Annotated in this window: 53 protein-coding genes, 1 tRNA gene and 2 pseudogenes (1 of these 56 running past the window's edge); 29 read left to right on the forward strand and 27 right to left on the reverse strand. The window is 68.3% G+C overall.

Annotated elements, in window-relative coordinates; all coding sequences use genetic code 11:
* Positions 1–77: 77 nt before the first annotated feature.
* Positions 78–982: pseudogene (locus ACWAUG_RS01580) on the reverse strand (IS3 family transposase); the annotation flags it as partial.
* Between the two features lie 321 nt (positions 983–1,303).
* On the opposite strand from ACWAUG_RS01580, the gene ACWAUG_RS01585 reads away from it, so the two are divergent.
* Complete coding sequence (locus tag ACWAUG_RS01585) at positions 1,304–1,780, forward strand: hypothetical protein (protein ID WP_460800717.1); 477 nt, start codon at positions 1,304–1,306, stop codon at positions 1,778–1,780.
* On the opposite strand, the gene ACWAUG_RS01590 is transcribed toward ACWAUG_RS01585, so the two are convergent.
* From ACWAUG_RS01590 to ACWAUG_RS01605, 4 genes and pseudogenes are all read right to left on the reverse strand, one after another.
* Positions 1,777–2,301 (reverse strand): hypothetical protein, encoded by a 525-nt coding sequence (locus ACWAUG_RS01590; protein WP_460800719.1) that lies wholly within the window; start codon positions 2,299–2,301, stop codon positions 1,777–1,779. The two genes, ACWAUG_RS01585 and ACWAUG_RS01590, sit on opposite strands and share 4 nt — an antisense overlap.
* 376 nt (positions 2,302–2,677) lie before the next feature.
* A complete protein-coding gene (locus tag ACWAUG_RS01595; protein ID WP_460800721.1) occupies positions 2,678–3,397 on the reverse strand; it encodes a transporter substrate-binding domain-containing protein in 720 nt (239 codons plus the stop codon).
* 83 nt (positions 3,398–3,480) lie between these two features.
* Positions 3,481–3,696: pseudogene (locus ACWAUG_RS01600) on the reverse strand (glutamine ABC transporter permease); the annotation flags it as partial.
* Between the two features lie 83 nt (positions 3,697–3,779).
* Positions 3,780–4,823 (reverse strand): NAD(P)H-dependent flavin oxidoreductase, encoded by a 1,044-nt coding sequence (locus ACWAUG_RS01605; protein ID WP_460800723.1) that lies wholly within the window; start codon positions 4,821–4,823, stop codon positions 3,780–3,782.
* Positions 4,824–4,866: 43 nt separating this feature from the next.
* Between ACWAUG_RS01605 and ACWAUG_RS01610 the strand changes: the two genes are divergently transcribed.
* Together ACWAUG_RS01610 and ACWAUG_RS01615 are read left to right on the forward strand one after the other, a co-directional pair.
* Positions 4,867–5,160: a DUF6412 domain-containing protein gene (locus ACWAUG_RS01610; RefSeq protein WP_460800725.1), complete on the forward strand. Its 294-nt coding sequence runs from the start codon at positions 4,867–4,869 to the stop codon at positions 5,158–5,160.
* Positions 5,161–5,226: 66 nt separating this feature from the next.
* Positions 5,227–5,982, forward strand: a complete 756-nt coding sequence (locus ACWAUG_RS01615) for a YidC/Oxa1 family membrane protein insertase (protein WP_460800726.1) — start codon at positions 5,227–5,229, stop codon at positions 5,980–5,982.
* On the opposite strand, the gene ACWAUG_RS01620 is transcribed toward ACWAUG_RS01615, so the two are convergent.
* The 5 genes from ACWAUG_RS01620 to ACWAUG_RS01640 form a co-directional block, all read right to left on the reverse strand.
* Positions 5,960–6,901, reverse strand: a complete 942-nt coding sequence (locus tag ACWAUG_RS01620; protein ID WP_460800728.1) for an EamA family transporter — start codon at positions 6,899–6,901, stop codon at positions 5,960–5,962. The two genes, ACWAUG_RS01615 and ACWAUG_RS01620, sit on opposite strands and share 23 nt — an antisense overlap.
* Before the next feature lie 19 nt (positions 6,902–6,920).
* Positions 6,921–8,009 carry an alcohol dehydrogenase catalytic domain-containing protein gene (locus ACWAUG_RS01625; protein ID WP_460800730.1) on the reverse strand — a complete coding sequence of 363 codons (1,089 nt, stop codon included), beginning with the start codon at positions 8,007–8,009 and terminating at the stop codon, positions 6,921–6,923.
* Between the two features lies 1 nt (position 8,010).
* A complete protein-coding gene (locus tag ACWAUG_RS01630; RefSeq protein ID WP_460800731.1) occupies positions 8,011–8,724 on the reverse strand; it encodes a phosphonatase-like hydrolase in 714 nt (237 codons plus the stop codon).
* Positions 8,721–9,875, reverse strand: coding sequence for a TIGR03364 family FAD-dependent oxidoreductase (locus ACWAUG_RS01635; RefSeq protein ID WP_460800733.1), 1,155 nt, complete (start codon positions 9,873–9,875; stop codon positions 8,721–8,723). Before ACWAUG_RS01635 ends, ACWAUG_RS01630 begins: the two co-directional genes overlap by 4 nt.
* Before the next feature lie 128 nt (positions 9,876–10,003).
* Positions 10,004–10,873: an EamA family transporter gene (locus ACWAUG_RS01640; protein WP_460800734.1), complete on the reverse strand. Its 870-nt coding sequence runs from the start codon at positions 10,871–10,873 to the stop codon at positions 10,004–10,006.
* Positions 10,874–11,061: 188 nt separating this feature from the next.
* On the opposite strand from ACWAUG_RS01640, the gene ACWAUG_RS01645 reads away from it, so the two are divergent.
* Genes ACWAUG_RS01645 through ACWAUG_RS01670 form a run of 6 tightly spaced genes read left to right on the forward strand, consistent with a single transcriptional unit; the run spans position 11,062 to position 16,894 of the window.
* Entirely contained in the window at positions 11,062–12,339 is a 1,278-nt protein-coding gene (locus ACWAUG_RS01645) for a M18 family aminopeptidase (RefSeq protein WP_460800736.1), read from the forward strand.
* A 4-nt stretch (positions 12,340–12,343) separates the two neighbouring features.
* Complete coding sequence (locus tag ACWAUG_RS01650) at positions 12,344–12,751, forward strand: MmcQ/YjbR family DNA-binding protein (protein ID WP_460800738.1); 408 nt, start codon at positions 12,344–12,346, stop codon at positions 12,749–12,751.
* Between the two features lie 54 nt (positions 12,752–12,805).
* A complete protein-coding gene (locus ACWAUG_RS01655; protein ID WP_460800740.1) occupies positions 12,806–14,254 on the forward strand; it encodes a purine-cytosine permease family protein in 1,449 nt (482 codons plus the stop codon).
* A 2-nt stretch (positions 14,255–14,256) separates the two neighbouring features.
* Positions 14,257–14,808 (forward strand): cysteine hydrolase family protein, encoded by a 552-nt coding sequence (locus tag ACWAUG_RS01660; RefSeq protein WP_460801134.1) that lies wholly within the window; start codon positions 14,257–14,259, stop codon positions 14,806–14,808.
* A gap of 16 nt (positions 14,809–14,824) precedes the next feature.
* Positions 14,825–15,862, forward strand: a complete 1,038-nt coding sequence (locus tag ACWAUG_RS01665) for an alpha/beta hydrolase (RefSeq protein WP_460800742.1) — start codon at positions 14,825–14,827, stop codon at positions 15,860–15,862.
* A 51-nt stretch (positions 15,863–15,913) separates the two neighbouring features.
* A complete protein-coding gene (locus tag ACWAUG_RS01670; RefSeq protein WP_460800743.1) occupies positions 15,914–16,894 on the forward strand; it encodes a formylglycine-generating enzyme family protein in 981 nt (326 codons plus the stop codon).
* A 24-nt stretch (positions 16,895–16,918) separates the two neighbouring features.
* Here the strand turns inward: ACWAUG_RS01670 and ACWAUG_RS01675 are convergent, their stop codons facing one another.
* From ACWAUG_RS01675 to ACWAUG_RS01690, 4 genes are read right to left on the reverse strand one after another with little or no spacing between them, the layout of a single operon-like run.
* Complete coding sequence (locus ACWAUG_RS01675) at positions 16,919–17,893, reverse strand: amidohydrolase family protein (RefSeq protein ID WP_460801135.1); 975 nt, start codon at positions 17,891–17,893, stop codon at positions 16,919–16,921.
* 9 nt (positions 17,894–17,902) lie between these two features.
* Positions 17,903–18,385 (reverse strand): amidohydrolase family protein, encoded by a 483-nt coding sequence (locus tag ACWAUG_RS01680; RefSeq protein WP_460800745.1) that lies wholly within the window; start codon positions 18,383–18,385, stop codon positions 17,903–17,905.
* A complete protein-coding gene (locus ACWAUG_RS01685; protein ID WP_460800747.1) occupies positions 18,382–19,020 on the reverse strand; it encodes an FMN-binding negative transcriptional regulator in 639 nt (212 codons plus the stop codon). The genes ACWAUG_RS01680 and ACWAUG_RS01685 overlap by 4 nt, the downstream gene beginning before the upstream one ends.
* Positions 19,021–19,044: 24 nt before the next feature.
* Positions 19,045–22,488, reverse strand: coding sequence for a bifunctional proline dehydrogenase/L-glutamate gamma-semialdehyde dehydrogenase (locus ACWAUG_RS01690; protein WP_460800749.1), 3,444 nt, complete (start codon positions 22,486–22,488; stop codon positions 19,045–19,047).
* A gap of 131 nt (positions 22,489–22,619) precedes the next feature.
* Between ACWAUG_RS01690 and ACWAUG_RS01695 the strand changes: the two genes are divergently transcribed.
* The 9 genes from ACWAUG_RS01695 to ACWAUG_RS01735 all read left to right on the forward strand — a co-directional run bounded on the left by ACWAUG_RS01695 (position 22,620) and on the right by ACWAUG_RS01735 (position 30,757).
* The gene (locus tag ACWAUG_RS01695) at positions 22,620–23,510 is read left to right on the forward strand and encodes a LysR family transcriptional regulator (protein WP_460800751.1); all 891 of its coding nucleotides are present in this window, start codon (positions 22,620–22,622) and stop codon (positions 23,508–23,510) included.
* 85 nt (positions 23,511–23,595) lie between these two features.
* Entirely contained in the window at positions 23,596–23,799 is a 204-nt protein-coding gene (locus tag ACWAUG_RS01700; RefSeq protein WP_460800753.1) for a hypothetical protein, read from the forward strand.
* A 181-nt stretch (positions 23,800–23,980) separates the two neighbouring features.
* Complete coding sequence (locus ACWAUG_RS01705) at positions 23,981–24,535, forward strand: HdeD family acid-resistance protein (protein WP_460800755.1); 555 nt, start codon at positions 23,981–23,983, stop codon at positions 24,533–24,535.
* 12 nt (positions 24,536–24,547) lie between these two features.
* Positions 24,548–25,339, forward strand: a complete 792-nt coding sequence (locus ACWAUG_RS01710) for a tyrosine-protein phosphatase (protein ID WP_460800757.1) — start codon at positions 24,548–24,550, stop codon at positions 25,337–25,339.
* Between the two features lie 86 nt (positions 25,340–25,425).
* The gene (locus ACWAUG_RS01715; protein ID WP_460800759.1) at positions 25,426–25,674 is read left to right on the forward strand and encodes a LapA family protein; all 249 of its coding nucleotides are present in this window, start codon (positions 25,426–25,428) and stop codon (positions 25,672–25,674) included.
* Positions 25,675–25,795: 121 nt separating this feature from the next.
* Positions 25,796–27,346: a response regulator transcription factor gene (locus ACWAUG_RS01720; RefSeq protein WP_460800761.1), complete on the forward strand. Its 1,551-nt coding sequence runs from the start codon at positions 25,796–25,798 to the stop codon at positions 27,344–27,346.
* Between the two features lie 22 nt (positions 27,347–27,368).
* Positions 27,369–28,142, forward strand: a complete 774-nt coding sequence (locus ACWAUG_RS01725; RefSeq protein WP_460800763.1) for an SDR family NAD(P)-dependent oxidoreductase — start codon at positions 27,369–27,371, stop codon at positions 28,140–28,142.
* A gap of 32 nt (positions 28,143–28,174) precedes the next feature.
* Positions 28,175–28,813, forward strand: coding sequence for a TetR/AcrR family transcriptional regulator (locus ACWAUG_RS01730; protein WP_460800765.1), 639 nt, complete (start codon positions 28,175–28,177; stop codon positions 28,811–28,813).
* A 171-nt stretch (positions 28,814–28,984) separates the two neighbouring features.
* Positions 28,985–30,757: an oleate hydratase gene (locus tag ACWAUG_RS01735; RefSeq protein ID WP_460800767.1), complete on the forward strand. Its 1,773-nt coding sequence runs from the start codon at positions 28,985–28,987 to the stop codon at positions 30,755–30,757.
* 113 nt (positions 30,758–30,870) lie between these two features.
* Here the strand turns inward: ACWAUG_RS01735 and ACWAUG_RS01740 are convergent.
* Positions 30,871–30,960: transfer RNA gene (locus tag ACWAUG_RS01740), tRNA-Ser, on the reverse strand.
* A gap of 173 nt (positions 30,961–31,133) precedes the next feature.
* Between ACWAUG_RS01740 and ACWAUG_RS01745 the strand changes: the two genes are divergently transcribed.
* Positions 31,134–31,907, forward strand: coding sequence for a hypothetical protein (locus ACWAUG_RS01745; protein WP_460800769.1), 774 nt, complete (start codon positions 31,134–31,136; stop codon positions 31,905–31,907).
* Positions 31,908–31,953: 46 nt separating this feature from the next.
* On the forward strand, positions 31,954–32,829 hold the full coding sequence (locus ACWAUG_RS01750; RefSeq protein ID WP_460800771.1) for a serine hydrolase domain-containing protein: 876 nt from the start codon (positions 31,954–31,956) through the stop codon (positions 32,827–32,829).
* A gap of 23 nt (positions 32,830–32,852) precedes the next feature.
* On the opposite strand, the gene cydC is transcribed toward ACWAUG_RS01750, so the two are convergent.
* From cydC to ACWAUG_RS01775, 5 genes are all read right to left on the reverse strand, one after another.
* Positions 32,853–34,514 carry a thiol reductant ABC exporter subunit CydC gene (gene cydC, locus ACWAUG_RS01755; RefSeq protein WP_460800773.1) on the reverse strand — a complete coding sequence of 554 codons (1,662 nt, stop codon included), beginning with the start codon at positions 34,512–34,514 and terminating at the stop codon, positions 32,853–32,855.
* Positions 34,511–36,238: a thiol reductant ABC exporter subunit CydD gene (gene cydD, locus ACWAUG_RS01760; protein ID WP_460800775.1), complete on the reverse strand. Its 1,728-nt coding sequence runs from the start codon at positions 36,236–36,238 to the stop codon at positions 34,511–34,513. The genes cydC and cydD overlap by 4 nt, the downstream gene beginning before the upstream one ends.
* Positions 36,169–37,179: a cytochrome d ubiquinol oxidase subunit II gene (gene cydB / locus ACWAUG_RS01765; RefSeq protein ID WP_460800777.1), complete on the reverse strand. Its 1,011-nt coding sequence runs from the start codon at positions 37,177–37,179 to the stop codon at positions 36,169–36,171. Before cydB ends, cydD begins: the two co-directional genes overlap by 70 nt.
* Positions 37,180–37,193: 14 nt before the next feature.
* A complete protein-coding gene (locus ACWAUG_RS01770; protein WP_460800779.1) occupies positions 37,194–38,609 on the reverse strand; it encodes a cytochrome ubiquinol oxidase subunit I in 1,416 nt (471 codons plus the stop codon).
* Between the two features lie 110 nt (positions 38,610–38,719).
* Complete coding sequence (locus ACWAUG_RS01775; RefSeq protein WP_460800781.1) at positions 38,720–39,343, reverse strand: helix-turn-helix transcriptional regulator; 624 nt, start codon at positions 39,341–39,343, stop codon at positions 38,720–38,722.
* A gap of 150 nt (positions 39,344–39,493) precedes the next feature.
* Between ACWAUG_RS01775 and radA the strand changes: the two genes are divergently transcribed.
* Entirely contained in the window at positions 39,494–40,885 is a 1,392-nt protein-coding gene (radA, locus tag ACWAUG_RS01780; RefSeq protein ID WP_460800783.1) for a DNA repair protein RadA, read from the forward strand.
* A 13-nt stretch (positions 40,886–40,898) separates the two neighbouring features.
* On the opposite strand, the gene ACWAUG_RS01785 is transcribed toward radA, so the two are convergent.
* From ACWAUG_RS01785 to ACWAUG_RS01795, 3 genes are all read right to left on the reverse strand, one after another.
* Positions 40,899–41,315 (reverse strand): dehydrogenase, encoded by a 417-nt coding sequence (locus tag ACWAUG_RS01785; RefSeq protein ID WP_460800784.1) that lies wholly within the window; start codon positions 41,313–41,315, stop codon positions 40,899–40,901.
* A 217-nt stretch (positions 41,316–41,532) separates the two neighbouring features.
* A complete protein-coding gene (locus ACWAUG_RS01790) occupies positions 41,533–42,174 on the reverse strand; it encodes a hypothetical protein (RefSeq protein ID WP_460800786.1) in 642 nt (213 codons plus the stop codon).
* A complete protein-coding gene (locus tag ACWAUG_RS01795; protein ID WP_298040946.1) occupies positions 42,174–42,674 on the reverse strand; it encodes an amino-acid N-acetyltransferase in 501 nt (166 codons plus the stop codon). The genes ACWAUG_RS01790 and ACWAUG_RS01795 overlap by 1 nt, the downstream gene beginning before the upstream one ends.
* Positions 42,675–42,756: 82 nt before the next feature.
* On the opposite strand from ACWAUG_RS01795, the gene ACWAUG_RS01800 reads away from it, so the two are divergent.
* Both ACWAUG_RS01800 and ACWAUG_RS01805 read left to right on the forward strand, forming a co-directional pair.
* Entirely contained in the window at positions 42,757–43,266 is a 510-nt protein-coding gene (locus ACWAUG_RS01800; protein ID WP_460800787.1) for a MarR family winged helix-turn-helix transcriptional regulator, read from the forward strand.
* Between the two features lie 14 nt (positions 43,267–43,280).
* The gene (locus tag ACWAUG_RS01805) at positions 43,281–44,075 is read left to right on the forward strand and encodes an SDR family oxidoreductase (protein WP_460800789.1); all 795 of its coding nucleotides are present in this window, start codon (positions 43,281–43,283) and stop codon (positions 44,073–44,075) included.
* Positions 44,076–44,135: 60 nt separating this feature from the next.
* Here ACWAUG_RS01805 and ACWAUG_RS01810 read toward each other — a convergent pair whose 3' ends face one another.
* A complete protein-coding gene (locus ACWAUG_RS01810) occupies positions 44,136–46,661 on the reverse strand; it encodes an ATP-dependent Clp protease ATP-binding subunit (protein ID WP_460800791.1) in 2,526 nt (841 codons plus the stop codon).
* Between the two features lie 217 nt (positions 46,662–46,878).
* On the opposite strand from ACWAUG_RS01810, the gene ACWAUG_RS01815 reads away from it, so the two are divergent.
* From ACWAUG_RS01815 to ACWAUG_RS01840, 6 genes are read left to right on the forward strand one after another with little or no spacing between them, the layout of a single operon-like run.
* A complete protein-coding gene (locus tag ACWAUG_RS01815) occupies positions 46,879–47,586 on the forward strand; it encodes a hypothetical protein (RefSeq protein ID WP_460800792.1) in 708 nt (235 codons plus the stop codon).
* On the forward strand, positions 47,586–48,197 hold the full coding sequence (locus ACWAUG_RS01820) for a hypothetical protein (protein ID WP_460800794.1): 612 nt from the start codon (positions 47,586–47,588) through the stop codon (positions 48,195–48,197). The genes ACWAUG_RS01815 and ACWAUG_RS01820 overlap by 1 nt, the downstream gene beginning before the upstream one ends.
* Positions 48,197–48,943 carry a hypothetical protein gene (locus tag ACWAUG_RS01825; protein ID WP_460800795.1) on the forward strand — a complete coding sequence of 249 codons (747 nt, stop codon included), beginning with the start codon at positions 48,197–48,199 and terminating at the stop codon, positions 48,941–48,943. Before ACWAUG_RS01820 ends, ACWAUG_RS01825 begins: the two co-directional genes overlap by 1 nt.
* The gene (locus tag ACWAUG_RS01830; protein ID WP_460800797.1) at positions 48,943–49,587 is read left to right on the forward strand and encodes a hypothetical protein; all 645 of its coding nucleotides are present in this window, start codon (positions 48,943–48,945) and stop codon (positions 49,585–49,587) included. The genes ACWAUG_RS01825 and ACWAUG_RS01830 overlap by 1 nt, the downstream gene beginning before the upstream one ends.
* Positions 49,587–50,339, forward strand: a complete 753-nt coding sequence (locus ACWAUG_RS01835) for a hypothetical protein (protein ID WP_460800799.1) — start codon at positions 49,587–49,589, stop codon at positions 50,337–50,339. The genes ACWAUG_RS01830 and ACWAUG_RS01835 overlap by 1 nt, the downstream gene beginning before the upstream one ends.
* Positions 50,336–50,569: a helix-turn-helix domain-containing protein gene (locus tag ACWAUG_RS01840; RefSeq protein WP_460800801.1), complete on the forward strand. Its 234-nt coding sequence runs from the start codon at positions 50,336–50,338 to the stop codon at positions 50,567–50,569. The genes ACWAUG_RS01835 and ACWAUG_RS01840 overlap by 4 nt, the downstream gene beginning before the upstream one ends.
* Positions 50,570–50,579: 10 nt before the next feature.
* Here the strand turns inward: ACWAUG_RS01840 and ACWAUG_RS01845 are convergent, their stop codons facing one another.
* The 3 genes in view from ACWAUG_RS01845 to ACWAUG_RS01855 are tightly spaced (each overlapping or abutting the next) and all read right to left on the reverse strand, a layout consistent with a single transcriptional unit that may run on beyond the window.
* Positions 50,580–51,728: a Wadjet anti-phage system protein JetD domain-containing protein gene (locus ACWAUG_RS01845; RefSeq protein WP_460800802.1), complete on the reverse strand. Its 1,149-nt coding sequence runs from the start codon at positions 51,726–51,728 to the stop codon at positions 50,580–50,582.
* Positions 51,728–55,051, reverse strand: coding sequence for an ATP-binding protein (locus tag ACWAUG_RS01850; protein ID WP_460800804.1), 3,324 nt, complete (start codon positions 55,049–55,051; stop codon positions 51,728–51,730). Before ACWAUG_RS01850 ends, ACWAUG_RS01845 begins: the two co-directional genes overlap by 1 nt.
* Positions 55,038–55,547 carry the 3' portion of a DUF4194 domain-containing protein gene (locus tag ACWAUG_RS01855; RefSeq protein ID WP_460800805.1) on the reverse strand. It continues 186 nt past the right edge of the window, so only the last 510 of its 696 coding nucleotides appear in the window; the start codon falls outside the window, past its right edge; its stop codon occupies positions 55,038–55,040. Before ACWAUG_RS01855 ends, ACWAUG_RS01850 begins: the two co-directional genes overlap by 14 nt.

Consider the following 55,547-nt stretch of genomic DNA (forward strand, 5'->3'; position numbering starts at 1 on the left):
GCACCTGCTTCTGCCTGTCCCACACGCTCATCCAATACCCCGATTCGCCGGTGTTGCGACGACCGGTTGAATACGGCTTGACTGCCCCTGTCGCTGTGGACCACGCAGCCGGCGACATCACGGCGCATCGCGACGGCGTTCTCGAGCGCCTGGACGGCCAAGCGGGACTTCATCCGCGAGTCGATGGAGTATCCGACGATGCGGCCGGAGTAGGCATCCTTGATCGCGCAGAGGTAGAGCTTGCCTTCGGCGGTCTTGTGCTCGGTGATGTCCGTCAACCACAGTTCGTTCGGCGCATCGGCGGCGAAGACGTGCCGGGTCCGGCCGTGCTCATCGACGACCGCGCAAAGGTCGTCGTGCACCGGAGGGCCGGGCCGGCGGTGCTTGCCGCGCTTGGGTTTCCCGAACGCGCTGAACCAGCCGTTGCTGGACGCGATCCGCCACGCGGTGCGATCCGACATCGTCTCACCGGCATCGCGGGCTTCGTCGGCGAGGAGCCTGTGCCCGAACTCCGGGTCATCACGATGCGCGTCGAACAACGCGTTCGCGCGATACGCCTCCACCACCTCGCTCGTGGTGACGGGGTCGGCCAGCCACCGGTAGTAGGGCTGGCGGGAGAGCTTGAGCACCCGGCACGTCACCGTCACAGGGATCCCTGCGGCGGCGAGCTCCGTCACGAGCGGGTAGAACATTTTCCCGGCAGGTTCGCCTGCGACAGATACGCCGCCGCGCGGCGGAGCACCTCGTTCTCCTGCTCAAGGAGCCGGTTCCGCTTCCGCAGCTCACGGATCTCGGCAGCCTCGGTCCGGGTCTGGCCGGGCTTCGCGCCCTCGTCGATGTCGGCGCGGCGCAGCCACTTCTGCAACGTCATCGGGTGGACTCCGAAGTCTTTCGCGATCTGCTCGATGGTCACGCCGGGCTCGCGGCTCCTCGCGACGCGCACAACATCTTCACGGAACTCGCTCGGGTAGGGCTTAGGCACAGCAACATCCTTCCAGGCCCACCGCTCGGGCAAGCCAGATCAGATGTCACCTATTCGTGCAGCAGTCCCGACTCTCGCGCATCGGGATACGACCGCAGATCACACGTAACACTGCGATGGTTGCCCTTGCCACCGACCTGCCCGCCGCAGTCGTCGCGGCCCAGTTCGGTCTCACTCCTCAAGCTGCGACGACCTGGGCCCAGCACTCACGCCGGGACAGCATCGAATACCTCGTCGCGCGAGACGCAGATGCAGGCGCCGGCAAACACCGTCAACCTGACGCGCACAACGCCGACGGGGAGACCAGCTCGAACTAGGGCTGTGCGGTTCCTGATCCTTCGCTTGCGCGAGCAGCGACTCCGCGAGCTGCTACTGAACGATGATTTTCTTATGGTCACGGGCTCGATCATCTCGAGGCATCATGGAATATCGAAAGATCACATACTGGATCTCAGAGCGAAGCTAGGAGGAATTGTGCAAGCTGTTGACGACGTCGTGATGTTCTTCCCCGATTGGGGCCACAGGTGGCCGCTATGGGGGAAAATCGCGTTGCGACCTGAACACCTCGATCTCGATGACGACCTCTCTCGACGCTTGGAAGCATGGGTTAAGGTCTGGCAAGAGGACCTCGACCCGATTTTTGAAGTTCGTTGGCCCGATCCGGAGCTCGGGAGCGCTTGGATCGAAGAAGGCACCCGGCTCTGCGCAGAGGTGCAGCAAGCAGTAGAGAAGCTGGGAATCACCGTGACACCCAGCTTCTCTATGTTTGCTCCTAATGCGAGCACGTCCTCCGGTTAGGGATTGCAGTCTGACGTATACGCAATGTCGCTGGGGTAGGCGGTAACCACTAAACGGTTGCTTACTGCAACGATTGAGTTCACGTACCAGGAAGCGTAGACCTCCTCGCCCACCCAGATATGAAAGATCGTCGAGAAACAAGCCTTACCGCCACCAATGTTCGCAGGGAACGGCATTGCGAAGTCGAGTGAGTCCTGAATGGCGTGATCCATGTAGTCATCCCACGGGATCCCCGGATTTGCACCCGCCGCGATTGCTGAAGAGCGAATCGTCTCCCACGAGTTGGGGTGGAACGAGGTACTGGACTGATGGCGACTGCGAATATGCTTGAATCCCGATGTGGTGTCCGTTCCGCACAGCAAGCTCACCGCCCCTGCGGTGATCCAGGGGTCGCCCGACGGGGTATCGAAGCGATAGATGCTGTAGTTCGTGATCGTGTGATCAGCGTTGCCCAGCACGTCACACTGGAGAGAGTCAATCGGATCGAACAAATACGGCGTGACCTGATCTTCGCCGGTCACCCCAACGACTAGGGCGTCGTCCTTCTGGGCTCCGATTGAAATTGGTAAGCCGGGTGCTGGCGTGCTCTCCCCTGAGCTTGCAACCGAGCTTTCACTCTCATCGGAATCCGTCGGCGCGGCATGCGCTGGAAATGTGGCGCCGAATACGAGAGCGAATACTCCAACAGCACACGCGGCCGATCGAACAAACCTGAGTTTCATCCTTGATTCCATCTGCCAAGGACCGAGTGTCCAAGGTGAGCTCAAGGCTATCGAAGGAGCAGAGTCCAACGAGCACGGCACGTCGCGCTGTGCGCGTTCTCCAGGTGCTCCGCAAGTGTGCGGAAGCGCCCGCACAATAAGGTGAGAATCGATGAGCGATCCCCGCCCGAGTCGCTCATCCACGAGACAGCAGCCGGACGTAAAGTCGGCGAATATCGCACACCTCAATATCTCCGTTCCGCCAGTCGAACACGATGCCGAGCACGAAGGCGGCGACGATCGCGATGATGGTGGACAGGATCGTCAGCCAGAGGCCCTGCATGAGGGCGGGCCAGTACTTGACCGCGACGGAGATGATGCCGGTGGCCTGATCGGTGGCCTCGCCGCCGCTGAGGTAGCGCTCGGCGATGACGTCGTACTCGCCGGAGGCCTTGAGGTTCTCCAGGCCCGCGTCGAACATGTCGACGAGCTCGACGTTCATGCCCTTGTTGACGGCGAAGCCGTACTCGCCGCCGAGCTCGGGTTCGCCGACGAGGCGGAAGCCGGAGCCCTGCTGGATGCCGTAGGCGAGCACCGGGAAGTCCTCGAAGTAGCCGACGGCCTGCCCGGCCTTGACGGCATCCACCATGTCGGTGGTGTCCTGATAGGGCGTGACGCGGAAGCCGTACTCGTCCTTGTTCTCGTCGGCGAAGGTCTGGCCCTGCGTGCCGGTCTTGACCGCGACGGTCTTTCCGTCGAGGTCGTCGAGCGACTCGATGTCGCTGGATTCGAGCACACCCAACTGGATGCCGCTGGTGAAGTACGGGGCGCTGAAGTCGAAGGTCTTCTCGCGCTCCTCGGTGATCGACATGCCGGCCATGACGGCGTCGACCTGGTTGGCCTGCAGCGCCTGCACCGCGGCGTCGAATCCGAGCTGGCGGATCTCTCGACCTGGAAGCCCTGGTCCTCGGCGATGGCGCGCAGCAGGTCCATGTCGATGCCGACGAGCTCACCGTCGGAGTTCGTGAATTCGAACGGCGCGAAGGTCGTGTCGGTGCCGATCACGTAGGTCTCACCGGAGTCATCGGCGGCGAGCGCGGGGGCGGCTCCGCCCAGCAGCGCGGCGACCGCGACGAACGCGGTGATGGCCCACGCCCCGATCTTTCGGACGAAGGTGCGCGGGCGCACATTCGCGGGGGCGGGATGTGGAATCACGACGGATGCTCCTCGGATCTGCAACAGCGACCGTGTGGCCGCACCAATTCAGCCTTTCCTCCAACGCCGCGCATGGATCGATCTCATCCGTTGTGGAGCCCGGCGCGCAGCTCGGCGAATACCTCCGCCGCCGTGGTGCGGGTCGCGAGTTTCGATCCCTGTCCGAGCCACAGCGATTGCAGTTCGCCGAGGTTCTGAGCCCCGGCCTCGGCGCGGAAGCGTCCGGTGAGCCAGTTCTGCATGGGGAACGGGGCGATCGTGCCGCTCGCCTCGATCGCCCGGACCGTGCGGTTGCGGACGCCGCGGGCGAGGCGCCCGCTCATCGCGCGGGTGAGGACGGTGGCCTCCGCCGGGGTCGCGCGGATCGCCGCTCGGTGCGCATCGTTCGCGGCCGATTCCTCGGTCGCGAGGAACGCGGTGCCCACGAGCACGCCGTCTGCGCCGAGCGCCCGCGCCGCGGCGACGCCACGGCGGTCGGAGATCGCACCGGCGGCGACGACGGGGATCGATACGGCATCCACCACCTGCGGCACGAGCGCGAACAGACCCACCATCGACTCGGCCGCGGGCTTCAGGAAGGACACCCGGTGCCCGGCCGACTCCGCGCCCGTCACGATCACGACGTCGACACCGCCCTCCTCCAGTGCGACGGCCTCGGCGACCGTGGTGGCTGCGCCGGTCACCCGGATTCCGCGGCGGTGCGCCTCGTCGACGATCTCGGCCGACGGCACTCCGAACACGACGCTGAGCGCAGCGGGAGCCGCCTCCCAGATCGCATCGAGCTGCTCGTCGAGCGACGGCAGGTAGCGCTCGGGCCTCTGCGGCACCGGCACCCCGACCGCCTCGTAGAACGGCTCGAGCGCCTGCGCGAAGACCATGTGCTGCGGACCCGGCTCGACCTCGTCGCCGGTGGGCAGCCAGATGTTGAGCGCGAACGGCTTATCGGTCGCCGCACGCAGCGCCGCGGCGGTCTCACGGATGCGCTCGCCGTCGTAGCCGTACAGGCCATAGGCGCCGAGGCCGCCGGCATCGCTGACCGCCGCGGTCAGCGCGACGGACGACAGCCCGCCGAATGCGCCGAGCAGGATCGGATGACGGATGCCAAGGAGGTCGCACAGGTCGCTCATGCCACGAGGCTACGCCCCATTTCGAGGCGGTAGTCTGGGTGGCATGACGATCTCGGCCGCGATGGAACAGCTCATGCAGCTGCTCGCGACCGTGCTCGGGTTCGCCGCGCTGCCCGATCTCTCTGCCACGCAGCTCGCCGCCCTCGCCCTGACCGCCGCGCTTTTCGCCGTCTCGGTGCTGGCCGTCGCGGTCACGATCGGCATGGTGCGGACCGGACAGGGGTCGTCGCCTCATCCGCTCCGCGCGATCGGCCGTTCCGTGCTGCTGTCGCAGAGCGATCCGGATGCCGCGGGGCATCCGCGTCCGCGAGCTCCGGGAGCCGCGCCCGCCGTGTGACCGTCCGTTCGGGCGGGAGCACGGCACTGCGCCGACCCTCCCGAATCCTCGAACGGACACCTCACAGTGGACATCTATTCCTTCGGCCCCATCGCGGCCGTGCTCGACGCCGCCTATTCCGCCCTGACCACCCTCGCGGACGCCCTCGAACCGATCGTCGGCGACGCCGGCACAGCGGCCGCCATCGTCCTCGTCACCCTCCTCATCCGCGCACTCCTCATCCCTGTCGGCATCTCGCAGGCGAGGGCCGAGCAGACCCGCTCGCGTCTGGCACCGCGACTCGCGGAGATTCAGAAGCGCCATAAGAAGAACCCCGAACGCCTGCAGCGCGAGACCATGCAGCTGTACAAGGAGGAGAACACCTCCCCCTTCGCCGGCTGCCTGCCGGTGCTGCTGCAGGCCCCGGTCGTCGGCATCCTCTACTCGCTGTTCCTGCGCACGAAGATCGCCGGGCATCCGAACAATCTGCTCGCGCATGACCTGCTCGGCGCTGGTCTGGGCACGAGCCTCGTGCAGATGCTCACGACCGGCCCGTTCTCGCTGCCGACGCTCGCCGTCTCGATCGTGCTCATCACCGTGATGATCGCGGTCGCCGAGATCACGAAGCGGGTGTTCCGCCCGCAGCCGGTCGCCGATTCGCCGCTGTCGTCGCCCGGAGTGCTGCGCGCGATGAACACGCTGCATTACCTGACCGCGGTGTTCGCGGTGTTCGTGCCGCTGGCCGCCGCGCTCTATCTGACCGTGACGGCGGTGTGGACCCTCGTGCAGCGCATCGTGCTGCGCCGCCGGTACCCGCTCGTCACGGCGTCGCCGGCTCGCTGAGCGGCGGCGTCTCCTCCGGGCCGTCGTCCGGCCCGGAGACGGGGTCCGTTCTCCGCCGCGGGCGGACTCCGACGAGACTCACCCCGATGCTCGCCGCCATGACGAAGGCGATCGCCAGCAGCCGCAGGGGGCTGGCGAACTGGCCGAGCAGCAGCCAGCCGGCGACGGTGGCCGTGGCGGGTTCGAGGCTGAGCAGGATGCCGAAGACGCGCTGCGGAACCATCCGCAGCGCCGAGAATTCCAGCGTGTAGGGAATGAGCGAGCCGAGCAACGCGGTCGCCAGCGTGAGGACGATGAGCATCGGGTCCGTGGCCACGACGACGGCTGCCGGAACGCCGAAGGGCAGGAGCAGGACGGATGCGACGACGAAACCGACGGCGAGCGCGCCGCGTCCGGGGATCACGGCCCCGGCGTGCGCCGTGGCGCGGATGTAGAACGCCCAGAACGCCGCGGCGATGAGGGCGAAGCCGACGCCGACCGGGTCGAGGTCCTGCGCACCGACCATACCGTCGACGCCCAGCAGCACGATGCCGACGACGGCGAGCACGAGCCACCCGGTATCGGCGAGGCGACGGGTCAGCAGTGCCGACAGGACGAGCGGACCGAGGAACTCGATCGCGACGGCGGGTCCCAATGGGATGCGTACGATCGCGGCGTAGAACGAGCCGTTCATGCCGCCGAGCGCGACGCCGAACAGGATCGCCGCCTTCCACTGCGTGCGGTTCCAGCGGCGCACGGCGGGACGCACGACGAGGAGCATGACGATCGCCGCGACGCTCAGTCGCAGTGCCGTCACGCCCCATGCTCCGAGCACGGGGAAGATCTGCGCGGCGATCGCCGCCCCGAACGACAGCGAGATGCACGATCCGAGAACCAGTGCCGCGCCGAGCGTCGGACGGGAAGTCGCTGCGGGGGCCATCCCTCCAGTCTGCCCGCTCTCAGCGCGGGTTCACGGCGATGCGCAGCGGCGCGCCCGGAGCGGAGGCGGCGGCGAGCGCCGCGTCGACGTCGTCGAGCGCGTACTGCGCGCCGACGACCTCATCGAAGGGGTATCCCCTCCCCCTCCCGCCCAGGAATGCGGCGGCTCCCGCGAGGTCATGACCCGTGTAGTTATGAACGCCGCTGATCGTGAGCAGCCGGCGCACGACGCTCTCGGCATCCATTCCGACGGGCGCGGCCGGGAACACACTCCCGACGAGGATGACGTGCCCGGCGACATCGGCGGCGGCGAGCGCATCCGCGACCGCGTGCCCGGATGCCTCGATCACGATGTCCGCGGTGTCCACGGGTGCTGCCAGAGCGCTCGCCCCGAACCGTTCGGCGAAGGCCCGGCGCTCGGCCGACGGATCGACGACGGTGACGGCGGCCCCGGCATCCGCCGCGATCGCGACGGCCGAGAGGCCCACGAGTCCGGCGCCGAGGACGAGCACGCGGGCACCCTCGAGCTCATGCGTCCGGGATCCGCGCTGGATCGCCGCCCAGGCCGTCGCCGTCGCGCAGGAGGCGGGGGCGAGCGTCGCGGCCGGCAGCGCCTCGGGCACCCGCACGATCGTCGTTCCGGCGCGCAGGTGGGCGTGGGTGGCGAAGCCGCCCGTGAGCTCCCACCGCGGCTCGATGCGCTCGTGCCCGTACTTCGCGAGCGCCCGGCATTTCTGTCCGACCCCCGCCGCGCACCGGTCGCACGTGCCGCAGGAGACCGTCACCGACCAGACGACGCGGTCGCCGATGCGCAGCGTCTGCCCCTCGGCATCCTCGACGCCGCCCTCGCCGACCGCGATGATGCGGCCGACGCTCTCGTGACCGAGGACGAGGGGCGCGGGCGCCGTGCGGTGCCCGGAGACCGTGTGCACATCCGACCCGCACACGGTCGACAATTCGATCGCCACGAGCACGTCGTGACGCCCGAGGGCGACGCCGGGAACCGCGACGGTCTCGTGGTTCTGTCCGACGCCGAGCCAGACCTTCGCGGTCGCGGCGGGTCGGAGGGTGACGTCTTCGCGCTCGTCGTGCGGCAGGAGGACGCGCATCTCACGGCGCCCAGGACAGGACGCCGTCGGCGATCAGGCCGCGCTCGGCGAGAGCGAGCGGCATCGCGGTGACGTCATCGAGCACAGCATCAGCGCCCGCGGCGAGCAGGGCCTCTGCGCCATGCGCTCCGCTGAGCACCCCGGCGACGAAACCCGCACCGGAGCGGCGGCCGGAGAGCACATCGCTGCTCGTGTCGCCCGCGACGGCGACGGCCTGCACCGAGCTGGTGGCCGTGCGCAGCAGAGCCGTGAGGATCAGATCGGGTGCGGGGCGGCCGCGTCCGGCATCCGCGGGCGACAGCGCGACATCGACGAGGTCGCGCCAGCCGAGGGCATCCAGCAACGCGTCGCGCGTGGTCGGGGCGAAGCCCGTGGTCAGTGCGACGGTGATGCCCGCATCGCGCAGCGCGCGGATCGTATCGGCGGCACCCGGCACCTCGGCCGCGCCCTGCTCGGCGATGAGCTCGGCATAGGCGCCCTCGAACTGCGCGGTCGCGGCGGTCGCCGCCGCGATGTCCCCGCCGGCGAGGTGCGTGAAGACATCGACCTTGGACATCCCCATGGTGTCGCGCACGTACTGCAGCGCTTCATCCCACGGCATCCGATCGGCGACGCCGGTGCGCTCCGCGGCGCGCTGGAACGCCTGCTCGACGACCCCCTCATCGCGCACGGTCGTTCCGGCCATGTCGAAGACGACGAGTTCAATGGCGGTCATGGGGTTCCTCCCTGTGCGGGCTCGAGCGCCCGGTCGAATGCGGTCTGAAGCGTGTGCTCGGCGAGTCCGAGACCGCAGGTCATGCCGATGCCGGTGGTGGCGGCGATCACGTGCAATCCGGGCTCCGGCTCCTCGATGAGGACCTCGTCCGGGCCCGAGGCGTAGACGCCCTGCCAGCGCTCCAGAACCCGGAACCCGTCCGTCTCGAACAGGTGCTGCGCCTGGTCGAGGAAGGCGGAGAACGCCGCCTCCGGCTGGAAGGGCTCCGGCTGGATGCTGCGGGCGTGCGAGTCGCCGAGGATCAGCGAGCCGTCCGGCAGCTGCGTGTACATCTGGTTGAGATCCAGCGCCGCCAGATCCGGCCGCTCGGCGTGCAGCCTCTCGCGCAGCGCGTCGGTCTCGGGGAACTCCGCGAAGCGGCCGTAGCGCAGCAGCGACCAGCCCGTCAGAAGCGGCGCCTCCAACTCGCGCGGAAGATCGGCGCCGACGCGCATCATGTCGAGCGCGCACCGCACGATGCCCCGCTGCTCGGCGAGATCGGGAAGCAGTTGATCGAGGTCGTGATTCGCCGCGACGACGACGCGTCCGGCGTCGATCGTGCCGCGGGTCGTGCGCACGCCGCGACCGCTGACCGCGGTCGCCGCGGTGCGGAAGCGGAACTCGACACCCATATCGCTCAGGTGCCGGGCGATCGCCGACGCCGCCGTGCGCGGATTCACCTGCATATCGCTCGCCAGCAGCGCCCCGCCCACGATCGACCCGGCCCGCAGCGGTGCCCGCTGGCGCAGCGCCTCGACCGACAGCATCCGCATATCCGTCCCGGCCGAAGCGCGCTCGAGAACCGCGAGCTCGTCGGCGTGCTGCGCAGCGATCAGGGTTCCCGAGGGACGCAGCCAGAAACCGGCATCCGCGGCCAACCGCATCCAGATCTCGCGCGATGCATCGGCGAACCCGCGGGCGCGCCCCGTCTGCGCCCCGATGCACAGGTGGCCGAAGTTCCGGACCGTCGCACCCACCGGGGCATCCGTGCGATCCACGACGATGACGCGCAGGCCGCGGCGGACGCCGGCATAGGCCGCACCCAGCCCGACGATGCCGGATCCGACGACGACCAGATCGGCGGTATCCGCCGGTGCGGGGAGATAAGACACAGCGACCTTTCCTGTGGGGTGTTCGGCTCTCACTGTGACACCCCGGACCCCGGGATTCCGGCGGTTCCGGGAAGTGTTCGTCGCCCGTTCACCGACCTGTCAGAACAGATGAACAGTTGTTGAACCCGCTACAGCGCGAGCATCACGATGCCGCCGACGACGACCCCGGATGCCGCCAGGCGCCAGCCCGGTCGGTTCTCCTTGAGCACGAAAACGCCGAACAGGCTCACAAGCACCACGCTCACCTCGCGCAGCGGCGCGACCAGGGCGACGGGCGCCATCGTGATGGCCACGAGCACGAGGATGTACGACAGCGGCGAGAGGAACCCGAACATCACGACGCGCCGCCACTCGAGCCGGGCGAACCGCAGGGTCGCCGTCCAGCGCCCGCGCAGCATCGTCGAATAGATCAGCAGCTCCATGAACGCTGTGCCGACCATGAACGGCACGGGCGCCAGCGACCAGGAGCGCACGGCGTGCGCATCCCAGATCGTGTACGTCGCGATCGCGACGCCCGTGAGCAGGCCGAACACGATCGACGGGTCCATCCGGCCGGGCCGCTCGGTGCGCACGGGCTCGCGCCCCACGAGTCCGAGCGCCACCACGCCCGCGATGATCGCCGCGACGCCCGCCAGGGCTGCGGGTGAGAGGGACTCGCCCAGCAGCACGATGGCGGCGAGCACGGCGAGGAACGGCCCGCTGCCCCGCGCCGTCGCGTACACGGTCGAGAGCACACCCACTCGATAGCCGTGCTGCAGCACGAGCATGTAGACCACGTGCAGCACCCCCGACACTCCCGTGCCGATCGCGAAGCCGATCGCCTCGCCCTCCCCGAAGCCGCCCGTGAGCGGGATCGCGGCGCCCCAGATCACCGTTGCCGCCACCGCTCCGCACCACAGGAACGGGATGCCGGCGCGGCTGACGCCGTGCGCGATGATGTTCCACGCCGCGTGCACGACGGCGGCGGAGAATACGAGGACCAGGGCGAGAGGGGACATCGGAGCCTTCTGTGCATCGCGGGCGCGACGAACGGGCTCCTCCGGGCTTTTGTCCTGTCAGATGACGCCCCGCCTGCGGAGGCGGGACGTGGTGCCGCTCGGACCAGTCGGGTGCGAACCCCGGAACCCTAGGCACTGTCGCGGCACACCATAACAGCACCCGGTGAACCGATGGATACGATCGAGGCATGGCCGTTTCCGCTTCCGCTCGTTCCCACGCCGAGGATCTCGCCGACTTCGTCGCCGCCTCCCCCTCCAGCTACCACGCCGCCGAGGAGGTCGCGCGCCGACTCGAGGACGCCGGGTTCACCCGGCTGAACGAGGAGGACGCCTGGCCCGCGCAGCCCGGCGGGCGCTTCGTCGTCGTGCGCGACGGAGCCGCCATCGCCTGGGTCGTGCCCTCGGATGCCGCGCCCCACACCCCCGCGCAGATCTTCGGCGCGCACACCGACTCCCCCGGCTTCAAGCTCAAGCCCAAGCCCACCACCGGCTCCCGCGGCTGGCTGCAGGCCGGCGTCGAGGTCTACGGCGGCCCGCTGCTGAACAGTTGGCTCGATCGCGAACTGCGCCTGGCCGGACGCCTGGCGATGGCCGATGGCTCGGTCGTGCTCGCCGCAACCGGCGCCCTCCTGCGGCTGCCGCAGCTGGCCATCCACCTCGACCGCGGCGCGAACAACGGCCTCACGCTCGACAAGCAGCTGCAGACCCAGCCCGTCTGGGGCCTGGGCGATCCGTCCGGCGAAGACCTGCTCGGCGAGCTCGCGGCATCCGCCGGTGTGAACGCCGCCGATATCCGCGGCTTCGACGCCGTCGTCGCCGATTCGGCACGCGGCGCGATCTTCGGCAAGGATGACGCGTTCTTCGCTTCCGGCCGTCTCGACGACCTCGCCTCCGTGCACGCCGGTGTCGTCGCCCTCGCCGCGCTCGACGAGGTTCAGTCGATCGCCGTGCTCGCCGCCTTCGACCACGAGGAGCTCGGCTCCGCCTCGCGCTCCGGCGCCGCAGGCCCGTTCCTCGAGGACGTCCTCGCCCGTGTCTACGCCGGACTCGGCGCGGATGACTCCGAGCGGCGCCGCGCGTTCACGGCATCCTGGCACCTCTCCAGCGACGTCGGGCACTCGGTGCACCCGAACTACGCGCACAAGCACGACCCCGTCGTGCAGCCGCTGCTCGGCTCGGGACCCATCCTGAAGATCAACGCCAACCAGCGCTACGCGACCGACGCGGTGGGCGCGGCGGCCTGGGCCGGCTGGTGCGAGACGGCGGGCGTCGCCTCGCAGGAGTTCGTCTCGAACAACGATGTGCCCTGCGGGTCGACCATCGGTCCGATCACGGCCACGCGCCTCGGCATCCGCACGGTCGACGTCGGCATCCCGATCTTGTCGATGCACTCCGCCCGGGAGCTGGCCGGCGTCACCGACCTGCATGACCTCACCCGCGTCGCCGAGACCTTCTTCTCGGCCTGATGCGATGAGCACCTCGGACGGTCCCGGCGGCGCGATGCTGCAGCGTCGCGCCGCCGACCGCGCCGAGGGGCTCCCCGGCGCCGAGCTCACGCATCCGTTCGGCCTCGACTGGGACGTCTACAAGGTTCGCGGCAAGGTCTTCCTGCTGCTGCCGCTGGTGCACGGCGAGCCGATCGCGATCGTGAAGACCGCCCCGGCTGACGGTGACGCTCTGCGCCAGGAGTTCTCCGGAATCACGCCGGGCTACCACATGAACAAGAAGCACTGGATCTCGCTGCATCCCGACGGCTCATTGCCCGACGATCTCGTCGAGGAGCTCGTCACCGAGTCGTACCGCCTCGTCGTCGACACCCTGCCGCGGCGGATCCGCCCCGTCGATCCGAACACGTTCGGCATCCCGCCCATCGAGTAATAGTCAAATTGACCCAACTGGACAGCGCGCCCATCCGAATGCCAGGATGAGCGCATGTCAGAGAAGATCGCCACTGCCCCGGGGCTCATCGAGCGTGCCGGAATCGAGATCATCCCCGAGTCCGAGCGCACCGCGAAGCCCCGCGATCTGTTCTGGCCGTGGTTCGCCGCGAACGTCTCGGTATTCGGGATGTCTTACGGATCCTGGGTGCTGGGCTTCGGCATCTCGTTCTGGCAGGCGACGCTCGTGTCGATCATCGGCATCGTCGCGTCGTTCTTCCTGTGCGGGCTCATCGCGATCGCCGGCAAGCGGGGCTCGGCGCCGACCATGGTGCTCAGCCGCGCCGCGTTCGGCGTGCACGGGCAGAAAGCGCCCGGTATCGTCTCCTGGCTGACCTCGATCGGCTGGGAGACGTTCCTGGCGATCATGGCGGTGCTCGCCACCGCCACCGTCATCACCCAGCTCGGCGGTGACGGCGACTCCGTCGCACTGCGCGTCGCCGCGACCGTGATCGTCGCGGCGCTCATCGTCGCGGCATCCGTGCTCGGCTATCACGCCATCATGAAGATGCAGTCGGTGCTGACCTGGCTCACCGGCGCCGTGACGATCCTCTACGTGATCCTCACCGTCCCGCACATCGACTTCGCGGCCGTGCTCGCCCTGCCGAACGGATCGCTCGGACAGGTCATCGGCGCACTCGTGATGGTCATGACCGGGTTCGGGCTGGGCTGGATCAACATCGCCGCCGACTGGTCGCGCTACCAGAAGCGCACGGCATCCGACGGGGCGATCGTCGCCTGGAACACGATCGGCGGCGCGCTCGCGCCCATCGTGCTCGTCATCTTCGGCACGCTGCTCGCCGGCTCCGACGCCACACTGTTCGACCAGGTCTCCGCCGACCCGATCGGAGCGCTCGCGACACTGCTGCCGGTGTGGGTGCTCGTGCCGTTCCTGCTCACCGCCGTGCTCGCCCTCGTCTCCGGCGCGGTGCTCGGCATCTACTCGTCGGGCCTGACCCTCATCAGCCTCGGCATCCGCATCCCCCGACCCTCGGCGGCAGCGATCGACGGCGTGATCCTCACCCTCGGCACAATCTGGGTGGTCTTCTTCGCGGAGGACTTCCTCGGCCCGTTCCAGTCATTCCTCATCACCCTCGGCGTTCCGCTGGCATCCTGGGCCGGCATCCTCATCGCCGACATCCTGCGCCGCAAGAAGGTCTACGACGAGGACGCCCTGTTCGACCCGCGCGGTCGATACGGCGCATGGGACTGGACCTCCATCATCACGATGGTCGCAGCATCCGTCATCGGCTGGGGCCTGGTCGTCAACAACTTCGCCGCCGAGGCCGAATGGAACAACTGGCAGGGCTACCTGCTGTTCCTCATCGGCGGCCGCGAGGGCGACTGGGCGTACGCGAACCTCGGCGTCTTCTTCGCGCTGGTGCTGTCGCTCCTCGTCACCTGGTTCGCGCGCGCCGCGAAGATCCGGAGGCAGGAGGCGTGAGCATGCGCTGGCTCGTCGTCATCGATCCGCAGAACATCTTCGCCGCGGACGATTCGGAGTGGGGCTCGCCCTTCTTCGCCGATGCGATGCCGCGCATCCGAGAGCTCGCCGCCGCCTTCGACGGTCGCGTCGTCGTCACGCGCTGGCTGCCGACCGCCGACCGGTCGACATCGTGGGGCGACTACTTCACGGCGTGGCCGTTCGCCGATCGACCCGCGGACGATCCGCTGTTCGACCTGGCCCCGGAGGCGCGCTCGCTGTCGCCGCATCCGACACTCGATGCGCCCACGTTCGGCAAGTGGGGGCCGGAGCTCGCATCGCTCGTCGGGACGGATGCCGAGATCGTGCTCGCCGGCATCACGACCGACTGCTGCGTGCTCTCGACAGCGCTCGCCGCAGCGGATGCCGGCGCCCGGGTGACGATCGCGACGGACGCCTGTGCCGGGTCCTCCGCCGAGAACCACGCCGCGGCCCTCCACGTGCTCGGGCTCTACCCGCCGCAGATCACGCTGGCCACGACCGCCGAGATCGTGGCATCCGTTCTGCCAAACTGATCCCCGAGGGGGAATCATGACGAAATCGGCAGCAGCGGTGCATCCGCGCAACTGGCGCAAGACCCGCATCGCGGTGATCGCTGTCATCGCGATCGCCCTGGTCGTCGCGCTGATCGGCGCCATCACGCCCTGGCCCTCCGCCATGGTCATCCGCACGGTCTTCACCTGGGGCGCCGAAGCGACCGTCGCCGAGATGAACCGGCATCTGCCGGATGCCGACCAGGTGGCGGAGACGCTCGACATCTCCTACGGAGACGACGGCGTCGACACCACGATGGATGCCTTCTCCCCGGCATCCGCCACGGAACCGTTGCCGACCGTGGTCTGGATCCACGGCGGGGCCTGGATCTCCGGCGCCAAGGAAGACGTGAACCCCTATATGCGGATGATCGCCGCCGAGGGCTACACCGCGATCTCGCTGAACTACACGCTCGGCCCGGAGGCGACGTATCCGACCGCCGTGCACCAGATCAACCAGGCCCTCGCCTACATCGATCAGCACGCCGACGATCTCGGTGTCGATGCCTCGCAGATCGTGCTGGCCGGGGACTCGGCCGGCGCGCAGCTCGCCAGCCAGATGGCGACCATCATCACGAACCCCGAGTACGCCGACATCATGTCGGTCGATCCGGCGCTCGACGCCACCCAGCTCGCCGCCACGATCCTCAACTGCGGCGTCTACGATCTTGCCGCTCTCGCCGCGCTCACCGGCATCGAGGGATGGGGGCTGAAGTCCGCGATGTGGGCGTACGCCGGAGACAAGACGTGGGCCGAGGGCGCCACCGGATCCACCATGTCGACGATCGACTGGGTCACGGAGGACTTCCCCGCCACATACATCTCCGGCGGCAACGGCGATGGTCTCACCTGGTTGCAGTCGATCCCGATGGCGCACCGTCTCGACGAGGTCGGCGTCGACCTCACCACACTGTTCTGGCCCGCCGCCCACGAACCGGCCCTCCCCCACGAGTACCAGTTCCACCTCGACCTCGATGAGGCCCAGACCGCACTCACCGAAACCCTCGATTTCCTCGACGCGCACACCGACCGCTGATCCTGTTGCACCGGGCGAAGGTTGTTGCGCGCGGATTCTAGGATGGTTCCGATGACGACCAACGAATCCCCCGGGTGCGGCCCGGCCTGCGCCTGCGGCGCCCCGGCGCGCGAGCAGTTCCTCACTCTTCAGGCGCCGGATGCCGCGTCGCGAGACCCGCGGAATGATGGCACCGGCCAGCATCCGATCCCCCAGGCCGGGATCCCGGCGGGAACGTTCGTGATGGGCGATGCGTCGGGCGACCGCAATCCGGGCGATGGAGAGATCCCCCTGCACCGGGTGACGCTGAAGGCGTTCTCGATCGATGTGACCACCGTCACCAACGACGCCTTCGCGGCGTTCGTCGCCGCGACCGGCTACCGCACCGACGCCGAGGCGTTCGGGTACTCGGCGGTCTTCCACGCGGCGGTCGCCGCCGATGACGATGACATCGTGGGACGCCCCGCGCAAACCCCCTGGTGGGTGGGTGTTCGCGGTGCCGACTGGACCCGCCCCGGCGGCCGACGCTCCGACCTCGACGGCCTCGGCGACCACCCCGTCGTGCACGTGAGCTGGAACGACGCCCAGGCGTACTGCGCATGGGCCGGACGACGCCTGCCCACCGAAGCGGAATGGGAGTACGCGGCCCGCGGCGGCCTGGAGCGCAAGAAGTATCCCTGGGGCGACGACGAAGTGGATGCCGACGGCTGGCGGGCGAACATCTTCCAGGGCCGCTTCCCCGAGGAGAACACCGGCGACGATGGCTTCCTCACGACCGCACCGGTCCGCTCCTTCGCCCCCAACGGCTACGGCCTCTGGCAGAGCGTCGGAAACGTGTGGGAGTGGTGCGCCGACTGGTTCAGCGCCGAGACGTACGCGGCCGGCGCTGCGACCGCGCCGACCGGACCGGATGCCGGTGAGCAGCGCGTGCTGCGCGGCGGCAGCTACCTGTGCCACGACTCGTACTGCAACCGGTACCGCAACGCGGCACGATCGCAGAGCACTCCCGACTCGTCGATGGGCAACGCCGGCTTCCGAACCGTCGCCGTCTGATCAGGCGACGGTGCGAGGCGGCTCTCAGAGCGCTCGGTGAGTGAACCGGCCTCCGACGAGCGTTGCCGCCACCGGCATCTCGCGCAGCTCGTCGCGATCGCAGGCATAGGGGTCGCGGTCGATGACCACGAGGTCGGCGGGCTGACCGGCATCCAGCGTCGACCGGGCGGATGCCGCGAGGGCGACATCCAGCGGAAGGCGCTGCTCCGGGTGCCACGAGTCACGGTCGCCGCGGCTGCGCGCGGTGGCGGCGCTGATCGAGATCCACGGGTCGAGCGGGGCCACGGGCGCATCGGATCCGAGGCGCAGCTCGGCACCGGATCGGTGCAGCGAGCCGAACGCGAACGCACGATCGGTGCGGCCGGCCCAGTGGTGGTCGGCGACATCACGGTCGTCCATGGCATGCTCGGGCTGGATGCTCGCGGCGAGCCCCAGCGCGGCGAAGCGGGCGAAGTCCTCCTCGCGCACCAGCTGCGCGTGCTCGATGACGCCCGTCATTCCGAGATCGGCGAACACATCGAGCACCTCGGTGTTCGCCCGGTCGCCGATCGCGTGGACGGCGGCCTCGATGCCGGCTGCGCGGGCACGCTCGAGCTGTCGGCGCAGTTCCGGGATCGACACGCTCTCCATGCCGCAGGAGTGCGGGTGCGCCGGGTCGGTGCCGGGGTACGGGTCCCAGCACCACGCGGTGCGGGTGTTCAGGGATCCGTCGACGATGACCTTTAGGCGCCCGAAGGTCACGAGGGACTCCGCATCGATAGAGGGGCCGGTGCGCCAGCCGTCGGCGATGACGGCCTCGAGCCGGTCGCCCCAGACCGCGGCGTCCACCCGCAGTCCGGTCAGGCCGCGCTCGACCCGGTCGCGCCACTCCGTGACGTTGTCGGTCTTCTCGTACTCGACGATGCCGACGACGCCACGGGCGGATGCCGCATCCGCCGCATCCCGGTACGCCTCGAAGGGCAGGTCGGATGCCGCATCGAAGGTGTGGAGCAGATCGATCCAAGGCCCTTAGCGCAGCAGTCCGGTCTCATCGAGCTCGACGCCGAGGTAGGCGGCCGCGGCGGAGTTCATCCAGCCGCAGTGCAGGTCACCGCTGACGAGCACGACGGGAACGTCGGCCACGGCCGCATCGAGGGCGGCGAGCGTGGCGGGCTCGACCCACAACCCGTCGCGGAATCCGTAGCCCATCAGCATCCCGTCCGCGAGCGGCCAGTCCGCGGCGCGGGCCGCGACCGTCGCGGCGATGACGTCCGCGGCGCTCGTCGTCTCGGAGAGGTCGATGCGGCGGCGGCGGATGACGTGCTGGGTGAAGTGCACGTGCGCATCCCAGAGGCCGGGACCGATCCAGCGTCCGGCGACGTCGACCGCTTCGCCGTCGGGCGCTCGTTCTCCGGCCGGCAGGACGGCATCGATCACACCGTCGCGGATGAACACGTCGACGGCTTCGGCCGCACCATAGGGGCGTACGCCGGTCAAGGTCAGGACGCTCATCGGCTCTGCTCCTCGTGGTGGATCGCAGACATGCGCGCCGCCAGCGACGGGTTGAAGTACGGCCCGGGCTCACCGAGCGCGGTGATCACGCGGTCGACGACCTCGGCGGGCTTGTCCTGACTCATCTTGTCCTTCGCCTCGAACCGGTCCACGCGCATCCGGAACCCGACCGTGCCGTGCACGATCCGCTCCGCGTAGGCGGTGTTCTCGAGGGTGCGGTGCATCAGGTACGGCTCGGGGAGCACGTTCTCGAAGTGCGAGACGAGTCGATCGAGCACGCGCAGATTCTCGTCGTCGGTGAGGATCTCCGGGGTGCCGTAGAGATGCGCGACGGCGAAGTTCCAGGTCGGGACGCCGGAGGGCACGCCGTACCAGCCCGGGGAGACGTAGCCCTGCGGGCCGTAGATCATCACCATCGCCTCGTGCCCGCCCAGCTCGTGCAGCCGCTCGTCGGGGCGGCCGACGTGGCTGAGCAGCACGATGCCGTCGGCGTCCTCGTCGAGAAGGATCGGATAGTGGGATGCGACGAGGCCCTTCCCCGGCACGAAGCTCACGATGCTCGCCCACGGGTTCTCACGCACCAGGGCGCGGATCGCGTCGACGTCGTCGAGTTCGTAATCGGGGTTGGGCCTCATCGCATCATTCCTTCGTGACGATCGTCAGATCAGAGTCGGGATCTCGTACCGGTGCGGCGTGCCAAAGCGGTGCGCCGAGATCGAGACGGCCTGCTCGCGCAGGTAGGGCAGCATCTCGATCCTGCCAGCCGAGAGGACCGGGCCGGCGTACACGGCGACCGCGGGCGATCCGCCCGTGTGCTCGGCGAGGACTGCGGCATCGCCGCCGACGAGACGGATACGACCGCCGGACTCGGCGATGCGGACAGCCCGCGCGCCCCATGCGGCGTCATCCTCGACCGCGACGCCGATGGCGGACTCCGTCGCCCAGGTCTGCACCGCGGCGGGCAGCGCCGCAGCCGTGCTGACGTTCAGCCGCGCACCGGTGCGCAGGCCCGCCGCGATCACACGGATCACCTCGGCGACGGATGCTTCGGCGAGACGGATCGTGACGGGGACCGTGCCATAACGGAGAGCGTTGTGCTCGGTGACCAGGCCGGTCGGGTCGCTGACCGCGCCGAACTCGCCCCGCCAGGCGGCGACATCAGTGGCGAGCGCGCCCTGCAGCCAGGCGGTATCCGCCGTGGCATCCACCGACGTCAACGCTGCCAGCGCGGCGCGCGAGAGCGCATCGCTCGGTGCGTCCGCGGTGACGGGCGCATCCGCCCAATCCGTGAGGCCGAGCACGTAACTCGGCCCGCCGGCCTTCGTCCCCGCACCGACCGCGGCCTTCTTCCAGCCGCCGAACGGCTGACGCTGCACGATGGCTCCCGTGATGCCGCGGTTGACGTAGAGGTTTCCGGCCTGAACGGCGGCGAGCCACTGGGCGATCTCGTCCTCATCGAGGGAGTGCAGCCCCGAGGTGAGGCCGTAGTCGATCGCGTTGACGAGGCCGATCGCCTCATCGAGCGTCTTCGCCGTCATGATGCCCAGCACCGGCCCGAAGTACTCGGTCAGGTGGAACGGGCTACCGGCGACGACGTTCTCCTTGATCCCCGGGCTCCACATCTGGCCGGCGTCATCGAGCTTCTCGGGCTCGACGACCCAGGACTCACCGTTCTCGAGCGTCGTCAGAGCGTGGAGCAGCTTGCCGTCGGCCGGGCCGATGAGCGGACCGATGCGGCTCGGCCCCTCCCAGGGCTGACCGACCTGGTACGAGCCGACGGCATCGATGAGCTGACGGCGGAAGCGCTCGCTGTCGGCGACCGAGCCGACGAGGATCACGAGGGATGCCGCGGAGCACTTCTGGCCCGCGTGGCCGAACGCCGAGTAGGCGACATCCTTCGCGGCCAGGTCGAGATCGGCGTGCGGGGTGACGATGATGGCGTTCTTGCCGCTGGTCTCGGCGAGCAGCGGCAGGTCGGGGCGGAAGCCGCGGAACAGCTCGGCCGTCTCGTAGCCGCCGGTGAGGATGACACGGCCGACGGCCGGATCGCTGACGAGCTTCTGCCCGAGTTCGCGGCCGTCCAGCTGCACGTACTGCAGGACATCGCGGGGCACGCCCGCCTCCCACAGCGCCTCGATCATGACCGCACCGGAACGGCGGGCCTGGCGGGCGGGCTTGATTATGACCGGCGAACCGGCGGCGAGGGCCGCGAGGGTGGAACCCGCCGGGATCGCGACGGGGAAGTTCCACGGCGGCGTGACGACCGTGAGACCCACCGGACGCGCCTCAGCGCCCTCGATCGCGTCGGCGGCCAGCGCGCTCTCGGCATAGTAATGGGCGAAGTCGATCGCCTCGGAGACCTCGGGGTCGCCCTGCTCGATGACCTTGCCGCACTCGGAGCCCATGACCTCGAGGAGGTCGCCACGGCGCTGCTCGAGGATGCGGCCGGCGCGGTGCAGGATCTCGGCACGCCCGGCGGCGCCCAGCGCCCGCCAGGATTCACCGGCGCCCACCGCGGTCCGGACGACCGCGTCGAGCTGCTCGGCGGAGTTCAGGGTGTGCGCCGCGACCGTCTCGTCACCGAGCTGCGATTCCTGCATGCGCGAGCGGATCGCGTCGCCCCACGCGCGGTTCGCGGCCAGGCTCGGGTCGGTGTCGGGGGTGTTCTCGAAGCCGGTCTCGGGCACCGCGATGATTCCCGCGGAGCGATCCTGGGTGCGATTGGAGGACGGCACCTCGGTGGGCATCGTCGTGATCGACGCGAGGAAGCGGTCGCGCTCGCGGGCGAACAGCGCCGGGTCGTCGTCGAGGTCGAACACCGCCGACATGAAGTTCTCGGTGGACGCGCCCTCTTCGAGACGGCGGATCAGGTAGGCGATCGCGACGTCGAACTCGGCCGGGTGGACGACCGGAGTGTACAGCAGCAGAGACCCGACCGTGCGGCGGATGACGGTCGCCTGCGCGGTCGCCATTCCCAGCAGCATCTCGAACTCGATGCCCGAGGTCGCGCCACGCTTCTCGGCGAGCAGCCAGGCCAGCGCGATGTCGAAGAGATTGTGCCCGGCGACGCCGATGCGCACGTTCTTCACGTGCTCGGGACGCAGCGCGTAGTCGAGGACGGCCTTGTACGAGGCATCCGTCGCCTGCTTGCTGTGCCAGGTGGCCAGGGGCCAGCCGTGCGTCTCGGCATCGACCTGCTCCATCGGCAGGTTCGCGCCCTTGACGACGCGCACCTTGATGTCTGCGCCGCCATCGGCGACGCGAACCGCCGACCACTCCTGCAGGCGGATCATCGCGCCGAGGGCATCGGGCAGGTAGGCCTGCAGGACGATACCGGCCGACAGGTCGCGGAATTCGGGGCGGTCGAGGATGCTCGTGAACACCGCGATCGTCAGATCGAGGTCCTTGAACTCCTCCATGTCGAGGTTGATGAACTTCTTGCCGCGCGCCTTCGCGATGCGGAACAGCGGCACGAGCGCCTCGGAAGCGTGCGCGACTGCCTCGTCGAACGCCCACGGGCTATGCGGGGCGACGGTGGAGGAGACCTTGATCGAGACGTAGTCGACATCGTCGCGCTCGAGCAGTCGTCGGGTGCCGGCGAGCCGGCGTGCGGCCTCCTCTTCTCCGAGGATGGCCTCGCCGAGGAGGTTGATGTTCAGGTGTACGCCCTCATCGGAGCGGATGCTGCGGATGGCCTTGCCGAGCTTGGCATCCGTGGCGTCGACGATGAGGTGGCGGACCATGCCGCGCAGCACACGGCGGCTGATCGGCACGACGATCCCCGGGAATGCCGGGGCGAGGGCCCCGCCGAGACCGATGAGACCGCGCAGCGCGAGCGGCAGGAACTTCGGAGTCAACGGCACGAGGTCGTGGAGGTTGTGGGCCGCGACCCTCAGGTCCTCCGGGCGCACGACGCCGTCGACGAAGCCGACCGTGAAGTCGAGCCCCTTCGGATCGCGCAGCACGCCGGCCAGGCGCTGGGCGGCAGCATCGCTGGGCACCTCACGGCTCTCCTCGAGCCAGCGGCGCACGAGCGCCACGGCGTCGTCGGCGAGCTCTGCCATTTCGGCGTGCTCGATGGGCGTCGATGTCGTCTGAGTCATCGGTCTTCCTCACTCCAGAGCGCGGCGTCGCCGCGAGTCCTCGTCTCAGTGTGCAGGCACTCGACCATTCGTGAAAAGCGAGCGTTTACGATGGATATCGTTCGATGTTCCCGAAGATAGCGAGGTGCCCGATGTTCGAGCTCCGACGTTTGCGCCTCCTGCACGAGCTGGCGCTGCGCGGCACCATCGCCGAGGTCGCCGCAGCCCTGGCGTACAGCCCCTCGACGGTGTCGCAACAGCTCTCCCTGCTCGAACGCGAGGCGGGTGCTTCGTTGCTCGAACCCGACGGTAGGCGCGTACGTCTGACCGCGCAAGGGCGCCTGCTCGCCGAGCATGCGGCCCGGGCGCTCGAACTCGACGAGGCCGTCCGCGCCGAGCTGTCGACGGCGCAGCACGCCGCGGAGGTCGTGCGCATCGCCGTCATGCCGACGGTCGCCGAGGCCGTCGTCCCGCGCGCCCTGACGGCGCTCGGGGCCCAGCATCCCAACATCCGCGTGCACATGGTCGAGATCCCACCCGAGAAAGCACTCTTCGAGCTGCAGGCCCGGACCTTCGACCTCGTCGTCGCGGAGCAGTACCCCGGCCACACCCGCGAACTGCGCGACGGCATCGAGCGCACCCTGCTGGGAAGCGACCCGGTGCGCATCGCCGTGCCCCCGCACTCGCCCGCGCGCGAACTCGCCGACCTGCGCGATCACCCCTGGGCCATGGAGCCCCAGGGCGCGACGGTGCGCCGATGGGCCGTGCAGCAGTGCCGCGCCGCCGGTTTCGAGCCCGAGGTGCGCTTCGAGGCCACCGACCTGATCGCCCATGCCCGCCTGGTCGCCGCCGGCCACGCAGCCGCCATGCTCCCCGATCTCGTCTGGACCGGCGACCGCGGCTCCGTGCGCCTGCTCGAACTGCCCGACTCCCCTGTGCGCGAGATCTTCGCCGCGACCCGGACGTCGTCACGCGACGACGAAACCCTCGCAGCGGTCCTCACTGCGCTGATCGATGCTCTGGCGGCCCACGAACCGCGATGACAATGGCGCTCGCCGTCACCATTCACAAGATCGCCCTGTTCTCAACCCCCTGTGCGAGCCCGATCGAACGGCCGAGGGTAGGGGCATGAGCCATCCAGACGACATCAAACAGCCCCTCGACCATCTGCCTCCCCTCGATGAGCGCGATAAGGCCGTCGAGATCGACGAGCCGGAGTACCCGACATCCGAGCCACCCACGGGGCCCGAGCACGCACGACCCGACACGGCCGCGGAGCCCGACAAACCCAACCGTCACGGCGTCGATCGTCTTCCTCCGAGCGGACGCTGATCTCGCCGCGGGCGGAGCCACCGGGCGCCGGGTGATCACTCAGGTGACCCGACGGGTGATCTTGCCCTCCGCTCACCCCCACCGGCACGCTTTCTCGGAAGGATCGGGCTGATGTCGCGGACGAAACCGCGACGTCCGACCGCTCGCGCGCACGCGGGCGACCGCCGCGAGAGGAAGCACAATGAGCAAGAGCCCCGAATCCACCGCCGTCAATGGCATCCGCGCCGCGATCGGGATCGGCGGGCTCCTCGCAGCCATCGTCGGCATCCTCGTGCTCGTGTGGCCGGGCCGCACCGCCATGGTCGTCACAGCGATCATCGCGATCTACGCGATCGCAGCGGGTCTGACCTATGCGGGTCTCGGCATCTTCAGCAAGTCCAAGGGCGGCTGGGCTCGGGTCGGACACATCGCGCTGGGCATTCTGTTCATCATCGCCGGCGTGGTCGCATTGATGAGCCTCGGCCAGACGATGCTGTGGCTCGCGGTATTCCTCGGTGTGATGGTCGGCATCATGTGGGTCGTCGAAGGCGTCGTCGCGCTGACGACCCTCGGTGATGCCTCGTCGAAGGGCTGGTCGGCGCTGTTCGCCGTCCTGAGCATCATCGCCGGAATCCTCCTGCTGTTCTCGCCGCTGTGGGGCGCCGAGGTGCTGTGGTGGCTGCTGGGCATCTCACTCGTCGTGCTCGGCGTGATGAACATGATCCGTTCGTTCCAGTTCGGCAAGAACGCGGCCTGAGGGGATCGGGCCATGTCGACGATCTCCGGACTCTGCAACTTCCGCGATACCGGAGGCATGCCCGTGCGTGGGGGCGGCACCAGCCGCCCCCACGCCCTGTTCCGCTCCGAAGCGCTGTCCACGCTCGATGCGGACGGCCTGCAGGATCTGCAGGGCTCGCCCATCCGGGTCGTGGTCGACCTGCGCACCGAGACGGAGCGCCACTTGGCTCCCGATCGTCTGCCCACGGGACGCGCATTCTCTACCGTCGACCTGTCGATCATGCAGGGAGCGACGAGCGACCTGATCGCGGGGGTCGCCGGCACGCCGGAATCCGCTCCCACGCCGGAGCAGATCACCGCGGCGATGTCGCGCCTTCCCGAACTCGGCGACCTGTACGTCGACATGCTCCGTGGCGGCGCCGACTCCTTCGTCCGCATCGCCCGGTTGATCGGAGCATCCGCCGGCGAAGAGGCGCCGAACGCTGTGCTGCTGCACTGCACCGCCGGCAAGGACCGCACCGGTGTCGCCACCGCACTGATGCTCGAGGCCGTGGGCGTCGAGCGTGACGCCGTGATCGTCGACTACGCGCAATCCGAGAAGAATCTCGCCGGGCCGTGGTCCGACGCGATGATCGGCATGATCGAGTCGTACGGGATTCCGGTCACCCCGAAGCTGCGCACTCTCGCAACGGGCACGCCCGCCTCTGCGATCGAGCAGGCCCTCGCCTGGACGGACGCTGCCGGCGGCGCACATGAGTACCTGCGCTCGGGAGGCTTGTCCTCCGCAGAATTCGATGCTCTGAGCCGCGCGCTCATCGCGTGAGAGTTTCTGATCGAAAGCCGCGGGAGCGGCACGCTTGCTGTTAGAGTCCCGCTCAGCAGCCGATAAAACAAGATAGAGGAAGATCAATGGCCGATTCGTCCAAGCCGTCGTCCGATTCGGGTGAGAAGTCCGCAGCCCGTAACGGCCGCATCATCGTTGCGATCCTCATCGCGATCGCGGCGCTCTCGTTCGTGTTCTCGAACGTCACTCACCTCACGTTGCGCTTCCTCTTCATGCAGTTCACCATGCCGGCCTGGGCATGGTTCCTCACCATCCTCCTCGCTGGTGTGGTGATCGGTTCGCTCTTCCCCTGGTTCCGGCCGAAGAAGAAGTAACCGCGCCGCGCACAGGCAGCACGGCCGGGAGGGGGAACGTCCCGGCCGAGCCGCCGAGCGCAGGCGGTCGCGCTACCAGGAAGGTGCGACCAGATGCAGTGACGACGGTGGGAGGGGCCGGATGAACTTCAACGACAGTGAATCAGCACGTGAGCAGCTGCACCGAGCGATGGACGAGGGCATCCCCGAAGTCATCGCACAGACCGCGACGACGCATTTCTGGCCGCTCTTCAACTCGTCCTACGACGTCCTAATCCGCGCGATCGACCGGGTTCCCCCGCGTGTGCTGGATCGATACCCGCTCTTGCGCACAGCGCATCCGATGACCCCCGTACTCGCGCAAACCGATCGTCCGTTCAAGCCTCTTCTCTATCCCGAAGAGGCCCGCGCCCTCTCGCCCGATCTCCTCATCCTCACGCTCACCGCGCAGATGATCGCCTTCCGATTCAGCGGCGATGTCGCCGCATCCGCGACGTACGCGAGACGCTTGCAGGAACGACTGAGCACCGTCGACTCGGATGCGATGCACCGCGCCGATGGCCCCCTGTGGTACGTCCATGCACAGATCGGATCGACGTATCTGCTCGCGGGAGACTCCGCTCTGGCTGTGCGCGTGTACGCGACAGCGGCGCGCTTGGCATCCCTGTCGCCTCAGCCCGATGCCACACGCTTCGTGCTCGCCCGGACGGCTCTCGCCCTCGCTGTGCGCGGGTCGCTCGAGCCGGCCGCGGCCCTGCTCGCCCAGTGCCGGGCAGAGCCTGAGCCGTCCCCCGCGCACCGGACCTCGACATCCGCCGCGGAGACGACGGCCGCCGCACTCATCGCCGCGGATCGGTTGACCGATGATCTGGAAGAGGTCCTCGCCGCGCTCGAGCCCCCGCACAGCTCCGACATGACCTGGCCGTTCGCCCTCCTCGCCCGAGCTCGCGCCCACCTCGGACAGAGACGCGCCTTCGAAGCGCTCGAGACCATCCACGTCACGCGGGACTCCCACCCGCCGCAGTACGGCTCGGTCGCCGACGACATCATCGCGGCGACCTCGATCGAGGCGCACTGCGCCGCCGGCGAGGAGAGCCAGGCCGCACCCATCGTCGATGCCCACTCGCGCACCGGCACGCGAACATTGATCGCCGAGGCCGGGCTCGCTCTGCGCGAGGGGCGATGGGATACCGCGGCGAAGGCCCTGAACCGAGTCATCTCAACGCCCGGGCTCGGCCCGGGGACGCGTGGCCGGCATCGGCTGCTGTCGGCCTGGTTGCAGTTCGCCCGACGCGGCACGGTGGACCCGACGACCGCGACGGCGTTCGCCGACATCGCCGAGACCGGTGATTTGCGTCGCATGCTCGGGACTCTGCCCGTCGCGCTCATCGACTCGGTGCGATCGCAGCTGCCCGCTGCCGCGGCCGTCGATTTCGATATCGCGATCGGTGGCCTGGACTTTCGCGACCTGCACGTGCGGCCCGCCCTCACCGACGGCGAACGACGTGTGCTGCATGCGTTGAGCACTCATGGCACGGTCAGCGATATCGCGGCGGCGTTCCACGTCTCGCCGAACACCATCAAGTCCCAGCTCAAATCCCTGTACCGCAAGCTCGACTGCACGTCTCGGGAAGAGGCGATCGAGATCGGGGCCCGTTTCCAGCCCGTCGGAGCACCCCAGCCCATCGCCTGATATACAGATGTAAATTAGACGCATGGACATCACCGACTACAAGATCATCGTCACCGGCGGAGCCAGCGGAATGGGCGCCGCGACCGTGCGCGCCTACGTCGCCGCAGGCGCGCACGTCGTCAGCATGGATGTGAACACCGACGGCGAGGCCATCGCAGCCGCAGCCGCTGAGCAGGGCCCCGGCACCGCATCGTTCATGAAGGTCGACATCGCCGACAAGGCATCCGTCGACGCCGCCTTCGATGAGGCCGTCACGAAGCTCGGCGATCTGGATGCCGTCGCCCACCCCGCCGCCATCCAGCGCCCCGGGGACGCAGCATCCGTCACCGTCGAGGACTGGGACCTCATGTTCGCCGTCGACGTGCGCGGCACCATGCTCGTCAACCAGGCGGCGCACCGGCACATGGCCGGTCAGCACCGAGGCTCGATCATCAACTTCGGCTCCGTCTCGGGCCTGCGCCCCGAACCGGTCGCCCCCGCCTACTCGGCGGCCAAGGGCGCCGTGCACTCGTGGACCCGCACCGCGGCAGCCGCCTGGGGCAAGGACGGCGTGCGCGTCAACGCGATCCTGCCGGCCATCGCCACCCCGATGTACGACACCGCGATCGGCCGTCTCGATGAAGAGGGCCGCGCCGCGCACTTCTGGCAGAACGAGCACTCGATTGCGCTCGGCCAGAAGTACGGCGACGCGGACCGCGACCTCGGCCCCGTCATGATCTTCCTCGCGTCCGAGGCATCGCGCTTCATCACCGGCCAGCTGCTGCCCGTCGACGGCGGCCAGACATCGGTCCGCTGATCACTGCGGATTCCTCGCGAGACGAGGGCGGGATGGATGCCGCATCCCCCGCCCTCGTCTCCGCACCCTCTGCGCGGCGGAGCACGACGGCTGCGCAGCGCCGCGAGCCGCGAGCGCTGCGCACCCGTGAGGCGATCGTCGCCGCGATTCGGGATGCTGTCTCCGAAGTTCCCCTCGAAGCGCTCTCCGTCTCAGAGATCTGCCGACGAGCGGGCGTGCACCGGGTGACGTTCTACGGGCACTGGCCCGATGCGAGCTCCGCGATCATCGATGCCTTCGCCTCGCTCATCGACCGGGTCGCGGCGGTCGATGTCGACATCGTGGCCGCCGCGCGCACACCGCGCGAACTCGCCGCCCGGTACGAAGCGGCCCTGGCCGGGCAGTTCATCCAGATCATCGCCCACCGCCCGGTTTATCGAGCCCTCATGGCTTCACCGGCGTTCGAGCAGGAGCTGTTCCGTGCGTTGCACGCCCGCGCCGAGGCCGCCATCGCCGCGCTGGAAGCACTCGGAACGGCCGTCCCCGGAAGCGGTTCCGGCATCGCCGCCGCCCAGCTCTCCGGCGGCGTCGTCGCCGCGTCGACCGCGTGGGCGCGCAGCGACCAGGACGATGTGGATGCTGTGACGGTCGAGAGCATCGCGCAGCTGCCCGGGTGGTGGCCGCGAATCTGACCGCGCCTGTGGCTCACCGCCGATTCTCCATCGGGTGATCCGCCGGGTGATTTCTGGCACCGTTCGTCCCGCGATGTCACCGACTCCTGTTGTATCGGGGGCATCCGCCTCCCGTCAGGTCGCTCAGGCCCGTCGGGGCGGAGACCGGAGACCGTTCGACATTGGAGTGAGATGCGTTATACGAGTGGGAACTACGAGGCGTTCGCGCGCCCCCGCAAGCCGCAGGGCGTCGATGACAAGCGCGCATGGTTCGTGGGGTCCGGCCTCGCGGCACTGGCCGGCGCCGCGTTCCTGATCCGCGACGGACAGATGAAGGGCTCGCAGATCACGATCTTCGAGCAGCAGCGCATCCCCGGCGGCGCGCTCGACGGCCTCGATGTTCCCGAAAAGGGGTTCGTCATCCGCGGCGGTCGCGAGATGGAGAGCAACTTCGAGTGCCTGTGGGACCTGTTCCGCTCGATCCCCTCGCTCGAGGAGGAGAACGCCAGCGTGCTCGACGAGTTCTTCTGGCTGAACCGTGACGACCCCAACTCGACGCTGCGCCGCACCACGAAGAACCAGGGCGAGGACGGCGGGACGAACTTCAAGTTCGACCTGAACGCGAAGGCCCAGCAGGAGATCTCGAACATCTTCATGGCCCTGCCGGAGGAGATGGAGGACAAGCGCATCGACGAGGTCTTCTCGCGAGCCTTCCTCGACAGCAACTTCTGGCTGTACTGGCGGACCATGTTCGCGTTCGAGGAGTGGCACTCGGCGCTGGAGATGAAGCTGTACCTGCACCGCTTCATCCACCAGATCCAGGGTCTTCCCGACTTCTCGACGCTGAAGTTCACGAAGTTCAACCAGTACGAGTCGCTCGTCATGCCGCTGGTGACCTGGCTCACCGACCACGGTGTGAAGTTCCAGTACTCCACCGTCATCACCGACGTCGACTTCGAGATCTCGGCCGAGACCGGCGTGAAGCAGGCGTCGCGCATCCACCTCACCGAGGACGGCGTCGAGAAGCAGCTCGACCTCACCGCGGATGACCTGCTGTTCATGACGATCGGCTCCCTCACCGAGAACTCCGATGACGGCGACCACCACACCCCCGCGAAGCTGAAGACCGGCCCGGCGCCGGCCTGGGACCTGTGGCGCCGCATCGCCGCGAAGGACCCGTCGTTCGGCAAGCCCGATGTCTTCGGCTCCGACATCCCCAAGACGAAGTGGGAGTCGGCGACCGTCACCACGCTGGATGAGCGCATCCCCGAGTACATCCAGAAGATCTCCAAGCGCGACCCGTTCAGCGGCAAGATCGTCACCGGCGGCATCGTCACCGTCATGGACTCCAATTGGCTCATGTCGTGGACGGTGAACCGCCAGCCGCACTTCAAGAAGCAGCCGAAGGACCAGATCGTGGTGTGGGTCTACGGACTCTTCCCCGAGGCCGTCGGCGACTACGTCAAGAAGCCCATGCAGGACTGCACCGGTGAAGAGATCACCCAGGAGTGGCTCTACCACCTGGGCGTTCCCGTCGACCAGATCGACGAGCTCGCGGCTACGGGTGCGAAGACCGTTCCGGTCATGATGCCGTACGTCACGTCGTTCTTCATGCCGCGCAAGCACAGCGACCGCCCCGCGGTCGTGCCGGAGGGCTCGGTGAACTTCGCCTTCATCGGTCAGTTCGCCCAGTCCCAGGAGCGCGACTGCATCTTCACCACCGAGTACTCGGTGCGCACCCCGATGGAGGCCGTGTACACGCTGCTCGACATCGAGCGCGGTGTGCCGGAAGTCTTCAACTCCACCTATGACGTGCGCGCGCTGTTCAAGGCGGTCACGAAGATGCGCGACGGCGAGGAGTTCACGATCCCCGGCGGTCCGCTCGCGAGGAAGTTCGCGCACCACCACATCGAGAACAACGTGGTCGGCCAGCTGATGGAGCACTACGGTCTCGTCGAGAAGTGACGATTGACGCTGCCCCCGCATGCTCTGCGAAGCGTGCGGGGGCGGCGCCGTTCTCGGGCATAAGAATGCAGGAAAGCAAACGAGGAAACCCCCTCACAAGGAGGGGGTTTCCATGGCGGTGACGGTGGGATTTGAACCCACGGTAGGGGTGAACCTACACAACATTTCGAGTGTTGCACCTTCGGCCGCTCGGACACGTCACCGAGAAAGAGTTTAGGTGACGATGCGCTCTCGCGCGAATCGTGATTCCCGCGCGCGTCGCACCTGGCCCCGGAACACTGTGTCTGCAGGTTTTGCACGGTGCGGGAAGCGGCCGTCAGAGCACCCGAGAGTTAGGATGGCCTAAACCTGCGACTGCGCAAGCGGAGGTGCTGCGGTGGGATTCATCACGTCCGAGGCTCTCGATGAGACCGGATACGTCGAGCTCGAACGACTCCAGAAGGTCGCCGAGCCGAGCGAGTGGCTCGACCTTGAATACGTCGGCTGGCGCTCATCCGGGGTGACCCGCTTCGCGCCGCTGGCCAGCTACGGCGGAGAGGTCGACTGCAACGGCTTCTGGAATCACACTCCCCCGCGCACCGACAAGGACGGCGTCTGGATCCCCCGCCAGGTCGACACCGCGCCGACCCTGACCGATTATGCCCGCGAGGCCGGCGCGAACGTCGGCCGCTGTCGCGTCATCGAGCTGCAGCCGAACACCTATGCGGACGCCGTCTACAACCTCCACCAGGACGACAACAACCGCTTGAACGAGGAGGGCTCCGGCTGGGTCGTGCGCTCGTTCGTCAACCTCACCGATGACCCGGACTCGCTTCTGCTCCTGCGCTCCGACCGGTTCGATCCGGCGACCGAGATCCGTCTCCCCCTGCCCGCGGGCACGCGCATGATCGTCGACACGCAGCGCTTCTGGCACGCGGTCTGGCACCGCGGCACCGCACCGCGGTATTCGCTGATCACCTCGCTCACGTCGGGCCCCGAGCTCGACGTGCACATCCGGGCCAACAACCCTGATCCTCGTCCGCGGAGCATCGAGCTGGATGCTGAGATGGTCAGCGCCGCGCAGGTCGAGATGCACCGCCGCATCGAGGAGCGCCGCCGCGCCTTCGAAGCGCAGGGTCTCGTGATGGAGCCCCCGGTCGACCTCTACTGACGTCGAGCGGATGCCGCAGCATCCGCCGAACCGGCAGACTGGACGGATGCCTTCCGCCGCACTCCTCCGCGATCAGATCGTCGCCCACATCGACACTGTCGCATTCGTCGCGCACGGGCTCCACGTGCGCATCGGCGACGACACCGCGACCCACCGCTGGGTCGCCGACGAACGCGAGGACATGCATTCCGCCGCGAAGGGCATCTGCGTCATCGCCGCGGGCATCGCCGCCGACGAGGGCCTGATCGATCTCGATGCGCCGGTCGCCGAATACGTGCCCGGTTTCTCCTTCGGAGACGGGGCGGACGCCGTGACGATGCGACATCTGCTGTCGATGACCAGTGGAATCGAGCTCCCCTGGTCGGAGGACATGATGACCCGCTGGCCGGACCTCGCCCGCGAGTTCTTCTCACGGCCGTCGCGCGGGCGCGTGTTCCAGTACTCCAACGCCAGCACCTACGCGGCGATGACGGTGCTGGCCACCCGCGTGGGCGATGTGCACGACTATCTCGTCCCGCGGCTCTTCGCTCCGCTCGGCATCCACGACGTCACCTGGGACCGATGCCCGAACGGCCGCATCATCGCCGGCGAGGGCATCGCCCTGTGCACCGAGGAGCTCGCCCGCATCGGCCTGCTGATCCGCGACAGCGGGCGGTGGAAGGGCGCGCAGATCGTCTCGCCGCAGTGGATCGACGCCATGCACACCGGCTGGGTGCCGGCGGGGAAGAACCCCGGCTACCAGCGCTACGCCCTCGCCGGGTGGGACGGTCCCGGCCCGGCCTGGCGCCTGCACGGCGCACACGGCAAGCTCCTGATCTTCATCGACGACGTCGTCGTCACACTCACCGCGCACGACCACTTCGCCGCGGATGCCGTCGTCGCCCGCATCGTCGAGCTCGTCGCGGGCGAAACAGCCGCCTGACCCGGCCCCTCTCTCCGTCCGGGTCAGACCGTCCGCCCGGCCTCGATCCGCACGATCCGGTCGATCGTGCCGACGGGCGGGGCGACATGGGAGATGAGCAGCACCGACTGCTCCCCCGCCGCGCGCAGCAGGTCGCCGAGAAGAGCATCGGATGCTTCCGGGTCGACCCCCGCCGTCGGTTCATCGAGAACGAGCACGGGGAAACCGCGCAGCAGCGCCCGAGCGAGCGCGATGCGCTGCGCCTGACCGCCCGAGACGAGCGCGCCCCGGTCGCCGACCCGGGCGTCGAGGCCGCCGCGTTCGCGCACCCAGTGGCCGAGCCCGACCCTCTGCAGCACGTCCAGCAGTTCGTCGTCGGTTGCCGTGTCGCGGGCGAACAGCAGGTTCTGGCGAATGTCCTCATCGAAGAGCTGAGGATGCTGTTCGCACAGACCGATCGTACGCCGCAGCGCCGGACCGCTCATGCTCGCAGCATCCATCCCACCGATGGTGAACACGCCCTCGGCGCGGAGGAATCCGACGAGCACCGCGGCGAGCGAACTCTTGCCCGCCCCGCTCGGCCCGGTCACGAGAACCTTCTCCCCGGGTCTCACATCGAGGGTGACATCGCGCAGCGCGGGCGCGCCGCCCGGCCAGCTTGCGCGCACGTCGCGCAGTTCGAGCGCCGTTCCAGCCGGATCGTCGTCGTCACCGGCATCCGTGCGCAACTCCTCCGGCATCTGCGTGGGAAGAGCATCGACGATGCGTTCGGCGCTCGCGCGCACGCTGCGCCACGACGACGCTGCGATCGGAACCGCCCCGAACACTTCGAAGACCACCATCGGCACGAGCACGACCACGGCGAGCCAGGGTCCGTCGATCACGCCCGAGCTCAGTCCGGGGGCAGCCGCAGCGATCGCGCACACCGACGCGACCCCCGCCAGAACCGAGAGTGCACCGGCCGCGAGCGCCTGCGAGAGCGAGGCACGGGTTACGGTGCGCCGCAGCGCCGCATCCGCGCGCTCGATCCGCTCCCGTGCCTGCGGCTCAGCGCCGAACGCGAGAAGCACATCCAGGCTGCCGAAGTAGTCGACGAGGGATGCCGACAGCTCACCGCGCTGCTCCGAGACGCGCTCCTCGGCCCGGGCTCCGAACAACCAGCCGAGCCCGATCGCCGCGAGGGCCGCGATCACCAGGCAGGCCAGCAGCGTGAGCGCAGCAGGAACAGAGATGAAAGCGATGAAGGCGACGGATCCGAGGCCGACGACACCCGCCACGGCCAGCGGCTGAACCACCCGCAACGGGAGGTTCTGCAGGTTCTCGACGTCGTCGACGAGAGCCGACAGCATGCGTCCGCGGTCCGTGCGGCCGAGTCCGGCCGGCGACAGCGGAACAAGACGACGAACCATGTCGGCTCTCGTCGCCGCCAGCTGTCGCAGCGCCGCGTCATGCCCCGACAGCCGTTCGAGGTAGCGGAAAACCGCTCTCGACACGGCGAAGAACCGCACCCCCACGACAGCCACCGACAGCGGCACGAGCGAATCGACGATCGAAGCGCTGACGATCAGCCACCCGCTCACCGCCAGCAGCGATACGGCCGCCGCAGCCGACAACACGCCCCAGATCAGACTGGGGAGGAACCGAGCCGTCGGCGGCTGCGCCAGACGCAGGACCTCGCGGACGCGCACGCTCCCTGAACCGCTCATGCCCGCACCCCCAGATCGACGATCCGATCGGCGTACTGACGGGCAGATCGGCGATGCGAGACGAGCAGGATCGTGGCCCCCGCATCGGCGGTGCGACGCAGGTTCTTCCACAGACGCGCCTCGGTCTCGGCATCCAGGGCACTCGACGGCTCATCGAGCATGAGAACGCGCGACGGGTCGGCCGCGTGCCGATAGAGCGCCCGCGCGACCGCGACGCGCTGCGCCTGCCCACCTGACAGGCCGCTTCCCTGCACACCGAGCTCCTGCGCGGGGTCGAGCTCCTCCGCGCCCGCCTCATCGAGGGCCCGACGCACACCGGCCTGATCCGGAGTTCCACCCAGCGCGACGTTCTCGGCGATCGTGCCGCGGATGAGGCCCGGGGCCTGCCCCGCCCAGGCGATCCATTCCGCGGGGGCGAGGTCTCGGACATCGACTCCGGCGAACCTCGCCGTGCCCTGGAAAGCGGCAGCCCCGCGCAGCGCAGCGAGCAGGCTCGACTTCCCCGACCCGCTCGGCCCCTCGATGAGAGTGACAGAACCGGCCGATGCTGTCAGTGAGATGGGCGGGAGGTCGCGGACGCGCAGCCCCTCCACGTACAACTCAGGAGATTCTGCGGCTGCGGCCGGGTTCATGGTCGTGATTCCGGGATTCTGCGGAAAATCTCCTGAGTTATTCAGGATGGGTCGGGCAGAAGCAGCGGGCCGGGAGGCCGCGCCGTCCTGGTCCAGCACGTCGAAGATGTCCTCGGTGGCGGCGACGCCTTCGGCGGCGGCGTGGAACTGCACCCCGACCTGCCGGATCGGCAGGAACGCCTCGGGCGCGAGCAGCAGCACGAACAGCCCGACCTCGAGGGCCATGTCGCCCGCGAGCAGCCGGAATCCGACCGCCACGGCGATGAGCGCCACCGCCAACGACGACAGCAGTTCCATCGCGAACCCCGACAGGAACGAGAACCGCAGCACCTTCATGGTCTCGCGCCGATATCCGTCCGCGGTGGCCTCGATCTGCGCCGAGGCCCGGCGCTCGCGGCCGAACAGGCGCAGCGTCGACAGACCCTGAACAGTGTCGGCGAAGCGTGCGGCGAGACGCTGCAGGGTCTGCCATTGCTTGCGCTGCACGGTCCGTGTCGCGATGCCGATGAGGATCATGAACAGCGGGATCAGCGGCAGGGTGATGAGGGCGGTGAGGCCGCTGGGCCAATCGTTGAGCCACATCACGATGACGATGACGGGTGTCGCGATGACCATCAGCACGAGCTGCGGCAGGTACCGGGCGAAGTAGGTGTCGAGGGCTTCGAGCCCGTGACCGGCGGTGACGGCGAGAGAGGCCTGGTTGCGGCCGGCGAGCCAGCCGGGGCCCAGGCGTCCCACGGCTCGCACGAGAGCCGCGCGCAGCTGGGCGCCGGTCTTCGCGGCCGCCTGCATCCCGGCGGCGTCGGATGCCGCGATCAGTGCGCCGCGCGCGAGGGCGAGCCCGATGAGCCAGACGAGGGATGCTCCGACGTCCCGCCCGGCGATGGCTCCGGTGACGGCGTCGGTGAGGAACCACGCGAAGGCGATGATGACCGCGGTCTGGAGAACGCCGATCACCGCTGCGAGGATGAAGAATCCCCGAGCGGCGGCGGCGTACTTCAACAGCCTCGGATCGACGGGTTTCACGCGTGCGCCGGAGCCCCCTCGATGGATGAGCGCGTGACGCGCTTGCGGAACACCCAGTATGTCCATCCCTGGTAGAGAAGCACCAGCGGCATGGCGAACAGGGCGGTCCAGGTCATGATCTGGAGCGTGTACTGCGTGCTGGAGGCGTTCTCGATCGTCAGGCTGAAGGCCGCGTCGATCGTCGAGGGCAGCACGTTCGGGAACAGCGCCGCGAACAGCGTGACGACGGCGAACATGGTGGTGATGGCGCCGAAGGTGAACGACCAGCCTTCGCGTCCGCGCACGTTCGTGATGATCGACAGCACGAGCGACACGGCGGCGAGCGCTGCGAGCACGAGCACGACGGGGCTGAAGAACGCGATGACGGTCCAGACGAGGAAGGCCGCTGCGACCACGAGGGTGATGAGCCCGGCGCGCAGCGCGAGCACGCGGGCTTCGGCGCGCAGCCTCCCGTCCGTCTTGAGCGCGATGAAGGTGACGCCGTGCGTGAAGAACAGCAGCAGGGTCGTCAGGCCGCCGAGCAATCCGTAGGGGTTGAGGAGCGTGAACAGGGTTCCCTGGAAGATGTGGTTCTCATCCAGCGGCACGCCCTGCACGATGTTCGCGAACGCGACGCCCCACAGGAATGCGGGGGCGGCCGAGCCGATCACGATCATGCGGTCGAAGCCGCGCTTCCACTTCTCGCTCTTGCCCTGGTGTCGGTACTCGAAGGAGACGCCGCGCATGATGAGGGTGAGCAGGATGAGCAGCAGCGCGAGGTAGAAGCCGCTGAACAGCGATGCGTACCACTCGGGGAACGAGGCGAACAGGCAGGCGCCGGCGACGATGAGCCAGGTCTCGTTGAGGTCCCAGACGGGGCCGATCGTGTTGATGATCTGCCGACGGGAGACGTCGTCCTTGCCGAGGAACGGCAGCGACATCCCGACCCCGAAGTCGAACCCGTCGAGGATGAAGTATCCGACGAACAGGAAGGCGATGATGCCGAACCAGAGTGTTGCGAGATCCATGTCCGCGTCCTTCCTCAGTACACGACCGACGGCAGCTGCGCTGACTCATCGGCGGGTTTCTCTTCCGTGTCCGGCCCCCTCTGGGCCGCTTTCACGATCAGGCGGATCTCGACGACGGCGAGCGCCGCGTAGATCGCGGTGAAGGCGACCAGCGAGATGAGCACTTCCAGTCCGCTCGTCCCGGGCGAGACGCCGTCACGGGTGGTCATGAGTCCGAACACGATCCAGGGCTGGCGGCCCATCTCGGTGAAGACCCATCCGACGATGTTGGCGAGGAGCGCGAGCGGGTAGGACCAGATCGCGATCTTCCACATCCACTTGGCGGGCTCGCGCTTGGCGTTCTTGCGCGTGATCCACAGGCCGACGACGGCGATGGCGGCGTGCGCCATGCCCAGGCCGATCATCCAGCGGAAGGCCCAGTAGGTGATCCACAGCACGGGGGTGAAGTCGGTGATGCCGGTGTCGGCGTATTCGACGGCGTACTCCGCGTTGAGGTCGTTGATCCCGTGCACGCATCCGTCGAGCGAGTGGTTCGACAGGAGCGAGAGCAGGTAGGGCACGCGGATGGAGAACAGGTCGGTCTTGCCGTCGGGGGTTCCGAGTGTGAAGAGGCTGAATGCCGCGTCCTTGCCGCACACGGTGTTGAACGTCGCCTCGGCCGCTGCCATCTTCATGGGCTGTGTAGCGTACATGGCAAGACCCAGCTGGTCGCCCGAGAGCACGACGCCGGTGACGGCCACGAGCATCCCCCAGAGTCCGAACTTGAGCGAGACCCGCATGGTGTCGACGTGCTGTCCGCGGGAGAGGTGCCAGGCCGACACCGAGATGATGACTCCGGCGGCGAACATGAAGGCGCCGAAGATCGTGTGCGGGAAGGCGGCGAGGGCGACGGGGTTCGTCAGCAGCGCCCAGAAGTCGACGAGCTCGGCGCGGTTCGTCTCGGCGTTGTACTCGTAGCCGACCGGGTTCTGCATGAACGCGTTGGCGGCGATGATGAAGTAGGCCGACAGGATGCTGCCGATGGAGACGCACCAGATCGTGAGCAGGTGCAGCTTCTGGCTGAGCTTGTCCCAGCCGAAGATCCACAGGCCGATGAACGTCGCCTCGAAGAAGAAGGCGAGCAGACCCTCGAAGGCGAGCGGGGCGCCGAACACGTCACCGACGAAGCGGGAGTAGTCCGACCAGTTCATGCCGAACTGGAATTCCTGCACGATTCCGGTGACGACGCCCATGGCGAAGTTGATGAGGAAGATCTTGCCGAAGAATCGGGTCAGATGCAGGTACTGGATCTTTCCGGTGCGCACCCAGGCGGTCTGGAAGATGGCCGCCGACAGCGCCATGCCGATCGTGAGGGGCACGAAGAGGTAGTGGTAGACGGTCGTGAGACCGAACTGCCACCTCGCGAGGACCAGCGGATCCAACCACTCCATCAGACGACTCCTTCTCTGGGACTTCGGCCAGACTATGTCTGGCCGAACCGCGATGATCGCGCTGCAGGCCGTGAATAACGGCCAGTCCGGGATGGGCCCCCGGGATGCGATTACGCGGCGGTGTCCGTCAGGCGCAGCTGCACCGTGCACTCCTGAGGCATGGCTGGTTCGTGCACGGAATCGGCGGCCAGCGGGCCGCCGGCCTCCGTGAGCACCCCCTGCATGAGACTCAGATGCACCCGGCACAGCACCGGACGATCCTCGGGTCGTGCCGCGGCGTGCGGGCACGGGGTGAGGTCCACAGTGAGCCGGTCGTCGTCGATGACGGGCTCGAATCCGCTTTCTTCAAGATGTTCGATGAGGGCGTCGAGCTGGTAGGTCGCTTCGCGCCCCAGATCGGATGCCGCGGCCGGAACCATCCGGCGCATGAGGTCGCCGCGACGGGCGGCCGCGGTGACCTTGTCGCGGGCGACGGGGCTGGAGGCTCCGGGCGCTCCGGTCGCCGCGCTGTACAGGGTGCGCGGACGCCCCCGTGTGGCGCGGCGTTCGATGGCCGGGATCACGTATCCGCCCTCGATGAGCCGCTGCAGGTGCTCGCGCACGGTGTTCGCATGCAGCCCGGTGACCTCGCACAGCTCGCCGATCGTGCGGTGGGGTCGCGACTGGACCAGGTGCAGGATCTGCACCCGGGAGTATGTCGAGATCGGACCGCAGGCGGGTCTGGCGATGGCCATGTCTCAATTATCCCGACGTCCTGATCAGCCCACGATTTCCGGGCCGTGAATATTCGGTTTTCGCGATAGGGATGTCTGATCCGGTCGATAGCGCTCCTGCATCGCGCACTGTTCGAGGGCTTTGTCGGATGCTGCGGATAGCCTTGCTGCATGGCAACCCGCAAACCCGCTCCCCCTGCTTTCGCGTGCACGGAATGCGGGTGGACGACGTCGAAGTGGGTCGGCCGCTGCGGTGAATGCCAGCAGTGGGGAACCGTGCAGGAGCAGGCCGCGAAGACCGGCATCCTGCGTCAGATCTCTCCCCTGACTCCGGGCGCCGATCGTGCGGCCCGCCCCATCACCCAGATCACCACGGCGGAGACGCCGCGGCGCACGAGCGGGGTCGCCGAGTTCGACCGGGTACTGGGCGGCGGCATCGTTCCGGGGGCCGCGATCCTGCTCAGCGGTGAGCCCGGCGTCGGCAAGTCGACGCTGCTTCTCGAGGTGGCCGCCCAGGCCGCACGCGGCGGGCGGCGCGTGCTCTACGCGAGCGCCGAGGAGTCCCAGGCCCAGGTGCGTCTGCGCGCCGAGCGCACCGGTGCTCTGCACGATGAGCTGTACCTCGCGAGCGAGACCGATCTGGCGACGATCCTGGGGCACATCGACGAGGTGCAGCCGGGCCTGGTGATCGTCGATTCGGTGCAGACCGTGGCATCCTCTCTCTCAGACGGCGCGGCCGGCCAGCCGAGCCAGGTGCGCGAGGTCGCGGCGACGCTGATCCGCGTCGCCAAGGAGCGGCATCTGCCCGTGATCATCGTGGGGCATGTCACGAAGGACGGCCAGGTCGCCGGCCCCCGTGTGCTCGAGCACCTCGTCGACGTGGTGTGCCATTTCGAGGGCGACCGGCAGACGGCACTGCGCTTCATCCGTGCATTGAAGAACCGGTTCGGTCCGACGGATGAGGTCGGATGCTTCGAGATGACCGGCGACGGGATCGCCGAGGTCCCCGACCCGTCGGGGCTGTTCCTCGGCCAGGGCTCGACGGAGCCCGGAACATGTGTCGCGATCGCGATGGAGGGCCGTCGCGCCCTCCCCGTCGAGGTGCAGGCGCTGACGGTCGAGACCGCGGCGCCGAATCCGCGGCGCGTCGTCTCGGGGCTCGACTCGGCTCGCGTGGCGATGGTGCTGGCGATCCTCGAGAAGCGCGGCCGCGTGCCCACCAGCAAGCTCGACGTCTATGTGTCGACGGTGGGCGGCGTGCGCTTCACCGAGCCGGCGGCCGATCTCGCGATCGCGATCGCCGTCGCCGGGTCGATCCAACAGTTCTCCGTCCCGCGCACGATCGCCGCGGTGGGCGAGCTGAGCCTGGCCGGGGAGGTGCGCGCCGTCACGCAGGCGGCGCAGCGCCGGTCCGAAGCCGCACGCCTCGGCTACGAGCAGGTCATCGATGAGCGCTCGGCGTCGTTGAAGGCCGCGCTCGACGATGTGCGCTCACGCAGCCGCTCCGCGCATCCCGCCCCGAAGCGGCGCAAGCCCGAGATCGACGACGTCCCGCCGTTCTGACCCGGAGCCGGCGTCAGGCGCCGAGCGCCGCGAGCAGGTCGTCCGGCGCGGCCTGCATGGGGTGCGGGCCGGCGATGTCGAGGAAGACCGTCGTGATCTCCTCACGGTGCTTGGTGAGGAACTGCTCCAGCCACTCCGGCGAATAGACGCCCACCCCGGAGGGCAGATTCTCGGGCTTGTTGCGCGCGTCGCTGAAGAGCAGCAGCGCCACCTGCTGAGTATTCGGGTCACGGAAGGTCCAGACCTCCCCGCCGTCGAGCGGGTTGTCACGCACTCCGGCCCGCAGCAGCGGCACCACCGTGTTGCCGTTTCGCAGCGCCAGGGCGACGGCTGCCATGTCCTGCTTCTCGAGCGCGAGGGCGAGGGCCTCCGAGCGGAATTCCTCGGGACGGGGCTTCTTGCCCGTCGATTTCGACTTCTTCGCTGCCATTCATCCAGCTTAGAGAAGAAAAAGGGGCCCTCTCGAGCATCCATTGGGGACTGGGTGACTCGAAAGGGCCCGCGACTCTCGCACGGTGAATGTCGAAGCGCTGGGGACGCTGAGTACGACGCCACTGGGGATGGCTTGCACCGGAATATACCGAGAGTGGGTTCTATGGTATCCCAAAGAGAGCGCCACTCATGACGAGATCTGATATCTCGCGCGATCAGTAGAGGAGAATCTGACGCGTACGGGCGGCGTCGAAGCCTCCGATCGAGACGGCGACGTGGTACGAGGCTCCCCCTGCGGGGGCGCGCGAGCGGTTCTCCTGATCGCAGGTCCCGACATCCGAGCGCGTGCGATCCCACTCGACGGGAGTCGCGCTCGAGACGGACTGTCCTGCGGTGAGCGTGACGACCATGCTGCTCGGGTTCTCCTGGCAGTCGGTCGAACGCCACCAGACATCCTCGCCACTCGTCACCGTGAACGACTGCGTCGCAGACCCGACGTCGATCGTGCAGTCGGCAGCGCCCGTGTTCGTCAGTCGGATCGACAGCTGCGGCAGGGCGCCGGCTTCATAGCTCTCGGCATCGGTCACAGCCTCGACAGTGATGCTCCCCGCCTGGCAGGGCGCTGCCCCCTGCGTCTCGGTGGGGCTGGGCTCGGCCGATGGACTCTCCGTCTGCGTCGTGGTCTCGCTCGCCGATGGCGAAGGCGCAGGGCCGGCGTCCGATCCGGCGTCCTTCCAGGGCTGGGCGACCAGCGCCCAGATCCCCGCGCCGATGATCGCGATCACGACGAGCACCGCGGTGAAGAAAACGATCCGACGCCGACGATAGACCGCCGAACTCGGCTGCCTCTGGGCCATCACAGGTTCTTCAGCATCCGCGTGTTGCCGAGGGTGTTCGGCTTCACATGCGCGAGGTCGAGGAACTCGGCAACGCCCTCATCACGGCTGCGCAGCAGCTGCGAGTAGACGTCCGGAGCAACGATCTGCTCACCGATGGGCGCGAACCCGCGACGCGCGAAGAAGTCCGTCTCGAAGGTGAGGCAGAACAGTCGGGAGAGCCCGAGATCCTGTGCACGGACTTCGAGGGCCTCGACGATCGCGCGTCCGACGCCGTGCCGCAGCCAGTCGTCACGGACGATCAACGTGCGGATCTCACCGAGGTCCTCCCACATGACATGCAGGGCGCCGCATCCGATGAGTTCGCCGTCTTTCTCGGCGACCACGAATTCCTGCACCGCGCCGTAGAGCACCGCGAGATCCTTGCCGAGCAGGATTCGTCGCTCGACCAGCGGCTCCAGCAGGTGGTGGATGCCGAGGACGTCGGCGCTGCGCGCCGGGCGGACGATGTAGTCGCTCACCCTTCAACCCTAGAACCGACAGCCTGAGAAACGGCGCATTCATTTAGTTGCTTGAGGCAATCAAGCGGGTAGACTGGCCTCCGTGGAAAGCTTCCGCGAAGCATCCGAATCGGCCCTGCTCGCCGCCCTGACGCACCTCATGGCGCGCTGGTCGTCCACCACCGTGCAGGAGTCCGTCGCGACTGCCGCCCATGTCCGGATCGACAGCGCCGATATCCCGGCGCTCTACATGCTCGGCCTCGAGGGACCCTCGCGATCGAGCGCACTGGCGGCCGCCCTGCACCTGACGCGGCCGACCATGAGCAAACAGCTCGCCCGACTCGAACGAGCACGGCTCATCGAGCGACGCACGGATCCGACCGACCGACGAGCATCCGTCATCCATCTCTCCCCCGCCGGCGAATCCGCGCACCAGCGCCTCGTCGCCGAGGGCGTCGCCATGCTCCACGCCGCCACCGCCGCTTGGAACGACACCGAGACCGCCCGCTTCACCGATCAGCTCACCCGGCTGGTCGCCGAGCTCAGCGGGCCCACCCGAGCCGCCGGAGACGAACCCGCCTCCGGCCCCATACGGCCGCACCCCCGGTCGTGAAACGGAGGAACACCATGACACGCACCTATGTCGTGACCGGATCCGCATCCGGCATCGGCGCCACCACCGGGCAGCTGCTGCGCGACCGCGGCGCGCGCGTGATCGGCATCGATCTGCGAAACGCCGAGGTCGAGGCCGATCTGTCGATGCCGCAGGGCCGCATCGACGCCGCAGCGAAGGCGATCGACATCGCCGGCGGCACGATCGACGCCGTCATCGCCTGCGCCGGAATCTCGGCGCCGATCGCGAAGACGATATCCGTCAACTACTTCGGCGTCACGGAACTGCTCGAGAACCTGCGCCCGGCGCTGGCCAAGTCGGATGCTCCGCGCGCTGCCGTCGTGTCGTCGATGGCGTCGCTGCAGCAGAATTCCGCCGAGATGGTCGAGGCCGCCCTCGCCGGCGAGGAGGCGACCGCTCTGCAGATCGCCGAGCAGTACGCCGCCGCCGGCGGCATGGCCGGCTACATCGTCTACCCCTCCTCCAAGCGCGCCCTGTCGCGCTGGGTGCGCCGCCAGTCGATCACTCCCGAGTGGGCGGGCGCCGGCATCCCGCTGAACGCCGTCGCTCCCGGCACCGTGCTCACCCCGATGACCCAGGAGCTCCTCTCCACCGAGGAGAACCGCACAATGGTCGACGACAACGTGCCGATGCCGCTGAACTACCACCAGCCGCCCGAGTCGATCGCGAACCTGCTGATCTGGCTGACCAGTGTCGAGAACACGCACCTCGCCGGCCAGGTCATCTACGACGATGGCGGCGCGGACGCCTCGCTGCGCGGCGACGACATCTGGTCCTGGAACGACTGAGACCCCACGAGAACGACGAATGGGCGGATGCCGAAGCATCCGCCCATTCGTCGTATCGGGTTACTCGCCCGAGGCCGCGAGGTCCGGCGTGGCGGAGATCGCCGGCGTCGTGTTGACGCCGACCGCGACCTTCTCACCGCGGGCCTTCATCGCGAACGTGAACTTGCCCTCGGCGACGTCGACCGTGATGTGGTCGCCGCTGTTGAGCTCGCCGTGCAGGATCTTCTCGGACAGGTGGTCCTCGATCTCGCGCTGCATGGCGCGGCGCAGCGGGCGGGCGCCGAGGGCCGGGTCGAAGCCGACCTCGATGAGACGCTCCTTGGCGTCCTGCGTGAGCTCGACGGTCATGTCGCGGTCGAGCAGACGGTCGCCGAGGCGCTTCACGAACAGGTCGACGATCTGGATGAGCTCCTTCTTCGCCAGCTGCGGGAAGACGATGACGTCGTCGACACGGTTGAGGAACTCGGGCTTGAAGTGGCGCTTGAGCTCTTCGTCGACCTTGCCCTTCATCCGCTCGTAGCTGGTCTGCGCGTTGCCCTCGATCTGGAAGCCCACGGGGCCACCGGCGATCGCCGAGGATCCGAGGTTGGTCGTCATGATGATGACCGTGTTCTTGAAGTCGACGATGCGTCCCTGACCGTCGGTCAGGCGTCCTTCTTCGAGGATCTGCAGCAGCGAGTTGAAGATGTCGGGGTGGGCCTTCTCGATCTCGTCGAACAGCACGACGGAGAACGGCTTGCGGCGCACCTTCTCGGTGAGCTGGCCGCCCTCTTCGAATCCGACGAATCCGGGAGGGGCTCCGAACAGGCGCGAGACGGTGTGCTTCTCACCGAACTCGCTCATGTCGAGCGAGATGAGCGCGTCTTCATCGTCGAACAGGAACTCGGCGAGGGCCTTGGCGAGCTCGGTCTTTCCGACGCCGGTGGGGCCGGCGAAGATGAACGAGCCCGAGGGGCGCTTCGGATCCTTGAGGCCGGCGCGCTGGCGGCGGATCGTGCGGGAGAGCGCCGCGACGGCCTCTTCCTGCCCGATCACGCGCTGGTGCAGCGCCTTCTCCATGAAGACGAGGCGCGAGGACTCCTCTTCGGTGAGCTTGAAGACGGGGATGCCGGTGGACTGCGCGAGCACCTCGGCGATCAGGCCCTCGTCGACGACGGCGGCCGTGGCCACGTCACCGGCGCGCCACTGCTTCTCGAGGCGCAGGCGCTCGGCGAGGAGGCTCTTCTCCTCGTCGCGCAGCGATGCGGCCTTCTCGAAGTCCTGCTCCTCGGATGCTTGTTCCTTCTGCTCGCGGACGGCGGCGATCTTCTCGTCGAATTCGCGCAGCTCGGGCGGGCTGGAGAGGATGCTCAGGCGCAGGCGCGCACCGGCCTCGTCGATCAGGTCGATGGCCTTGTCGGGCAGGAACCGGTCGGAGACGTAGCGGTCGGCGAGGTTCGCCGCGGCGACGATGGCGCCGTCGGTGATCTGCACCTTGTGGTGCGCCTCGTAGCGGTCGCGCAGGCCCTTCAGGATGTTGATGGCGTGCGGGAGCGTGGGCTCGTTGACCTGCACCGGCTGGAAGCGGCGCTCGAGCGCAGCATCCTTCTCGAAGTGCTTGCGGTACTCGTCGAGCGTCGTGGCACCGATCGTCTGCAGCTCACCGCGGGCGAGCAAGGGCTTGAGGATGCTGGCCGCGTCGATCGCGCCTTCGGCGGCGCCCGCACCCACGAGGGTGTGGATCTCGTCGATGAAGACGATGATGTCGCCGCGGGTGCGGATCTCCTTGGTGACCTTCTTCAGGCGCTCTTCGAAGTCTCCGCGGTAGCGAGAGCCCGCGATGAGCGATCCGAGGTCGAGCGAGTAGAGCTGCTTGTCCTTGAGGGTCTCGGGCACGTCGCCCTTGACGATCGCCTGGGCGAGGCCCTCGACGACGGCGGTCTTGCCGACGCCGGGCTCGCCGATGAGGACGGGGTTGTTCTTGGAGCGGCGCGAGAGGATCTGCATGACCCGCTCGGCCTCCTTCTCACGGCCGATGACCGGGTCGAGCTTGTTGTCGCGCGCGGCCTGGGTGAGGTTGCGGCCGAACTGGTCGAGCACGGCGGAGCCGCCCTGCGTGCCGGCCGGGGAGTCGTTGGTCTGCGCGCCGACGGCGGCGGGCTCGCGGCCCGGAGCGCCCGAGAGCAGCTGGATGACCTGCTGGCGCACCTTGTTCAGGTCGGCGCCGAGCTTGACGAGAACCTGGGCGGCGACGCCCTCGCCCTCGCGGATGAGACCGAGCAGGATGTGCTCGGTTCCGATGTAGTTGTGGCCGAGCTGCAGCGCTTCGCGCAGGCTCAGCTCGAGCACCTTCTTGGCGCGCGGCGTGAAGGGGATGTGGCCGGTCGGCTGCTGCTGACCCTGGCCGATGATGTCCTGCACCTGCTCGCGCACGGCGTCGAGCGAGATGCCGAGGCTCTCGAGGGCCTTGGCGGCGACGCCCTCGCCCTCGTGGATGAGACCGAGCAGGATGTGCTCGGTTCCGATGTAGTTGTGGTTGAGCATCTTCGCCTCTTCTTGGGCGAGGACGACCACTCGACGGGCTCGGTCCGTGAATCTCTCGAACATGCTGTGACTCCTTATTCGCAGGTCCCCGCGTACACGAGGGTCCAAGCGGCGATACATCGAGAGTAACGACCGCGCGGGGCGGGTATGCCCGTGTTCGCCGTGGGCATACCCACCGGCATCCGGCCCGCGAAACGGCGAAGAGGTTGACGACCTTATCGAGAGTCGTTATGTTAACGAACATCGATAACAACGATTATCGATAAAGATGGAGGAACGGATGCTGGAACTCGTCTCATTCGTGGCGGCGCTCGCCGTCGGGCTGCTCGCCGCAGTCACGACGACGGCGGTGCTGCTGCGCCGCGCACCGAAAGAGGTGCCGGGCGTTCATCGTTCCGACCGCTTCGGTACGGCCTTCGTCGCCGGCGGCGCTGTTCTCGTCGGCATCCTCTCCCTCGCCTCCGGCATCGGAACGGTGATCTCGGCGCTCACTCCGGGCCCCACCACCATCACCGGCATGGAGCGCAATGAGCCCGCTCCCGACGAAGCACTCGAGGCTTTCCCCCGCATCGACGAGGCCGTCTCGCGTTACGTCGACGTGACGATGACGGATGCCCCGGCATCCGTCATCGGCTGGCAGCTCACCGCCGACTTGCTGCCGATCCTGCTCACGGTCATCGTCTCGGCCGCGGCTCTCTGGCTCGCCATCGGGATGCTGCAGGGACGCCCCTTCGCGAAGAGATTCCCGGTCGCGCTCGTTATCGTGGCCGGCGCCGTCATGGTCTGCGGCGTCTTCTCCCAGCTGGCCGCCGCAATCGCCCGCGCCGAGGCGAACATGTTCATCGACCAAGCGGCAGACATGCCCTTCGCGCTGTTCTCCGTGCAGGTCGACCCCGCCCCGTTCGGCTGGGCGCTCGCCATCGGTCTCGTCGCCGGAGCCTTCCAGATCGGCACCCGCATGCAGCACGACACGAAGGGACTCGTCTGATGGGAATGAAAGACGCGCGCGCACAGGCTCGCCGCGACCGCGAAGATCTCCTGACCGGCATCGGAGTCGGCGCTCTGGCCGTCGGGTACGTCCTCTACCGCGGCATCGGCGGCATCGCCGAGATGTTCTCCAACCCGGGAGCCGTGACGGTGCGGGTTCCGCTTCCCGACCAGCAGATCACCGCGAGCATCGGAGACGGGGCGCCGGCCATCGTCTCTTCGGGAACCGTCATCGCCCCGGGCGTCAGTGTCGTGGCGATCGTGTTCCTCGTGATGGCGACGGTGGCCGGAATGCTGGGTCTCATCCTCGCGGCCGTCACCGGGGTGATCGTCTGCCGCCGACTGCTTCAGGGCATCGTGTTCGACGTCGTCAACACGCGCCTGCTTTTCACCCTGTCGATCGCCTTGCTCGTCGCCGGTCTCGGCGAGGCGTTCTTCCGAAATATGGGTCTCAACGGCGTCTTCGCGGCTCTCGGCGGAGACTTCGACGGGTCTCCGGGGCTGATCCTCGAGGCGGTGCCGCTGTTCATCGCTGCGATCGCCGTCGGCGTGGTCGTCATCCCGTTCCGCCGCGGAACGGCCCTGCAGCGCGAAACGGAAGGTCTCGTCTGATGGGGAGCCTCTTCAATGCGGGCGCGTCAACGGTCGTCCTGCTCATCATCATCGCGATCGCAGCATTCGTCTGGCGGCTCGGTCGGGGCGTGATCCGCGACCGAACCCATGTCATCCGGGTGACGGGCCGATTGGCGTGGGCAGCGACGGCAGTGCTCGCACTGTCGGCAGTGATCGGATTGATCGTCGACCTCACCGTCCCGTCGGTCACGATGAGCGTTCCGTTCATGAACGCCTGGCCTCTCCCCCTCCCCGGGGTGGAGGCTCAGACGGATGCCACGATCGATTCGACCAGCGTTGCGCATGTCACCGCCGCCTTGAGCGGGCTCGCGATGCGAACACGCCTGCTCTGGGCGATCGGGCAGTTCTTGACAGCCTTGCTGCCCGCGGTGATCGCACTTCTTGTGGCCTTCGCCTGCCACCGACTGAACACGGATGCCCCGTTCTCCGCGGTGCTGATCCGCACGACCACGGCAGCAGCATCCTCGGTGCTCGGCCTCGGATTCACCGGACCGGTGCTTCGCGGCATCGCTGGATCGATGGCGTCGTACGAGGCTTTCGGTATCAGCACCGCCTCCTGGGAGGACGCTCCTCGAGAAACATCCATCAGCGATGTGCTCCCCGAGCCGACGGTCCTCGTTCCTTTCGACGGCTGGCCGATCGGCGTCGCCATCGCACTGTTCGTCTTCGCCGCACTTCTGCGCGCAGGCCAGCGCCTGCAGCGCGAAACGGAAGGTCTCGTCTGATGTCCACCACCCGACCCGCTCTCGGACGCGGTGCGCTGCGCGCGCTGATCGTCGCAGCATCCCTCACGATCGCCATCGCCGCAGGCCTCGCGATCTGGTTCGTGGAGTGGACGTTCACACGGCCATTCGCGTTCAGCGTCGACTACGCCGCCCCGGACTTTCCCGCCATCGCGATGCCGGGAGACACGCAGCAGTTCTGGGGAGACGTCGCGATCGAGTCGGATGCTCCGCTGACGGCGGCCCGCATTCTCAGCGCCATCGCCACCGCCCTTCCCTTCCTCGTCTACATCGCCGCAGCGATCGGCGTGATCGTGCTCGCCCTGCGGATGAGCACCGCACGCCCCTTCGGGCCCGCCGGACGCGTCGCACTGGCGTCCGTGGCGGTGATGAGCCTCGTGACGGCCGTCATCCGGCCGCTCTTCGAGACCCTGGCGGTCGCGGAGGCCACCGCAGCGCTCCGGCTCCCGACCAGCGGTGACGATGTGACGGACCCCATGCGCGACCCCTGGGTCGTTCCCGCCGGCTTCGACCTGCTGCAGGATATGGGCTGGCCGTACCTGGGGATCGCCGTCGTGCTCGCGCTCGTCGCCGTGCTCTGGTCGCGGGCCGAACGGATGCAGAACGACACGGAGGGACTCGTCTGATGATCTCGTACACCGGACCGCTCTGGCCGACACTCGGCTGGATTCTGGGGACGCTCGCGGCGATCGCCGCGCTCATCGCCGTCGTGATCCTCGCCCGCCGGCGCCGCCGCCCCGGCGAATCAGCCGCGCTGAACGCGGCGATGAGCATCTCTGGAATGTGGATCTCGCTGTCCGCACTCGGACTCGTCGTCCTCATCGTGAAGGTCTTCACCGCTGGGTTCGCAGAGCTCTCCGGACAGACCAACGTCTGGCTCCCCTGGCCGGACGATCTCCCGTGCTCGGACGGCGAAGTCGCGTCAGCGCCTTCACTGGGCTGCAGCGGCACCGGGCTCAGTGATTTCACGGTCTACAACGCCCCGCTGTCGATGCGATTCGCCGCTGCGTTGCCCACCCTCGTGGGCCTCGTCTATACGCTGATCCCCGCACTGATGGTCGCGGTCATCTGCTGGCAGACCCTTCGGGGCGCGGCCTTCACGCACATCGTCCCCCGCACGCTCTTCTGGGGCGCCGGCGCGGTCGCCGTCGTCGGCGTGGCATCCGATCTCGTCGGCGGCATCACGGCGACGACGGCACTGCGCCAGGTCTTCCCGCCCGAGAGCGAGTGGTATCCGCAGTCGTACGTCCTGACGGTGTCCTGGGCGCCGTTCCTCATCGCGCTGGCGCTGGCTGCGCTTGCGGCGGTCTTCCGCCAGGGCATGGTGCTGCAGGCGGAGAATGAACGGCTCGCGCGCGACACGGAGGGACTCGTATGACTCCCCCGAACGACGATGAGCCCACCGGCATCCACTGTCGTCTCGATGAGCTGCTCGCGGAGCGCGGGATGACGCTGACCGAGCTGAGCGCCCGGGTCGGGGTGAGCATCGTCAATCTGTCGGTGCTGAAGAACGACCGGGCGCGGGCCATCCGCTACACGACCCTGCGCGCGATCTGCGACGCCCTGGAGTGCGAGGTCGGCGAGCTGCTCGTTCTCGCCGACTCCTGAGCACGGTGCACTAACCGGCGAGCTCGACCGCCTCCCGCAGCGCGTCCAGCGCCATCGGCCAGGGCAGACGCTCCTGCTCGAGACGAACGCCGCCCTCCGCGGCGATCCGATCGAGCGCAGCCTGCTCCTGCGCGGTGAGCGTCGGCAGCATCCGCGTGGCCACACCGTTCGGGTCCGGCACCCAGAGATCCCGATACGCGAGGAGCGCGTCCTCCCCCATGAGAACGCTGACGGCATCCACACCGTGCGATCGCAGTCGGTGCAGGATCGCGAAGCCGTCGGCGTCGAGGTCTCCCCAGTACACGACCCGCGCCGCCAACGCCCACGGCAACCGGCTCAGGGGAACCGCATACCCACCGCCATGAACCGCGACGACGCCCGGCCAGTCGGGCAGGGCGAGCACCGATTCGAGGTTCTCGCAGACGATGACCGCGCGCGGCTGGAACGTCAGCATCGCGAGTTCGTCGACCGGCGCACTGACATCGGTGAGCCCGCCGGGGCGCAGCGCGGGGTCGAGGATGCGGACCCGCAAGGTCGCCGGCGACGGAACCAGGCCGAGGTCCTGCTCGCCGCTGATCGAAGCGAACAGTGATTCGACCAGCGCCCGGTGCGCACCGAGCCACTTGGTATGCATGCCCGGGATCGGCACCTGGCGCAGACGGTACCCCGAGGCAGGATGCAGCAGCAGCCAGCCGAGCACATCGAGCAGGAGCCCGAAATCGGTATCCGCCAGTCGGGAGATCGCTCCCCCGCGGCGCTGGAGCATCGCGACGAACTCCTCGCCGTCGCCGAATCTCCCGCGCAGCGTCGCTGCACGATCGCGAAGCCGCACCCAGTCGCGGTGCACATCGCGTCCCGCGAATCGTGCGATGACATCGGCCGTCTGCAGCACCAGACGCTCGGGAAGCTCCTGACGGCCGGCGCTGGGCCAGTTCCGCAGCACGCGTTCCACGTGCACGCCGTCGCCGTCCGCGCTCCGCCACGCGTCCGCCCAGTCGCTCGCCGCCCGTGGGTCGGCGAGCACCGCAGCCTCCGTCGGCGGCTTCAACGGGATGCTGAGCACGGCGTTATCGCTGTCGGCACGCGCTGCCCATTCCCGGCTGTCGCGCGCGACGACCTTCGCTGCCTTTGCGCGCGCCTCAGCGAGACCGACCGGCATCAGCCCACCTCCTCGAACGGCACGTTGGACAGCAGCGACTGCCTGCGTGTCGGGTTCGACACCGAGGTGACCGCACCGACGTAGCTCTCGATCGTCTGCAGAAGCTTCTGCGGCGTAGCGAGGATCATGTGGAACCCGAACTCGCGGAAGACGTCCATGGCCATGCGCGTGTACTGGCTGTCGGCCTTGTCGAACGCCTCGTCCAGCACGATCGTGCCGTAGCCCGGGATGTCCTGATCGTCGTCGGTCAGCTGGTAGCGCAGCGCGGCCGCCAAGCAGAAAATTACGAGCTTCTGGCGCTGGCCTCCCGACAGGCCGGCACTCGAGTCGTGCACGCTGAGCACTCGCCCCGCCCGGTCGACCTCCTGCGCCTGGAACGCGACGTGCTCGCGCGTATCGAGGCAGCGCTGACGCCACGCCTGTTCGGCTCGATCGCCGTTCTCCGCCGCCTCGAGCCGGTCCATGATGCGCTTCAGCGCGGCGAACCTCTGTTCGGCGCGCAGGTCGTTCTGATCCAGCGAGCCGTCGACGATGCTCTTCAGCTCGGTCATGAAGTCGGCGGCGTCGGGCGAGCGCTTCGTCCGCACCCGGATCCTCAGGAACCGGTCAGCATCGAATAGCGACCGTCCCAGCGATGCGTTCACCGGCTCGATGCGCTCCTCGATCTGCTTCGGCGCATCGCGGATCTCGCTGAGCAGGTGACCGATCAGATCCCGCGACTTCTCTCGCAGCAACCGGCGGAAGTTCTCCTCGTGCGTGGGGAGGCCTCTGGTCCGGATGCCTTCCAGCAACGCGCGGTATCCCGCGCGGTCCTCGACGTCCGAGGTGAGGTTCGCCGCTGCCGCCTTCCACTCGCGCTGGAAGTCGTCCACCAACCGGCTGAACGACCGCATCGACCGCGACCGCGCCTCGTCGGCCTGCTGCGCCGCGGTAGAGAGCGCCTTGGAGACCTTCAGACCGATCTCGCCGATGTTCGATGTGTCGATGCGCCTCTGCACCGACCGGTAGCGGGCGTCGAGCAGGGCGGCGTCCGCCTCCGAAACGGAGACACCGTCGAGCCGTCCGACCAGCATCGCGATGAGAGCATGGGATGCTTCCAGCGCATCCTTCGCGATAGCCCGGGCGGCGTTCGCCACATCCGCCGCCTGACCCGCGTCCTTCCGTCGCTGCTCGGCCTCCTCGACCGCGAGCGACGCTTGTTCGAGATCGCCGCTGCGCGCGCTGAGACGCGCGAGCTCCGCCTCGCGAACCACGACCGTGGCCTGCGCCGCCGTCGCGTCGAACTCGCCCCAGGTATGGCCGAGCACGCGCTCGAGCAGCGCGCGCCTAGCCGACTCGGCACGGTCCGTCGCCAGCACCTCGTCGCGTTCTGCGCTTACCCTGTCGAGCACGCGCTGCGCGTCAGCACGGAGCACCAGCAGGTGGTCGATCTTCGCCTGGTTGTCGGATCCGAGGACCCAATGCTCCCTGGCATCGATCGCGAAACGATCGTTCTTCTCGTAGCGACGGGCGGATGTCTTGATCTGACCGCCGATGGTCACGCCGCGTTCGACGTCGTCGAGGTCGTCCGGACCGGCGACGCAGGAGAGGTCGAACGACTCGGAGAGCCGCGACTGCATCCAGGTCTGGAACGGCCCCTCGGCGACGCGGATGCGGTGCAGCAACGAGTCGCGCGCCCTCGCCGGCCGCGGCGCGGCGGCGTCCGTCGGCACCGATTCGATAACCAGACGGGTGCCCAGCGAGCGCTTCTCGATGAGGCGGCGCACACGGACGAGGTCGACGTCGCGCACCAGAAGCGCGGATGAGAGCGGACGCAGCACCCGCTCGATCGCACCGGTCCACTTCTCGTATTCGGGGATCACGTCGAGCAGCTCGCCACCGAAGGGAAGATCCTTCTCGCTGACACCGAGCTCGCCGGCCAACCACTCCCGTACCGCGAGCAGGCGCGGTTCGAGGTTACTGCGGCGCCTCTTCAACGACTCCAACCGCTCGTCGAGCTCCTCCAGCCGACGGCGCGCCACAGCGTGCCGCTCGTGCACGGAATGCGTGTCCGCGGCGTCCCGTTCCGCGGCGAGGTGCGCGCGGGCGGACTCCTGCAGGGCGGCGAACTCCGCAGCGTCCGTCGGGAGGTTCTCGATTCCTGCCGCGCGCAGTTCGGCGGCGAAGCGATCCATGTGTTCCCGGATGCGGGCGACCTCTCGACGCGCGTCGTCGATGCCGCGGCGCACGAGGCCGGCGTCGACACCGCCGAGCTGCGCTTCGCGCATGCGCGCCTCGCTGAGCACCCGGTCGGTCTCCTCGCGTGCGGCGTCCGCAGCGGTCGCGCGTTCCTGCGCCCTCGCGAGCTCGGCCGTCTGGTCCTCACGCTGAGCCTGCGCCAATCGCAGGTGCAACTGGTTCTGGAACGGCTCCTGGAGGTCTATGAGGTGCTGCAGTTCGGCCACCGCCTGCGACTGGCGCTCGTACTCCTCGGTCGCGGCCTCGATGCGTTCGAGGTGCTCTGCCTGGCGGCGCAGCTCGACCACGTGCTCATGCGCGGCGTTGAGCTCGCGGAACTGCTCCGTGGCGTTGCGAGCCTGGTCGAACGTGCGGGGGCGGTCGAGCATGAACGCCCGGAACAGCGTGTCGAGATTGCCGAGGTTCTTCGCCGACTGCGTCTTGTGCAGCAGGTGCAGGGCGTTGTCGCTGCCGATCCCGAAGATGCGCCGCATCCGGGTGAAGAACCCGCCGTGGCTGCCCGTCGACACGACGCCGTCGGGCAATGCGACCTTGAGCCGGCGCGCTTCGATGCCCTTGGCGACGAACGGGGCGAGCTCGGTGAGCGCGACCTCGGTGCGCAGCAGGACGAAGGCGTCCTTGAGGTCGGCTCGCGCGGTGGAAGTGCCCGGCATATGGAACAGCCGCACGAGAGTCACCGGCGCATCGTTCTCGTTCTCGAAGCGGAGCAGGACGCCACTCCACGTCGCCCGGGGACGCAGATAGGTGCTGACGGCACGATCCTCGAGCTCGTCCGCCTCCTTCTTCCACGCGCCGCGCACGTAGCTGACGAGCCCTCGGTCATCGGCTCGCGATGATGCATCCTGAGCGGCCGCGTTGAAGCGCAACCACTTCTCGGGGGTGAGCACAGCGGCGATCGCGTCGAGCAACGAGGATTTGCCCGATCCAGATGCACCCGTGATCAGGTGCCCCTTGCGCGACACCTCGATGCGGTGGGCGCCGTCGAAGGTGCCCCAGTTGACCACCTCGATGCGTGCGAGGCGCCACTGTCCGCGGTGCAGGTCGTCCGTCTCCGTCTGCTCGAGTGCGAGATCAAGCAACGTCATCCTCGACCTCCTCGTCCGCTGCGGCCGTGTCCGGTGCGGAGGATGCGCCGCCTTCCCCGGATCGGATCCGCTCGTACTCGGCGGCGATGGTGCGCACCTGGTCGGCGTCGACGAGCATCCTCAGCACCGGTGAGATCTCCACGCGCTCGTCCGAGAGCGCATGCACCACCCGGAGCTTGTTGCGCATCTTCAGCCACGACGCGTTGAGCCGCTTGGCGAAGTCGGTCTCATCACGGTCCGCTGTCCGCAGCGGCGCGAGCTGCTCGAAGACATCGTCCCGCCCCACGATCACGCGCCCGTCCTGCTCGCCGCTGAGCAGCATCTGCCGCAGCACGAGCAGCATCGCCGTGTCGATGAAGGTCAGCTGTTCGGATCGGACAGCGACCGGAGCATCCTGTTCGCCGGTGACGGCGTTACGCACGAAGGCGAACCCGGCGTCGCGGTCGAGGACCAGGTCGAGGAACAGCTCATGCAACCGGGAGCGGATGCGGGACTC

The sequence above is a fragment of the Microbacterium sp. GXF6406 genome, from assembly GCF_054798215.1.

Excerpts from the sequence above, each read along its gene's own strand:
- ACWAUG_RS01605 (WP_460800723.1), bottom strand. The coding sequence starts at position 4,823 with ATGAGCGACCTGTGCGACCTCCTTGGCATCCGTCATCCGATCCTGCTC.
- ACWAUG_RS01610 (WP_460800725.1), top strand. The coding sequence starts at position 4,867 with ATGACGATCTCGGCCGCGATGGAACAGCTCATGCAGCTGCTCGCGACC.
- ACWAUG_RS01620 (WP_460800728.1), bottom strand. The coding sequence starts at position 6,901 with ATGGCCCCCGCAGCGACTTCCCGTCCGACGCTCGGCGCGGCACTGGTT.
- ACWAUG_RS01625 (WP_460800730.1), bottom strand. The coding sequence starts at position 8,009 with ATGCGCGTCCTCCTGCCGCACGACGAGCGCGAAGACGTCACCCTCCGA.
- ACWAUG_RS01630 (WP_460800731.1), bottom strand. The coding sequence starts at position 8,724 with ATGACCGCCATTGAACTCGTCGTCTTCGACATGGCCGGAACGACCGTG.
- ACWAUG_RS01640 (WP_460800734.1), bottom strand. The coding sequence starts at position 10,873 with ATGTCCCCTCTCGCCCTGGTCCTCGTATTCTCCGCCGCCGTCGTGCAC.
- ACWAUG_RS01645 (WP_460800736.1), top strand. The coding sequence starts at position 11,062 with ATGGCCGTTTCCGCTTCCGCTCGTTCCCACGCCGAGGATCTCGCCGAC.
- ACWAUG_RS01650 (WP_460800738.1), top strand. The coding sequence starts at position 12,344 with ATGAGCACCTCGGACGGTCCCGGCGGCGCGATGCTGCAGCGTCGCGCC.
- ACWAUG_RS01655 (WP_460800740.1), top strand. The coding sequence starts at position 12,806 with ATGTCAGAGAAGATCGCCACTGCCCCGGGGCTCATCGAGCGTGCCGGA.
- ACWAUG_RS01660 (WP_460801134.1), top strand. The coding sequence starts at position 14,257 with ATGCGCTGGCTCGTCGTCATCGATCCGCAGAACATCTTCGCCGCGGAC.
- ACWAUG_RS01665 (WP_460800742.1), top strand. The coding sequence starts at position 14,825 with ATGACGAAATCGGCAGCAGCGGTGCATCCGCGCAACTGGCGCAAGACC.
- ACWAUG_RS01670 (WP_460800743.1), top strand. The coding sequence starts at position 15,914 with ATGACGACCAACGAATCCCCCGGGTGCGGCCCGGCCTGCGCCTGCGGC.
- ACWAUG_RS01680 (WP_460800745.1), bottom strand. The coding sequence starts at position 18,385 with ATGAGCGTCCTGACCTTGACCGGCGTACGCCCCTATGGTGCGGCCGAA.
- ACWAUG_RS01685 (WP_460800747.1), bottom strand. The coding sequence starts at position 19,020 with ATGAGGCCCAACCCCGATTACGAACTCGACGACGTCGACGCGATCCGC.
- ACWAUG_RS01690 (WP_460800749.1), bottom strand. The coding sequence starts at position 22,488 with ATGACTCAGACGACATCGACGCCCATCGAGCACGCCGAAATGGCAGAG.
- ACWAUG_RS01695 (WP_460800751.1), top strand. The coding sequence starts at position 22,620 with ATGTTCGAGCTCCGACGTTTGCGCCTCCTGCACGAGCTGGCGCTGCGC.
- ACWAUG_RS01700 (WP_460800753.1), top strand. The coding sequence starts at position 23,596 with ATGAGCCATCCAGACGACATCAAACAGCCCCTCGACCATCTGCCTCCC.
- ACWAUG_RS01705 (WP_460800755.1), top strand. The coding sequence starts at position 23,981 with ATGAGCAAGAGCCCCGAATCCACCGCCGTCAATGGCATCCGCGCCGCG.
- ACWAUG_RS01710 (WP_460800757.1), top strand. The coding sequence starts at position 24,548 with ATGTCGACGATCTCCGGACTCTGCAACTTCCGCGATACCGGAGGCATG.
- ACWAUG_RS01715 (WP_460800759.1), top strand. The coding sequence starts at position 25,426 with ATGGCCGATTCGTCCAAGCCGTCGTCCGATTCGGGTGAGAAGTCCGCA.
- ACWAUG_RS01720 (WP_460800761.1), top strand. The coding sequence starts at position 25,796 with ATGAACTTCAACGACAGTGAATCAGCACGTGAGCAGCTGCACCGAGCG.
- ACWAUG_RS01725 (WP_460800763.1), top strand. The coding sequence starts at position 27,369 with ATGGACATCACCGACTACAAGATCATCGTCACCGGCGGAGCCAGCGGA.
- ACWAUG_RS01730 (WP_460800765.1), top strand. The coding sequence starts at position 28,175 with ATGGATGCCGCATCCCCCGCCCTCGTCTCCGCACCCTCTGCGCGGCGG.
- ACWAUG_RS01735 (WP_460800767.1), top strand. The coding sequence starts at position 28,985 with ATGCGTTATACGAGTGGGAACTACGAGGCGTTCGCGCGCCCCCGCAAG.
- ACWAUG_RS01750 (WP_460800771.1), top strand. The coding sequence starts at position 31,954 with ATGCCTTCCGCCGCACTCCTCCGCGATCAGATCGTCGCCCACATCGAC.
- cydC (WP_460800773.1), bottom strand. The coding sequence starts at position 34,514 with ATGAGCGGTTCAGGGAGCGTGCGCGTCCGCGAGGTCCTGCGTCTGGCG.
- cydD (WP_460800775.1), bottom strand. The coding sequence starts at position 36,238 with ATGGACATACTGGGTGTTCCGCAAGCGCGTCACGCGCTCATCCATCGA.
- cydB (WP_460800777.1), bottom strand. The coding sequence starts at position 37,179 with ATGGATCTCGCAACACTCTGGTTCGGCATCATCGCCTTCCTGTTCGTC.
- ACWAUG_RS01770 (WP_460800779.1), bottom strand. The coding sequence starts at position 38,609 with ATGGAGTGGTTGGATCCGCTGGTCCTCGCGAGGTGGCAGTTCGGTCTC.
- ACWAUG_RS01775 (WP_460800781.1), bottom strand. The coding sequence starts at position 39,343 with ATGGCCATCGCCAGACCCGCCTGCGGTCCGATCTCGACATACTCCCGG.
- radA (WP_460800783.1), top strand. The coding sequence starts at position 39,494 with ATGGCAACCCGCAAACCCGCTCCCCCTGCTTTCGCGTGCACGGAATGC.
- ACWAUG_RS01785 (WP_460800784.1), bottom strand. The coding sequence starts at position 41,315 with ATGGCAGCGAAGAAGTCGAAATCGACGGGCAAGAAGCCCCGTCCCGAG.
- ACWAUG_RS01790 (WP_460800786.1), bottom strand. The coding sequence starts at position 42,174 with ATGGCCCAGAGGCAGCCGAGTTCGGCGGTCTATCGTCGGCGTCGGATC.
- ACWAUG_RS01805 (WP_460800789.1), top strand. The coding sequence starts at position 43,281 with ATGACACGCACCTATGTCGTGACCGGATCCGCATCCGGCATCGGCGCC.
- ACWAUG_RS01810 (WP_460800791.1), bottom strand. The coding sequence starts at position 46,661 with ATGTTCGAGAGATTCACGGACCGAGCCCGTCGAGTGGTCGTCCTCGCC.
- ACWAUG_RS01815 (WP_460800792.1), top strand. The coding sequence starts at position 46,879 with ATGCTGGAACTCGTCTCATTCGTGGCGGCGCTCGCCGTCGGGCTGCTC.
- ACWAUG_RS01820 (WP_460800794.1), top strand. The coding sequence starts at position 47,586 with ATGGGAATGAAAGACGCGCGCGCACAGGCTCGCCGCGACCGCGAAGAT.
- ACWAUG_RS01825 (WP_460800795.1), top strand. The coding sequence starts at position 48,197 with ATGGGGAGCCTCTTCAATGCGGGCGCGTCAACGGTCGTCCTGCTCATC.
- ACWAUG_RS01830 (WP_460800797.1), top strand. The coding sequence starts at position 48,943 with ATGTCCACCACCCGACCCGCTCTCGGACGCGGTGCGCTGCGCGCGCTG.
- ACWAUG_RS01835 (WP_460800799.1), top strand. The coding sequence starts at position 49,587 with ATGATCTCGTACACCGGACCGCTCTGGCCGACACTCGGCTGGATTCTG.
- ACWAUG_RS01840 (WP_460800801.1), top strand. The coding sequence starts at position 50,336 with ATGACTCCCCCGAACGACGATGAGCCCACCGGCATCCACTGTCGTCTC.
- ACWAUG_RS01845 (WP_460800802.1), bottom strand. The coding sequence starts at position 51,728 with ATGCCGGTCGGTCTCGCTGAGGCGCGCGCAAAGGCAGCGAAGGTCGTC.
- ACWAUG_RS01850 (WP_460800804.1), bottom strand. The coding sequence starts at position 55,051 with ATGACGTTGCTTGATCTCGCACTCGAGCAGACGGAGACGGACGACCTG.